Source organism: Actinorugispora endophytica (genome assembly GCF_004363075.1).
Lineage (GTDB): Bacteria > Actinomycetota > Actinomycetes > Streptosporangiales > Streptosporangiaceae > Actinorugispora > Actinorugispora endophytica.
Genome location: NZ_SNYN01000024.1, coordinates 1 through 57,286 on the forward strand (window position 1 = coordinate 1; position 57,286 = coordinate 57,286).

A 57,286-nucleotide genomic window follows, 5' to 3' on the forward strand; every position below is an offset into this window, starting at 1 on the left:
CGTTGTCCACGGGGAGCCCGGCGGGTTTGGGGGGCTGGGCGACTCGGCCGCGGGTGTCCTCGGGGTCTAACTTCAGCTGCGCCCTCAGGGTTCTCCTCGCTTTCTGGGTCGCGCGGGGCCGTCGGGCCGCGCGCTCCGACGATCCACCACCACGAGCCACAGGAGTGTCCAAAAGCGAACACAAAGGGACGGTATTCGTGACGTCACTCCCCGTGGGCGATGGCCTCCAGCCCGGCCATGTCCAGAATGGCGACGAACCGGCGCCCGGTCCGCACCAGTCCGCGCTCGCGGAACCTGGTGAACTCCAGCGCCACGGCGGTCCTGGACAGGCCGACGAGCTCGCCGAGCTCCTTCTGGGCGAGGCCGAGCCGCAGGACCATCCCGCGCCGGGGGCCCCGGGGGTCGCTGGTGACCTCGGCCGTCTCCTCCCCTCCGAGCTCGGCCAGGCGCAGCAGGGCCATCGCCAGCAGCCGCCCGGCGGGCAGCGACGTCTGCTCGGCGCGCCGCTCGTCGCTCTCCTTCTGCCGGGCGACCAGGTGGCGGGTGAGGAACGGGTAGAGCTCCATCCCGCTGATCAGGGAGACGAACCGCTCCGCGGGAAGGACGCTCGTCCGACACCCGCGCAGCGCGGTCACCGTGGTCGTCCGCGGCTGGCCGGTGACCACCGACATCTCCCCCAGCGCCTCTCCCCGCCCGCGCAGGGCCAGCAGGGCCAGCGCCCCGTCGGGGCGGAGCAGGGACACCTTCACCTGCCCCGACAGCAGCAGGTGGACCGTCCTCCCCGGCTCCCCCTGCCGCAGCAGGAACGCGCCCTCCTCGTGGGCGTACCGGTTCCCGGCCCGGACCAACCGGTCCCACTGGTCGTCCGCCAGGAACCCGCCGAAACCGTTTCGCTCCACGAGGGACCTTTCTCGCCGTGCCGTCCGAGACGACGATCCCCTCTCCCCGCGCCGCCCGGTCGAAAACCGGTGACATGGCCGGATCCGGCCTTTCTGTCGTTGCCTGCTGCTAAATGATCAGAGCAGGAAGTGAAGGGGAAGCATGGAAGTGCGTGCTCCCCGCGAATGCGCGACAACGGGCGAAGGAGGCTCATGCCGCAGCTGGCCATCGACTCCACGTGCCTTCCGCAGTACGACAAGCTGGACCGGCCCACGCGGGAGCGGTTCGCCGCGGTCACCCGCAAGTTCCGGGAGCTGTCGATGCGGGCGCTGCTGGCCCACCCCGACCTGCGCATCCAGGCGCTCCCCGCAGGGCAGGACCCGCGGATCCGCACGTTCCGGATCAGCGACTCCTGGACGGGGGTGATGCTCGCCCCCGAGTCCGGCGAGACGTTCCTGCTGGTCCACCTGCTGCCCCGGGAGACCGCCGAGGGGTGGGCCGCCGACCAGCGGCACGACGTCAACACGGTGATGGGCACCCTGGAGCGGCGCGACGCCAGCGCCCTGGAGGAGCGCGCCGTCAAACCCCCGCCGCCCCGCGCGCCGGACCGGCCCGCCGAGCGCTCCCTGTTCGAAGGCGTCGGCGACGAGGCGCTGCGCCAGCTCGGCGTGGACGCCGAGATCATCCGGTTCAGCCGCACCCTCACCACCCGCGCCGAACTCGCCGACTGGGGGCCCGCCGTCCCCCAGGACCAGTTCGAGGTGCTGCTCCAACTGGCCGAGGGAATGCCTGTGGACCAGGTGATGCGCGAGGTCGTGCTGCCGCGCCGGGCGGTGTCGGGCGGCCCCGTCGCCGCCGACGACTACGACGCCGCCATCCGCAACACCCGGCACCGGGTCATGCTGGTCGACGATGACGACGACATCGAGGAGGTGCTGAGCCGGGAGTTCGACGCCTGGCGGGTGTTCCTGCACCCCACCCAGCGGACACTGGCGTACCGGCCGGTGTTCAACGGCCCCGCGATGGTGTCCGGCGGCCCGGGGACCGGTAAGACGGTGGTGGCGCTGCACCGGGTCAAATACCTCGCCGAGCACCTGCCGCTCGGCGGCCGGGTGCTGCTGACCAGCTTCACCAACGCCCTGGTGGAGTCGGTCAAACGGGACCTCGCGCTGCTCGTCGACGAGGGTTTGCGCGCCGACGTGGACGTGATCACCGCCGACAAGCTCGCCCTGGACGTGGTCCGCGCCGAGCGGCCCGACGTCGGCCTGCGCCGCGACTCCGACACGCGCGGCCTGTTCGCCAACGTCGTGGGAAAGCAGGGCCTGCCGTGGTCGGCCGACTTCGTGTTCCAGGAGTACCGGCACGTGGTGATGGCGCAGGGCATCACCACCGTCGAGGGCTACCTGGACCCCGACGCCCGGCGCGGGAGGTCGGCCCCGCTGACCGTGGACCAGCGGCGCGACATCTGGAACGCCATCGCGATGGCGCGCGCCTGGATGCGCCGCACCCGGCAGCTGCCGACGGTGGAACTGCACGCCGAGGCCGCCCGCATCCTCGGCGAGCGCGCCGACAAGCCGTACACCAACGTCGTCGTCGACGAGGGCCAGGACCTGCACCCGGCGCAGTGGCGGACGCTGCGCGCCGCGGTGCCGCCCGGCCCCAACGACATGTTCATCGCGGGCGACAACCGCCAGCGCATCTACGACAACACGGTCTCCTTCAAGCAGCTGGGCATCCGGATCATCGGGCGCTCCTACCCCCTGCGGGTGAACTACCGGACCACCACCGAGATCCTGACCTGGGCCGACCGGATCATGCGCGGCGCGAGCGTGCACGAACTGGGGACGGCCGTGCCCGAGGCGCCCGGGTCCACGCGCTCGATCCTGCGCGGGAACCCGCCCGTGCTGCACGGTGCCGCCGACACCGCGGCCGAACTCGACGCCCTGAGCGGGCAGGTCCGCGCCTGGCTCGCCGAGGGCATCGCACCGGGCGACATCTGCGTGGCGACCCGGACCCGCCGGATCCTCAACGAGGTCGTCAGCTCACTGCGCCGCCACGGTCTGCCGGCGTCCCGCTTCAACCCCCAGCAGCACACCGTCGACGAGGCCTCCGACACGGTCCGTGTCACCACCATGCACGGCGTCAAGGGCCTGGAGTTCCGCGCCGTCGCGGTCTTCGGCGCTACCGCCGACGCCCTGCCCCTGATGGAGCGCGTCACCAGCCCCGAACTGGACGAGAACCAGCACCGGTCGGACCTGGCCGCGCAGCGCAGCCTCCTGTACGTGGCCTGCACCCGGGCCCGCGAGGCCCTCTACGTCAGCTGGCACGGCGCCCCGAGCCCGTTCCTGCCGGTGTGAAGGTCCGGCACCCGGGCGTTCGGCCCTCCCGATGTCCGCGTGGCCCGGGCGACCCGGCCGCTCAGGACGTGAGGCCGTACCAGCGGGTGGCCGTGCCCGCGAGGACCTCGGCGCGCTCGGCCCCGGACAGGGCCGCGAGAAGCTCGTCGGCCGCCGCCACGACCTCGCCGTACGAGGCGGCCAGGGTGCACACGGGCCAGTCCGAGCCGAACATCAGCCGGTCGGGGCCGAACAGCTCCAGGGCGCGGTACGCGTAGGGGGCCAGGTCCGCCGGGGTCCAGGCGCGCGGGTCGGCCTCGGTGACCAGTCCCGACAGCTTGGCCGCGACGTTGGGGGCGGCGGCCAGCCCGGCGAGGCCGCGCGCCCACGCACCGCTCCCGGGGTCGGCCCGGCCCGCGATGTCGGGTTTGGCGAGGTGGTCCAGGACGAAGGCCACCCCGGGCAGCTCCCGCACGACGCGCACCGCCGCGGGCAGCTGCGCGGGACGCACCAGCAGGTCGTAGACCAGCCCCGCCCTCCCCACGGCGGCCAGGCCGTGCCGCACGTCCGGACGCAGCAGCCACTCGGGGTCGGCCTCGTCCTGGACCAGGTGGCGCACTCCGAGCAGCCGTTCGCCCCCGGGGCCCTCCCGCAGCCCGGCGAGCGCGTCGGCGACGTCGGGGGCGGTCAAGTCCACCCAGCCGACGACCCCCCGGACCAGGCCGCTTCCGGCGGCGACCGCCAGGAGCTCCCCGGTCTCGGCTTCGTCGGCCAGGGACTGCACGACGACGGACGCGCCGATCCCGTGCGGTCCGGCCAGCGCGGCCAGCGCCGCCTCGTCGAACCGCCCGCGCAGGGGGTCGGCCCACGGCCCGTCCATCCACGCGTGCTCCCGGCGGCCGGTGTCCCACAGGTGGTGGTGGGCGTCGACGCGGATCGTCATCGCGGTGTCCTCTCCTCCGTTCCAGCGGGCCCGCTGCGGGCCGGGGACCCCTTCACGGCCGCCCCGGCCCGCGGCGTCAGTCTTGAGCCCGGCCACTGGTGACGCGGGCGATCATCAGTGCGACCAGGATGATGGCTCCCTGCACCGCCTGGATCCAGAAGGACGAGACCTGGGCGATGGTGAGCATGTTGTTGACGATGCCCAGCAGCAGCACACCGGTCAGGGCGCCGAACATCGACCCCTTGCCGCCGTCCATGCTGATGCCGCCGATGACGGCCGCCGCGAACACGGTGAAGATCATGTTCTGGCCCTGGTTGGCGCTGATCGCGCCCACGTAGCCGGTCAGGATGAGGCCGCCGACCGCCGCGAGCACTCCGCCGACGACGTAGACGCCGATCATCACGCGCTCCACGCGGATGCCCGCCGCACGGGCCGCCTCGATGTTGCCGCCGATGGCGTAGAGCGCCCGGCCCAGGCGGTGGTAGCGCAGCATGAACCCGGCGATGGCGAACGCGACCACCGCGAGCCACACCGACAGGGGGACGCCGACGAACGTGGTGGTGGCCAGCGCGAAGAACGCGTCGGGCATGTCGAACAGCGTCTGGCCCTCGGTGACGCCCACGTGCAGGCCGCGCAGCACGATGAGCATCGCCAGGGTCACGATGAACGCGTTCAGCCTGAACTTGACGATCAGGATCGCGTTGAACAGGCCCACGACGGCGCCGACCGCGATCACCGCGACCAGTGCCACCCCGGCGGGCAGCTCGGTGCCGAACCCGACGGCGGCGGTGGCGGGCACGACCAGGAGCGCGCCGATCGCCGGGGCGAGGCCCGCGCTGGACTCGATCGACAGGTCGAACTTGCCGGTGATGAGGATCAGCGCCTCCGCCAGCACCAGCATCGCCAGGGCCGCGGACGCCCCCAGGATGCTGACCAGGTTCGCCTGCGACAGGAAGCTGGGGCTGACGAAGGAGCCGACGACCAGCAGCACCAGGATGGCGGGGACCAGAGCGAGCTCCCGCAACCGCCCCCAGACGATGCGTCGACGCCCGGCACCGGCCGGGGCTGGCGCCTTGGTCGTCACGTCGGTAATCACGCGGTAATCCCTTCGATCGAGGCGACCAGGTCCTGGTCGCGCCAGCCCGCAGCGTGCTCGGCGACGGTGTCGCCGTGGAACAGGACGACGACCCGGTCGCATCTGCGCAGGTCGTCGAGTTCGTCGGAGATGACGATGACCGCCGCGCCGGTCTCGCGGACCCGGTCGATGACGCCCAGGAGCGACTCCTTGGACTTGACGTCCACCCCGGCGGTGGGGTTGATCAGCACCAGCAGGCGCGGGTCGGTGGCCAGGGCGCGCGCCATGACGACCTTCTGCTGGTTGCCGCCGGACAGCGCGTCCACCGGCTGGGACGGCCCCTCGGCGCGGATGTCGAGGTCGGCGATGGCCCGCTCGCCGTGTCCGGCCAGGGCGCGCGGCGCGATGACCCCGGCGGGGCCGAGCCGGCCGGCGATCGTCATGGAGCCGTTCTCGGCGATGGACAACCCCGGAACCAGGCCCTGGTGGTGGCGGTCGCGGGGGACGCAGCCGACCCCGGCGGCCAGCGCGGCGGGGACGTCCCCGGTCCGGTAGGAGCGGCCGTCCAGGAGCAGTGTCCCGCCCTTGGCGGCGCGCAGGCCGACCAGGGACTCGGCGAGCTCGACCTTGCCGCTTCCGCTGCTGCCGGCCAGGCCCACGACCTCGCCCGCGCGCACGGTCAGGTCGACGGGGTTGAAGCCGTCGCCGGTGAAGGCGGAGAGCTCCAGGACGGCGGGCGCGTCGTCGGCCACGCGCGGCGCGGTGACGCCCGCGCCCAGGTCCGCGGCCTCGCCGGTCATGGCCTTGACCAGCTCCGCCTTGCCGAGGTCGGCCACCGGGGCGGTCAGGATCCACCGCGCGTCGCGCAGGACCGTGACCTCCTGGCACACCTCGTAGACCTCCTGGAGGTGGTGGGAGATGAACAGGAAGGTCACCCCCGACTCCTGGAGGGCGCGCATCCGCTCGAACAGCCGGTCGATCTCGGCGCTGTCGAGCTGGGCCGTGGGCTCGTCCAGGATGATGAACCGGGCGCCGAAGGACAGCGCGCGGGCGATCTCGACCATCTGGCGGTCCTCGACGGTGAGGTCGCGGACCTGCCGGTCGATGTCGACGTGCACGTCCCACTGCTCCATGAGCTCGCGGGACTCCGCGCGCAGCCGCCGCCAGTCGATGGCGCCGAACCGGGTGAGCGGCTGGCGGTTGACGAAGAGGTTCTCCGCCACCGTCAGCTCGGGGATGACGGTGGACTTCTGGTAGACGCAGGCGACCCTGGAGCGCCAGGCGTCGCGGTCCGCGACGGACGGGGCCGCCTCGCCGCCGAACCGGACCTCCCCGGTGTCGGGGGACGCCAGACCGGTCAGCAGCGAGACCAGGGTGGACTTGCCCGCGCCGTTGCGTCCCACCAGCGCGTGCGACTGACCGGGCAGGACGCGCAGGTCGACGTCGCGCAGGGCGACGGTCGAACCGAACCGCCTGCCCAGGCCGAGGGTCTCGACGAGCGGGATCACCGCTGAGGGGTCCTCGGCGGTCTTGTCATGGGCCATGACCGACTCTTTCGTGTTTCACCGTTGGCGTGTCGGGGCGCTCCGGTGCGTCGGAGCGCCCCCGGGGCGATCAGTCGAGGGTGTTGCCCCACAGCTCGGGGTCGTCGACGTTGTCCGCGGTGACCAGCGGGGTGGGCAGCTGGTCCTCCAGCATCCCGTTCTCCAGCTCCACGATCTCGCTGCCGTGGTCGGTGGGGCCGGGTTCGAAGGTCTCGCCCGCCATCGCGGCCTTGACGTAGTGCATGGCCCATCCGGCGTAGCCGTCGGCCGGCTGGGAGAGGGTCGCGTCGATCTCCCCGGCGCGGATGGCGTCGAACTCCTGCGGGATGCCGTCGTTGGAGACGATGACGATGTGGTCGTCCTCGCCGCGCTCGTGCAGCATGTCCTTGCTCTTGAGGGTCTGCAGGGTGGGCGCGAGGTAGACGCCGCCGGCCTGCATGTAGATGCCCTTGACGTCGGGGTTGGCGTTGAGCAGGCCGTCCAGCTGGGCGGCCGCGGTCTCGCCGTCCCAGTTGGCGGCGATGTCGAGCACCTCGATGTCGGGGTACTCGGTGTCCATGCACTCCTGGAAGGCCTCGGAGCGCTCCCGGCCGTTCACCGAGGCGAGGTCGCCCTGGATCTGCACGACCTTGCCCAAACCGATCTCGTCGCCGATGTACGCGCAGGCCTCGGCGCCGTAGGCCCGGTTGTTCGCCCGCACGATCATGTAGACCTCGCCCTGCTCGGGCGCCACGTCCACGGCCACGACCGGAACGCCCTTGCGCTCGGCCTGGTCGAGGCCCGCGACGATGGCCGCGCTGTCCAGCGGCGCGACGACCATGCCGCCGACCCCCTGGTTGAGGAGGTTGTTCATGTCGGTGATCTGCTGCGCGGGGTCACCGTTCGAGTTGACCGTGGGCAGCGCGTCGACGCCCTGCTCCTCGGCTTTCTCCGGCACGTAGGAGTTGTAGGACTGCCAGAAGGGCGAGGTGAGCATGGGCAGGACGACCCCCACCTGACCGCCCTCGTTCGGACCGGCCGCGGTGTCGGTGGTGCTGCCGCAACCGGTGGCCGCGAGCAGCGCGGCGGCCACCGAGGCGCCGAAGGCGAGTTTCACGCGCATGGTCTGCAATCTCCTTTGGGAGGGGGATGGGGTGCGGCCCGGGGAACAGGGGCGGTGTCGCCCGGCACGGGTTCTCTGCCGTCTCGGGGCGTGCCGGTGGAGGGCCGGGTGCGGTCCGACCGTTCCCGGTACCGGCACGCCCCGCGCACGACTCGCCGGTCACTGTGTGTCGTGGCGACGCTTCGGAACTATTGTCGGACCAGAACTCCGGACCTCTAGTGAAATATCCGGCAAAGTGTCGGGTTTCCACCGTTTTACAGCAAGGTAACAGCTAATTGGTATGATCACTTGTACTTCTGTGGGTGAGAGTGTGTCAAGAGCCACCCGAAATATTCGCCCTTCCTCTTCCACCGCCTCCCCGTCCGCGGGCGGCCGACCCGCCTCCCGCCCGACCGGAGTACAACGGAAGTCCCCAGCAGGCCACCCGCCCACCAAAGGACGAACCCCATGACCAGTACCGCGGGCCGCGCCCCGGATGCGGAGACCGCCAAGATCTCGGTCGCCCAGCGCGCCATCGAGCAGATCAAGACGATGATCGCCGAGGGGGAGCTGCGCGCCGGGCAGCGCCTGCCCACCGAACGGGACTTCGCCGCCCAGCTGGGCATATCGCGCAGCTCGATCCGCGAGGCGATCCGCGCGCTGACGATCCTGGGCGTGCTGGAGATCCGGCACGGGGCAGGCGTCTACGTCACGAGCCTGCGCCCCGACGACCTGCTGGAGACGTTCGGCGTGGTCGCCGAGATCTCCCGGGGCCAGACCCTGGTGGAACTGCTCCAGGTCCGCCGCGCCCTGGAGTCCGCCGCCACGGCCGCGGCCGCCGCCCGCATCACCGACGCGGAGCTGGCCGAGGTGCGCCGCCACCTCGAACGCATCGGGGAGGGCGGAAGCGTCGAGGAGATGGTGGCCGCCGACCGGGACTTCCACCAGGCCATCGTGCGCGCCGCGGGCAACGAGACCATGGCCGCCATCGTGGACGGCCTGTCGTCGATGACCTTCCGGGCCCGGGTCTGGCGCGGGCACCACAGCTCCGGGGCGGTGTCCCGGCTCCACCAGGAGCACGAGCGGATCTACCAGGCACTGGCCGCGCGCGACCCCGAGGCCGCGCGGAGCACCGCCGCCACGCACGTGCTGGAGGTGGAGACCTGGCTGCGCGCCAACCTCGGCGACGACTGACCCCTTGACACTTCCGGACCCCTCAGAGTAGAAGTGGTCCGACCAATTATCTTGAACTTCTCCAAAAACCGCCCAATCAAGGCGTTCTGTCGCAACGTGACCCTTTGGCATGACAGCAATGTCCTACCAATCGCCGGGTTCGTTGCGGCACCACTGAAACGACGAAGGGTAGTGCTATGCGGCTTCTCCGCGTCGGCCCCCACGGTGCCGAGCGTCCCGCCGTCCTGGACCCCGACGGATCGCTGTTCGACCTCACCGGGATCACCACCGACATCGACGGCGCCTTCCTCTCCGGCGACGGCCTGGAGCGGACCCGCGACGCACTGGCCGCGGGGACGCTCCCCCGCCTGGCCGACGAGCCCCGCCGCGTCGGCGCGCCGGTCGCCCGCCCCGGCAAGATCGTGTGCGTCGGCCTCAACTACGCCGACCACGCCGCCGAGAGCGGCGCGGAACCGCCCGCGGAACCCGTGATCTTCTTCAAGGCCTCCAACACCCTGGTCGGCCCCGACGACGAGGTGCTGATCCCGCGCGGCAGCACCAAGACCGACTACGAGGTCGAACTGGCCGTCGTCATCGGCCGCACCGCCCGCTACCTCGACTCCCCCGACGAGGCCGCCGGCGTGATCGCCGGGTACTCCACCTGCAACGACGTCTCCGAACGCGAGTTCCAGCTGGAGCGCGGCGGCCAGTGGGTCAAGGGCAAGTCGTGCGAGACCTTCAACCCGATGGGCCCCTGGCTGGTCACCCCCGACGAGGTCGGCGACCCCCAGGACCTCGCCCTGCGCACCTGGGTCAACGGCGAACTCGTCCAGGACGGCCACAGCGGGAACATGATCTTCGGCGTGCACCACATCGTGTGGTACCTGAGCCGGTTCATGGTCCTCGACCCCGGCGACGTCATCAACACCGGCACCCCCGCCGGAGTGGCCCTGGGCCGCCCCGGACAGCCCTACCTGCGGCCCGGCGACGTCATGGAGGTCGAGGTCGGCGGCCTCGGCCGCCAGCGCCAGACCCTCGGGGCGGCGTGATGGCGACCATCACCGCTGTCGAGACGCGGGACCTGCGCTTCCCCACCTCGCGCGAGCTCGACGGCTCCGACGCGATGAACCCCGACCCCGACTACTCCGCCGCCTACGTCGTCCTGCGCACCGACGAGGGGCCGGAAGGACACGGCTTCACCTTCACCATCGGCCGCGGCAACGACGTGTGCGTCGCCGCGATCGAGGCCTACGCCCCGATGATCGTGGGCCGGTCCGTCGAGGAGGTCGTGTCCGACCTGGGCGGCTTCGCCCGCCGGCTCGGCGGCGACTCCCAGCTCCGCTGGCTCGGCCCCGAGAAGGGCGTGATGAACCTGGCGCTGGGCGCCCTGGTCAACGCGGCCTTCGACCTCGCCGGCAAGCGCGCGGGCAAGCCCGTGTGGCAGCTGCTCTCGGAGATGACGCCCGAGCAGATCACCGACCTGGTCGACTGGCGCTACCTCAGCGACGCCCTCACCCGCGAGGAGGCCCTGGAGATCCTTCGGGCCGCCGAGAGCGGGCGGGCCGAGCGCACCGCCCGCCTCCTGGAGCACGGCTACCCGGCCTACACCACCACCCCCGGCTGGCTCGGCTACTCCGACGAGCGACTGGTGCGCCTGGCCGAGGAGGCCGTCGCCGACGGGTTCACGCAGATCAAGCTGAAGGTCGGCGCCGATGTCGAGGAGGACGTGCGCCGCATGGCGCTGGCCCGCGAGGCCGTCGGCCCCGACATCCGCATCGCGGTCGACGCCAACCAGCGCTGGGACACCGCCGAGGCCATCGCGTGGATGAACCGGCTCGCCGAGTTCGACCCGTACTGGATCGAGGAGCCCACCTCCCCCGACGACGTCCTGGCGCACGCCGCGATCCGCGAGGCGGTCCGCCCGGTCAGGGTCGCCACCGGCGAGCACGCCCAGAACCGGATCATCTTCAAGCAGCTGCTCCAGGCGGGCGCCATCGACGTGCTCCAGATCGACGCCTGCCGGGTCGCCGGGGTCACCGAGAACGTGGCGATCCTGCTGCTCGCCGCCAAGTTCGGCGTCCCGGTCTGCCCGCACGCGGGCGGCGTGGGACTGTGCGAGGTCGTGCAGCACCTGTCGATGTTCGACTACGTCGCGGTCAGCGGCACCCTCGACGACCGCGTGATCGAGTACGTCGACCACCTCCACGAGCACTTCGTCGAGCCGGTCCGCATCACCGACGGCCGCTACCGGGCCCCGCTCGAGCCCGGCATCACCGCCGAGGTCCGCCCCGACACGCTGCTCCGGTTCAGCTACCCCGACGGCCCCGTGTGGGCCGGACCCACCCCCGAGGAGACCCAGTGAGCACCACCGAGCAGGAGTTCACCGGCGTGCGGGCCCTGGTCACCGGCGGCGCCTCCGGCATCGGGCTGGCCACCGCGCGGCTGCTCGCCGACCGCGGCGCGACCGTCGTCTGCCTGGACCGCGACCTGACGGGCGCCGACGGCGCGGCCGCGCGCGGGGTGGCGGGCGACGACCGGCTGTGGGGCGTGCACGGCGACGTCGCCGACGACGCCTCCGTGCGGGCCGCGGTCGAGGCGGCCGCCCGCGTCGGCGGCGGCCTGGACGTGCTCGTCAACAACGCAGGCATCGGGGCCCAGGGCACCGTCGCCGACAACGACGACGCCGAATGGGCGCGCGTGCTCGACGTCAACGTCGTCGGCATCGCGCGGGTGACCCGGGCCGCGCTGGGCCACCTGCGCGCCTCCGGGCGCGCGGCGATCGTCAACACCTCCTCCATCGCCGCGACCGCCGGGCTGCCGCAACGGGTGCTGTACTCGGCCACCAAGGGCGCGGTGCAGGCGATGACCCTGGCCATGGCCGCCGACCACGTCCGCGAGGGCATCCGGGTCAACTGCGTGAACCCCGGGACCGTGGACACCCCCTGGGTCGGGCGGCTGCTGGACGCCGCCGCCGACCCCGCCGCCGAGCGCGCCGCGCTGGAGGCCCGCCAGCCCACCGGACGCCTGGTGAGCACCGATGAGGTCGCCCGCGCGATCGCCCATCTCGCCTCCCCGCACGCGGGCGCGACCACCGGCACCGCACTGGCCGTGGACGGCGGCATGCAGGGACTGCGCCTCAGGCCCGCGCCGTGACCCCGGTCCGGCCCACCGCGCTCCCCGAACGGCGCCTGGGGTCCAGCGGTGTCACCGTGAGCGCGCTGTCCCTGGGCGCCGCGGCGCTCGGAAACCTGTACTCCCCGGTCTCCGACGCGGACGCCGACGCCACCGTGCGCACCGCCTGGGAACTGGGGATGCGGTACGTCGACACCGCGCCCCACTACGGGCTCGGCCGGTCGGAGGAGCGGGTCGGCCGGGCCCTGCGGGGCCTCCCCCGCTCGTCGTTCACCCTCTCCACCAAGGCCGGCCGGCGCCTGCGCCCGCTCGGCCCCGGCGAGCGCGCCGACCCGCAGGGGTTCGCCGACCCGCCGCCGCGGCAGCGGTTCTGGGACTTCGGCGCGGACGGTGTGCGGGCGTCCGTCGAGGAGAGCCTGGAGCGCCTGGGCCTGGACCGGATCGACGTGGTCTACCTGCACGACCCCGACGGGCACGAGGAGCAGGCGTACGCCACGGCCTTCCCCGCGCTCGCCGAGCTCCGCTCCCAGGGCGTGGTCGGCGCGATCGGGGCCGGCATGAACCAGACCCCGATGCTCGCCCGGTTCGTCCGCGACCTCGACCTCGACGTGGTGCTGTGCGCGGGCCGGTACACCCTGCTGGACCAGTCGGCGCTGACCGAGCTTTTCCCGGCCTGCGAGCGGCGCGGCACCTCCGTGGTCATCGGCGGCGTCTACAACTCGGGCCTGCTCGCGGACCCGTCCCCCGCCAGCACGTTCGACTACGGGCCCGCGCCCGAACCGCTGGTGCGCCGCGCCCGCGAGATGGCGCGGGTCTGCGCCCGGCACGGCGTGCCCCTGCGCGCCGCCGCGCTGCGCTTCGCCGCCGCGCACCCGGTGGTGGCCAGCGTCCTGGTGGGCTGCCGCACGGCCGAGGAGGCGCGCGACAACCGGCGCCTGTGGGACCAGGAGATCCCGGACGGGCTGTGGGACGAACTGGGGGTCCCCGCCCCTCCGGAGGCGTCCGCGCGGACGGGGGGCGGGGAGCGGTGACGGAGGCGCGACGCTACGGGCACGTGGTGCGGCTGCGGCCGGAGCACCGGGAGGAGTACCTGCGGCTGCACCGCGAGGTCTGGCCGGAGGTGCGGGAGATGATCAGGTCCTGCAACATCCGCGACTACACCATCTACCTGCACGGTGACCTGCTGTTCAGCCACTACGTCCATGTCGGCGAGGACCACGCGGCCGACATGGACAGGATGGCCGCCGATCCCCGGACCCGCGACTGGTGGCGCCTGACCGACCCCTGCCAGGAGCGCCTTCCGGGCACCCCCGAGGGCGAGCAGTGGCTTCGCCTGCCCGAGGTGTGGCATCTGTCCTGATGGGACACGCAACGGCCGATTTCACAATGGAGATCATTTCAAGCCCCGCCTTCCGGGGAGAGCACGCCCGGAGCCGGGCGGATCGGGCGGTAAAGTTCGTCGTGGCCGTCGGTGGACCGTCCCGCGGCCGCACCGTCGGTTCCCGAGGGGGCGTCGCCCCCTCCCCGTTCTCCCTACTCTCAGGTTGGTCGACTCTCATGCGCTTGGTGTTCACGAACGCCGATCAAGACACGTTCGACGAGTACCGGGCGCTGTTCATCCCCCGTGTGCTCCACTACGGGCGCACGCGGGGACTCGGTGTGTCCCGGCGCGCGCTCGAACTGATCCTGGACTACAAGTACGGCGCGCCCGACGAGGGCGGCGACGGCCTGCTGGCCCGCTGGCACGGCGCCGACGTGGTGTCGCTGATGCTGGACTGGCTCCCGCGCGAGGGCGGCCAGACCCCGCCCGGGGTCGCGGACGTGCGCGCCACCCTGGACGCCTGGCTCGGGTTCCTGAACGAGGAGGACCTGCTGGACGAGCGCTCCGAGCCCCGCTCGGAGCTGCTGGGCGTGGTGGACCGGCTCGCCGAGGCCTACCGGCACGCGGTGGCGAATCCCGCCGAGCACCGGATCGCCGCGTACATGCACCGCCTGATGGACGACCTGGGCTACGACGTCGACGACGCCGACGACGTCGCCGAGTTCGAGAGTGAGGTCGAGTCCGGCGGGATCGCCGTCGACGAGGACCTCGTGGCGGCCATCGCCTCCGGCGAGGAGGAGGGGCCCAAGTCCCTCTTCGCGGGCCCCGGGCGGGCGGGCTACACCTGGCGCGCCCCCCGCCTGCTGGCCGACGACGAACTGGACGCCGCGATCGAGGCCGCGCCGACCATCGTCCGGCTGCGGGCGCAGGCCCCCGACGAGCTGGCCGAGGACTCGGCCGAGGCCTGGGACACCGCCTTCGAGGCCGTGGGCGACGCGCTCGCCGAGCGGCTGGAGCTCGACGAGGACGCGTTCACCGACTTCTTCGGGCTCGCCCCCGACGAGTTCACCGCGTCGGTGCTGACCTCGCTGTTCATCGAGCGGCTGGCGCTGCCCGTGTCGCTCGTCGTGGAGATGGTGGCCGAGTTGGGCGACCGGCTCGACGTCGACTCCCCGCTGACCGGTGTGGAGGAGGCCCGGTTCACCACGGCCGTGGGCCTGGTCCTGGACGAGTTGGAGAAGCTGGGCGCCGTCGAGCGCGAGGCCCCCGAGGAGGAGGCCGGACCGGTCGCCGAGCCGGAGTACCGGCTCACCCCGCTCGGCGAATGGGCGGGGTACGAGGAACTGGTCATCGAGGACTACACGATCCGCGACTTCGACGAGCTGATGGACGAGACCGCCGAGGTGCTGGTGGAGCGCGCCGCCGCCGGCGAGGCGTTCAGCGAGACGGACCTGGACGCGTGGATCTCGGCGCGCGACGCCGAGACGGCCCTGCGCGAACTGGTGGAGGTGGCGCGCCGCACCGACGACTCCACCCACCGCGCGGCCGTGCGCGCCGTCACCTCCGAGCACTCCGCGGCCGCCCGCGCCGTGTACGAGGACCTCCGCGACGACCCGGACTTCGGCCCCCAGGCCCGGGTCTGGCTCTTCGACGCGGGCTTCGCCAAGGAGAGCGACCTCGAGGCCGACGACCTGTCCTGGGTGATGCTCGACGGCATCGCGGCCCTGGCCCGCATGGACCTGCTCGACGACGACCAGTTCGACGAGCTGCCCGCCGCGGGCCCCGACGGCACCTCCCTGTTCGACCTGGCCCTCGTGCTGCGCCACCCGGAGACGGCGTTCCTGCTGAGCTGGTTCGGCGAGAACCACCCCGACCCCAAGGCCCGCAAGGAGGCCCGCACGGCCCTCTACCGCTTCAAGAGCGGATCGGACTCCAGGGACTGAGCGTCGGGCCCGCCCGCGCCTCCTCCGCCCCTGTCCCGGACGGGGCCGAGGAGGCGCGATGGCGTGCGCCCCGGACACGCGGACAGGGCGGGACGAGAAGGGCGACCGCACCGGACCGGTCGCGCCGGGGGTACCCGCGACCGGCTCGGCCCGGGGTGGGAGCCGCGCCGTCCGGTGGTCCCCGCGGTGGCCTACCGGCTGCTCGGGGAGGGCGGCGCGGCCGAGGGCGCTGCGGCCGGACACGTCACCCCCGAGGAGGTGGGCGCGCTGGACGCGCTGGTCAACGCCTGCGACCGGACCGGCGTCCCCACGCGCGGGCGCCCGGAGCGGTGACCGGGATGCTTCGTGCCCCCGCTTCGGGACGCGGGCACCGGCGCGGTCCCGGACCGGGTTGTCCACAGACCGCCTTCCCGGCTGGCGCGGAACCGGTTCCGCGGCCTACCGTGGACCAACCGCGTCGCCCACGCCCGGGTGGCCTCCCTCGTCCCACGCGGTAGCCGCCACACGCGTGGGAGGGACCGAATGGACGTCGGGGAGTTGGCGCGGGCCGCAGCGGAGGCGCCGCTGGTGCTGCGGGTGCGGGAGTTCCTGTGGTGGGTGGGGGACCGCCGGCGGCTGTCGCGCGAGCGGACGGGCCCCGCACCGCACGGCCGCGGGTACGCGTACCTGAGCCTGGGGGCGTGGGTCGGGGACGACGACGCCCCCGACGACCACCCCGACTCCGGGCTCCAGGACGGCGGCGCGCTTCTGGACTTCACGCTGGCCGCGCGGATGCTCGAGATGGTGGTGGAGTGGCGGGACCGTGCCCCGGACGGGCGGCCCCGGGAGCACGGGTGGCTGCTGCCCGGCCCCGGGTACGCGGCCCTGCCGGAGGAGTCGTCGCGGGTGTGGCGCACCGGCGTGGAACTGCTGCCGGTGCTGTGGCGCCGGCACGACCCCCGGGTCGCCCCCCGGCTCGCCGGGACCGTGCCCCGGCGTTCGCTGGAGTCCCTGTCCGCGGCCGGGGACGACGGGATCGCGGTGCGCGCGCTCACCGGGGAGTGCGGGGGCGCGGAGGTGCCGGGGGCACGCTTCGCGACCGTGCTGACCCTGCTCGAGTCCCTCGGCCTGGTGCGGTTCGACTACACCCTGGACTCCGGCGAACGCTGCGTTCTCACCCCGTTGGGGCACCACGCCCTGACCCTGCTGTCGGCTCCGGGGACGCGGGTCCCGGAGGGAGGCGCCTCATGAGGCGGGCGGGGGCGGACGCGCGCCGCGTCCGCCCCCGCCGCCCGTCGAGGTCAGCGTTCCACGAGGTGCCGTTCGTTGGGGACGCAGTGCGTCATGGTGAGCCCGGAGACGTCGCGGGGGCCGTTCCCGCCGAGGTTGGCCAGGCGCTTGCGGTCCTCGTCGGTCAGGGACTGGCCCCGCAGCGGCTCGAGATGCGAGACGTCGTCCGGCGCGATGCCCAGTCCCTCGCCCACGCGCAGCCCCAGCTCGTCCTCCACCAGCAGCAGGTGCCACACCATGCGCTCCTGGACCGGCCGAACGCACTGGGACAGCATGGTCGTGAAGTTCGCGACCAGGTCGTCGCGCTCCCACTCCTGCATGAGGCGGAAGCGCTGCCCCGCCTGCAGGTAGTCGTTGGTCCGGGGGATCCTCCTGCGGGTCAGCTTCCCGGTGATCTCCGGCCCCTGGTCGTCGCTGGTCGCGTACGGCGTCTCCCTCAGCCCGCCGGTGATCGACGGCTCGTAGTTGACGTGCGGGTTCTCCGCGCCCCCGTCCAGGGTGTAGGCCATCAGTCCGTCGCGCTGGTTCGTGTTCACCTCGGCGTTCCTGGCCTGGTTCACCGGGAGCTGGAGGTAGTTGGGACCGACTCGGTAGCGCTGGGTGTCGCTGTAGGAGAAGGTGCGGCCGACGAGCATCTTGTCGTCGGAGAAGTCCAGGCCGTCGACGAGCACACCGGTGCCGAAGGAGATCTGCTCGTTCTCCAGGAACTGGTCGGAGACGCTGCGGTCGAGCACGATGCGGCCCACGGGCTTGGGCGGGAACTCCTGCTCTGGCCAGGTCTTGGTGTCGTCGAGCGGGTCGAAGTCCAGCTCCGGGTGCTCGTCGTCGCTCATCATCTGCACCAGCAGCTCCCACTCGGGATGGTCGCCGCGCTCGATCGCCTCGCGCAGGTCGCGGGTGGCGTGGCCCAGGTCGGTGGCCTGGATGTTGGCCGCGTCCTCCGCCGTCATGCTCCGCACGCCCTGCTTGGGCATCCAGGTGTACTTGACCAGGCGCGTCTCGCCCGCGGCGTTCACCCACTTGTAGGTGTTCACCCCGAACCCCTGCATGTGCCGGTAGTCGGCGGGGATCCCGCGCGGGCTGAACAGGTTCACCAGCATGTGCATGGACTCCGGGGTCTGCGACATGAAGTCGAAGATCCGGTTGGGGTCCTGGCGGAAGGTGACCGGGTCCGGTTTGAGCGCGTGGATGACATCGGGGAACTTGATCGCGTCCCGGATGAAGAAGACCGCCAGGTTGTTGCCGACGAGGTCCCAGTTGCCGTCCTCGGTGTAGAACTTGATCGCGAAGCCGCGCGGGTCGCGCGCCGTCTCCGCGGAGTCCCGGCCACCGATCACGGTGGAGAAGCGCAGCGCGATGTCGGTCCGTTTGCCCTGCCCCTGGAAGAGCTTGGCGCGGGTGTAGCGGTCGATCGGCTCGTCGCCCCACCTGCCGTACGACTCGAAGTACCCGAACGAGGTCGTTCCCCGGGCGTGCACCACGCGCTCCGGGATCCTCTCCCGGTCGAAATGGCTGATCTTCTCCAGGAACTGGTAGTTCTCCAGGGTCGCCGGCCCCCGGGCGCCAACCGTGCGCTGGTTCTGGTTGTCATAGACAGGGTGCCCCTGCCGGTTGGTCAGCGGGCGACGGTCGTCACCGGGCCGAGAGCCCTGGCTGGCTGTATCCGTCATACCGAGGATCCCCCACTTCGTGCGGTCGTCTCGCGGCGCCGTCGGCGTCCGTCGAAGCTCCTCGACTACCCGGGCCCGCCTCGGACAACCGGAGGTCAACCCTTTGTTGCCCCGCCATTGCCCGATCCTTGCCCCGGTCCGCCCGCCGACACCGGAAGGGACCGATCCAGACGGCCGAAGTATATGTGACGCAAGTCACGCGACCGTTGTCCGACTCGTCATGGAAGCGCTCCCACGTACTGGTGTCGACCTCTCCGTCTCCCCTCCGGCTCCGGGGAGGCACACGGGTGGACACCCAACGCCGGGAGAGGACGGGGGCATCCGTCGGGGCGCGGCTTCCGCCGTACGCTAATGCCATCGACCGAGCCGTTCTGGGGAGCTTTTCTTGGAATACCGCATCACCGCCGAGTTGACCCTCTCCGAGGGATCGGCCGAACTCGACGGCCTCCAGCAGCAGGGCGCCGCCGCGCTGCTCGCCGAGTGGCTCGACCGGGTTGCGACGGTGGAGGGCCCCGACGGCGTGGAGATCACACCCTACGATCACGAACTGGACGTCCACGCCACCGGCGCGGTGATCGAGCTGCTGGTGGACGCGCCCGCCCTGAGCTTCGCCGAGAACGGGGCCGAGGCGCTGCTGTACGAGATCCTGGACCGCACCGAGCTGCTCTCCGAGTGGAAGGTCGGCAAGTGCGAGGTCACGGTGAGCGACGCCGAACTCGCCGAGGCTCTCGAGGCCGGCGAGGAGGTCGCCCCGGCCCCCTCGGTCGAGATCGGCGTCCCCGCCGAGGAGGTGACCGCCCAGCGCCGCCGCCTGCTGTCGCTCAGCCCGCAGCTGCGCGCGTTCGACGCGCACGCGTTCGGTCCTCCTCCCGGGGAGGACGACGCCCGCGCCCTCGCCGCCGGAGCCCTCGTCGACAGGGCCTCCGCCCTGACCGAGGAGCTGTTCATGGACGTCGTGACGCTGGAGGACGACGCCGAGTCCCTGGACGAGGACGAGACCAACTGGACGGCGGACGACTCCGAGGAGCTGTTCGTCCTGCACGACCTGCCGGTCCGCTACCGGCACCACTACGACGTCATGTTCGCCAAGAAGTTCCTGCTCGCCTCGGCCGCCGTCTACGCCCGGCTGACCCGCCCCGGCTGGACACCGCCCACCTCGACCGCCGAGGCCCTGGCCCTGCACGTCCTCGTCGAGAACGCCAAGGACATCCTGGTCTCCCTCGCCGACGTGGGAGCCTCCGACGTCACCGCCATGTTCACCGCCTTCGGCGAGACCGCCCACAGCCGCCACGACCACGAGTGGCTCTACCTGGAGGACCTCGACGCGATCGACCCCGACGACTCCTCCGCCGACCCGCTGGGGTTCCTCTCCCGCAACGCCCACTCCTGGTTCGACCCGTACCCGGACCTGGAGGACGCGAGTCCGCACCCCTTTCTGATCGACGACGAGGGCTGAGGAGCGGCGGACCGCCGCGGACGGCCCCGCCCCGGGCTACGACCGGGCGGCGGACCCGGTCGTGTCCCCTTCGTCCGCCCGGGCCTGCTGGACGAGCGCGAAGACGACCGCGGCGAAGAGGGCCACACCCGAGAAAACGCCGGACACGACGTCGATCCAGACCACCGGAGCGTCGAGCGCGCTCAGCACTGGACCGGCCGCCGCGAGGACGATCAGGACCCCGCCGAGCACGTGGAAGCGCGGGAGGTTCCAGATGCGGCCCAGCACGAAGAAGTGGGCGCCGACGACGAACGCGATCCAGGCGATGTTGAGCGTGTGGAGGTCCAGTACCTGGTTGAGCACGAACAGACCGCCGAACAGGGCGACGGCTTCGGCTCCCACCAGCAGCAGGTAGGGGCGCCCGGCGAACGGGCTGCGCCCGGCGCCGTCACGCGCCGGGTCCTCCCTGTCGGCGCCGGCGCGCGCCAGGCCCCTTCCGTGGAGTCTCAGGACAGCGACCACCAGCACCACCGCGCAGAGCACGCCGGCCACCCGCACACCGAGCGTCCAAGCGTCCCCGAGCCTTCCCGAGTTGGCGATGATGAAGACGAGACCGAACATGATCGCGATCAGGGAGCCGCTGGCCACCCCTTGGGGGTTCTGCCCACCGGATGATGAGGATGTCATTCGCATACCATCCCATCTCCGGACTTCCGACGCGCCCTCGAACACCGCGAAAAGATATCCGGTTCGAGGCGCCCGTCGGGCTCGTCCGGCGTGATCCGGCCCTCGCCCGCGGCGTCCCGCAGGATCTCGGCCACACGGTCGCGGTCCGCGTCCGGGGCCCGTATCGACTTCGCCTGGTCCCCGTCCTCCGAGGTCACAACGCTCCCGCCCCCCTCATCGTCTCCGCCCCCTCTCATGCCGGACGCGACGTGGGGGACGCCCCGACGTTCCCTCACGCCGGCTGGCGCTCGCCCCTCTCGGAGGTCTCGGAGGCGGTGCGGTCGATCCGCCCGGTGGCCGACGCCCAGCGCTCGAAGACCACCGTGCCCAGCGGGGGGACGCTCGCGACCAGCGCGAGGACGCCGGTCCACGGGCTCCAGCGGTGCGTGGCCCAGGTGACCAGGGCGATGACGCCGTAGAGCACGAACGCCGCCCCGTGCAGCCGCCCGAAGACCTGCACACCGATCTCGTTGAAGACGACCACGTACTTGAAGAACATTCCGGCCAGAAGCCCGATCCAGGTGACGGCTTCGACGGCGGCGATCACACGGAACGCGGTCAGGACGGGCTTGGACACCTGGACTCCTCCTACGGTCTGGGGTTCCCGCAGCGCGCGGGGCCCGTTCCAGTCTGCTGCAGGAGGCGGAGTGGGTCGGCCGAGGGTTCCTCCCCCGCCGCGTCCGCAGGTTTCGGGCAGGAACTAATCAAGATTTCGGACCCAGTGTCGTCGAGAGAACCCCCAGCTCGGCGGAACCCGTCTCGGACCCCCTCCGAAACCTCCCCCGAGAGTCCCGCAATCGCCCTTCTGACCTGGCATTACACCGTGCCTGACACGTCCTTTCGACCGCCCGGTAATCACCTCCGGCGGAGTGTTTGCCGGAATCGCCGGAAGCGCATGTCTATGAGTAGACGCGGTGGTCGCAACGACCTTCTTCCCCACGCGACATCCCACGTCAAGGCCGATGACCGGAGGAAATCAGCCAGTGCCGCAACTCGCGATCGCCCCGACCTTTCTCAACGACTTCTCCCGTCTGGACTCCGGGATCCAAACCGCGATCCTGACCGTTATGCAGGCCTACATGGCCGGAGACCGAGAGCACTTGGAGGCTGTCCCGAACGCGACCGACCCGCGAGTCCGCGTCATGCAGATCGGCCCCAACTGGTCGGGGATCGTCGCCCCCTCGTCCGAGGGCGTCTACTGCCTCGTCGGTGTCCGCCGGCACGAGGAGGCCGTCTCCTTCGCCCGCGCCTACCGACCCGCGACCGGGCCCGGGATCGGCGTCGTGGAGATGTCCGGACCGTCCTCCCCCGCCATCGCCCTGCCGTCGGTGCGCGGTCCCGTCGAACTGGCGCACGACCTGAACCGGTCCTTCGCCGAGTGGCAGATCACCCTGCACCCCGACCAGCGCCGGTTCGTGGACGCGCGCTTCGCCGGATCGGCTCGGATCACCGGCGGGCCCGGCACCGGCACGACGGTGATCGCGCTGCACCGCGCGGCACACCTGGCCGAACTGGACGCCGCCCGGTTCGGGCCCGCCACACGCCCGAGCGTCCTGCTCACCACCGTCAACAAGCTGCTCGCGCAGACCCTCGGCGACCGGCTCGACCGGCTCGTCCCCGACCCCGGCGTGCGCGCGCGCATCGACGTCGTCACCGTCGACCGTCTGGCTCGCGGCGTCGTGCACGAGCACACCGGCATCCTGCCCGAGACCCTGGGCAAGGAGGCCATCGGCGAACGGTGGCGGACGGCCGCCCGGACCGACGGCCTGCCGTACTCGGGGCGTTTCCTCCTCGGCGAATGGGAGCAGGTGCTCCTCGCCCAGGACATCACCGACCTTTCCGACTACATCCGCTGCGAGCGCAGCGGCCGGATGCTGCACCTGGCCCCCGAGCACCGGACGCACGTGTGGGAGGCCGTGCACCGCTACACCGCCGCCATGCGCACCGCGGGCGAGTGGTCCTACCCGCAGGTGGCGCAGGAGGCGGCCCGACTGCTGCGGACCGCCGGACCGCGCTACCGGCACATCGTCGTCGACGAGGCCCAGGACCTGCACCCCGCGCAGTGGCGGCTGCTGCGGGCCGCCGTCGCCGAAGGCCCCGACGACCTGTTCATCGTGGAAGACCCGCACCAGCGCGTCTACGACGACCGGGTCTCGCTGGCCTCGCTCGGCATCAACGTCCGCGGGCGCGGCCACCGGCTGCGGGTCAGCTACCGGGTGACCCAGGAGACCCTGAACTGGGCGATGCCGATCCTGGGCCGGCCCGCGGCGGTCGGCCCGGACGGCGACGCCGACACCCTCGCCGGATACCGGTCGCTGCTGCACGGCCCCGAACCGGTGGTGCGCGGCTGCGCCGGCCGGACGGAGGAACTGGCCGCGCTGGGCGAGTGGGTCAGGGGGTGGCTGGAGGCCGGGGTGACGCCCTCCTCCATCGCGCTGGCCGGACGCAACCAGTGGGTGGTGCGGCACATCGCCAAGGAGCTGTACGCCAACGGCATCATGACCGCGCCGCTGGACTCCGCCGAAGGCGTCGACGCGGTGCGGGTCGGCACCATGCACAAGCTCAAGGGCCAGGAGTTCCGCTGCGTCGGCCTGGTGGGCCTGAGCGAGCCGCTGCTGCCGCCCAAGGCCGCGATCGACGCGACCGAAGGCGACCCGGTCGCGCTCGAACAGGTCTACCAGCAGGAACGCAACCTGATATTCGGCGCCTGCACCCGCGCCCGGGACGCCCTGTACGTGTCCTACGTGGGCGCCCCCAGCCACCTGCTGCCCGAGTCCGCGCGTTCGGCCCACTGACGGCCGCCGACCAGGGACGCCGCCCGGACCGACCGGTCCGGGCGGCGTCGACGTGTCCGGCGGGGCCGGCCGAGGGCGGTCGTCCCGATCCCGCGCGGGAGCTCAGGGGGCCGGAGGGCTTGCGCCGGCCTCCGCCCCGCGTGTTACATGGGGCGCACCTACCGACCGGTAGGTCCCGGTCGGCGCCGCGTTCCGAAGCCGCGGCCGCCATACCGCGCGGCCGCGCACCCCCTCCCGGACCCCAGGGAGTACACCTGATGCCCCACGAGCACAACCGCAGCGGACACACCACCGGTCCGGCACCGGGGGAGCCCCTCCCGGTCGACGACCGGTTCGACTACGACGTGGCCGTCATCGGTTCGGGTTTCGGCGGTTCGGTCAGCGCCCTGCGCCTGACCGAGAAGGGGTACCGGGTCGGCGTCCTGGAGGCCGGACGCCGCTTCACACCCGAAACACTCCCCAGGAACTCCTGGGACCTGCGCAACTTCCTCTGGGCGCCCTCGCTGGGCCTGTTCGGGATCCAGCGCGTCCACATGCTGCGCGACGTCATGGTCCTGGCCGGGGCCGGTGTGGGCGGCGGTTCACTCAACTACGCCAACACGCTGTACGAGCCGATGGACGACTTCTACGCCGACCCCCAGTGGAGCGGCGTCACCGACTGGCGGGACGAGCTCGCCCCTTTCTACGACCAGGCGAAGCGCATGCTCGGGGTCCGCGCCAACCCCACCGTCACCGCCGCCGACTCCCATCTGAGGCGGGTCGCCGAGGACATGGGGGCGGGGTCGACCTTCCGCCTGGCGCCCGTCGGCGTCTACTTCGGCGACGGCCTGGACGGCTCGGCCACCGGACCCGTCTCCCCCGGGGCGGTCGGCGGCGACCCCTACTTCGGCGGGGCGGGCCCCGCGCGGCGGGCCTGTCTGGAATGCGGCGAGTGCATGACCGGCTGCCGCCACGGCGCCAAGAACACGCTCACCGAGAACTACCTGTACTTCGCCGAGCGCGGCGGCGCCCGGATCCACCCGATGACCACCGCCCTGCGGCTGCGCGAGCGCGCCGCCGACCGGGGCGGCGGCTACGCGGTGGACACCCTGGTCACCGGCGCCCGGCGCACGCGCGCCAACGCCCGGACCTTCACCGCCCGCCAGGTGGTGGTCGCCGCCGGGACCTACGGCACCCAGCGGCTGCTGCACACGATGCGCGACACCGGCCTGCTCCCCCGTATCTCCGACCGGCTCGGCACACTCACCCGGACCAACTCCGAAGCCCTGGTCGGCGCGATGACCCGGGCCACGCGCCCCGCCGAGGACTTCACCCGCGGCGTGGCCATCACCTCCTCCATCCACCCCGACGCGCACACGCACGTGGAACCCGTCCGCTACGGCAGGGGGTCCAACGCGATGGGGCTGCTGTCCACCCTCCAGGTCCCCGGCGGCGGGAGCGTTCCCCGCTGGCTGCGCTTCCTCGGCCTGGCGACGGCGCACCCGTACGTCTTCGTCCGGAGCCTTTCGGTCCGGCGCTGGTCCGAACGGACTGTCATCGGGCTGGTGATGCAGTCGCTGGACAACTCGCTGACCACCCGCACCGCGCGCGGCCTCCTCGGCGGGCGCAGGCTCACCTCCCGTCAGGGGCACGGCGCACCCAACCCGACCTGGATCCCGGCCGGCCAGGAGGTCGCCACCCGGATCGCCGGGAGGATCGACGGCTTCCCCGGCGGAACCGTGGGCGACGTCTTCGACATCCCCATGACCGCGCACTTCCTCGGCGGCTGCCCCATCGGCGCCACCGGCTCCGACGGCGTGGTCGACCCCTACCACCGGCTGCACGGCCATCCGGGGATCCACGTCGTGGACGGTTCGGCCGTCTCGGCGAACCTGGGGGTGAACCCGTCCCTGACGATCACCGCCCAGGCCGAGCGCGCCATGTCCATGTGGCCCAACCGGGGCGAGGCGGACCCCCGCCCCGCCCCCGGAGCCCCCTACCGGAGGGTGGAACCCGTCTTCCCGAAGAGCCCGGCCGTCCCGGCGGGCGCGTTCGCCGAACTGCGGTTCACCCCGCGGCGCTCCCTGCGGCTCGGCCCGGCCGCCTCCCCGAGGACTCCCGCCTCCGGCTGAACCGCGCCCGCGCGGGCCGACGGCCCCGTGCCGCTCACACCGGGACGGGGCTCCGGCCGTACGGGTGCACCGCGAACTCCGGGTCCACCGGATCGAACCAGGTGGACAGGGACCAGGGGTCATCCGGGTCCCCGAACGGGTCCGTCTCCGCGTCCAGCAGCGCCAGCCGCTCCACATGCGCGCTGTCGAGCGTGTTGGCCACCAGCGTGCCGAAGCAGCGGACCGGACCGTTCAGGAGCCGGTGGCAGACCAGGTGGTCGTGGCCGGCCCGGAACATGGCGCGCACCGCCAGCGCCTCGGCGAAACTGGTCGGCGGCTGCCAGAACGGCTGCACCAGCCGGTGTGCTCCGGTCCCCGCCACCAGCAGGAAGCGCCGCACGAAGGCCGGGTCGCAGCGGAACGCGACCGGTGCCGGCAGGGCGCCGAAGACGCGGGAACCGAACAGCTCCCCGGTCGTCTCGCCCTCGCGCAGGACCGCGAGGTCGCGGTAGAGCCCGTCGAGGACGGCCGCCGCCCCGACGAGAAGCGACCCGGCGAGCAGGCCGGTGAGATCGGGATCGCCCCCGTCCTCCTCCGCGCCGAACATCTCCGCGCCGAACGCCCGCAGCATGGGCGCGTGCGCCAGGACGTGCCGCCGGGCCGCGACCGGGGCGGGCGGCGCGTCCGCGGGTCCGGCGCTGCAACCGGCGACCTGCCACGACCGGGTCTCGGGCAGCTCCAGGAGCAGCCGCGCCAGCGCCAGCCGCATCCCGGTCTCCGCCACGGCCGCGGACGGCGCCTCCACGACCGCGTCGACGAGCACGCCTCGGCGGTGCTCCCTGGCCTCGGCCGCGCGCAGCAGAACCCGCACCCCGTCGGGGCCCTCGATCGCGGCGATGGAGGAGACCCGCTCCAGAACGCGCCGGACTCCCCCGCCCGCCCGGACGGGATCGAGGTCATCCCGCCCCGCGGGGACCTCCACGCTGATCCGCACCGTGTACCGCATGTTCCGCCTCCCGTCCTCCCGGGCCCCAGCGGCCCGGTCAGACAGTAGGGGAACCCCGCCGGACACCCTCCGGGTTTTCCACAGGCGCCTTCCGGCCCGGGGGAACCACCGTGTCGGCGGCGGTTCCCGATCAGGCCTGGCGCTCCCACGGCCAGCGGGCGGCGCGGCCCGCCTCGATGAGCGGGATCATGCCGAAGGCCGCGTCGGTCAACCCGGCGAAGGTGTACCGGCCGCCCTCGCCGGACGGGCCGTGGCCGTACCGGTACCCGGCGAGATTCCAGGTGTAGACGGGAACCTGCGCGGGGACCTCCCCCGTGGGGTCCTCCCCCCGCCGCCCCGCCCACGCCTGCTCGTCGGTGACGATGACGACCCGGTCGTGTCCCCTGTAGTTGTCCCTGACGGCGGCCGCCGTGTTGGTCCCGCCCAGGTTCCCGAAGCGCTCGACCACCCGCAGGAGCGCGTCGCCCCTGCGGATCCCGACCGGCGCGTGCGTGGTGCCGAACTGGACCAGGTCGGCGTCCTCCGCCCGGAGCGCCAGCGCGGCGCCGAACACCGCCGCGCTGTCGGCCGCGGTCAGCGTGGACCGGTCGGAGCCGCCGAAGAACATCGACCCGGACCGGTCCACCAGGACGAGGGTGCGGCCGGGCAGCGCGGGCACGTTGGCCAGCGACGCCTGGAGCGCCCGCTCCAGCGCGGCTCCCCAGCGCAGCGACGGGGCGGCCCGGTGGGCGGCCAGGTAGCGCATCGGAAGCTGCCGGGAGCGCGCCACCTCCTCGGGGTCGGCGATCCGGGCGGCCACCGCTCGGGCGGTCTCGTCGTCCAGCCCCGCCTCGTCAAAGTTGCGCAGGTTGCGCAACCGGGCCATGGACCCCATGGAGGCCAGCACCGCCTTCCAGGCGGCCGCGTCCATCGGCCCCTGGAGCCATCCGGCCAGCGCCTCCCAGGTCATCCCGGCACGGCGCAGCACCTCGTCCGCGTCGGGCCGGTCCAGGACCGCGCGGCGCTCGGGCACCTCCAGCGCCATCAGCCCGGCGCGGGCCCGCAGCGTGTCCAGCCCGTCGGGGACCGGGTCGCCCCTGCCGTGGCGGCGGTCCAGCGCGTGCCGGAACAGCAGTCCCTGGCGGGTGTCCCTGGCGACCGGGTGCACGATGTCGATGACGTCTCCGAAACGGTAGGCCCGGGCGTCGGTGTCGTACTTGAGCAGCGCGCGCTCGGTGTAGAGGCGGGCCACGGCGTCGGCGACTCCGCGCTTGAGCGGCTTGGGGACGGCCCGCCCGTACCGGCCCGTCCAGTAGGCCAGCGCCTCTCCGGGCTCGTCGGGACGCAGCAGGACCGAGTCGACCAGCCGGCGGCTCCGCCCGTGCGCGCCCGCGGCGAGCCTGGCCCGTACGGCCTCGACCGCCCCGACCAGGGCGGCCGAGCGCAGTCCGACGTCTCCGCGCAGCCAGCGGAGCAGGCCGCCCAGCCAGTCGACGTCCTCCACGGCGAGCCGGGCCACCAGCTCGCGGTAGCGCTGGTCGCGCTCCTCGGCTCCTTCGTAGGCGGTTCGCTCCCCCACCATGTTCGAGACCGCGAGCACGAAGAGTTCGGACCGGGCGTCGCGCCGGTGGCCGGGCGCGCCTTCGAAGGTCCGACCGGACGCGACGCGTTCGGCGGTGACGGGTGCGGTACCGGTCGTGGTGGCCGTGGCCCGGTTGAACTTGGCCATAGCGCGCCTCCTCATACGGTGCTCGTCGGGAACAGGCACCGGCGGGGTCCGCTGAGCGGACGGCCGGTGTCGGGGGCGGGGTCGACAGCGGCCGCCGAGCCGCATCAGGGGAGGTCCGGCGGGACTCGGACCCGCGTCGTTCTCTTGGGGGGAGGCATCCGCTGTCCGCGCACCGGAAGGTGCACGGCTGAGACCCTAGCGGCCCCTCTCCTCCGCCCGCCATCCGTTTTCGCCCCGGCCGCGGGGAGACGCGGAAGGGAGGAAGGGGCGCCCGAGATCTGAGTCGGCGACGGTGCTTGCCCGATGCTCTACCGACTGAGCTACACCGGTCCTGGGACCGGCGGCGGGACTCGAACCCGCGACCGTCGGGTCCGGAAGAAGTATCCGTCGCCTGCGCACCGGGCGCCCCGGTTGTGCGAGGCTTTCCGAGTTCCCGGCGCCGATGGAGTCCTACGCCGCGATGAAACGGCGCTTTGGGTTCGAACCAAAATGGATTACCAGAAGTATCCATCGGCTTCGCACCGGAAAGCCTGCGCCGGGGACGCTACGGGACAGGCGTCCGGGCCGCAACCGGATTTCAGCGGTGCTGGTCCCGGACCGCGAACAGGAAGTGCTCGGACACCTCCGAGCGCACCGTGCGCAGGCGCGCCTGGACGGCTCTGCGCAGCCTGCCGAAGCACTCCAGGACGGCCGCGTTGTCGCCGACCATCCCGCCCTTGGTCACGAGCGGCGCGCCGTCCAGCGGACCGCCGACGATGACGCCGTGCACCGCGAGCGGCAGCACCTCGCCGCCGACCTCGAAGGCGTGCACGCCCAGCTCGTCCAGCACCGCCGAGGTGACGTTGCCGCCGGTCACGAACAGGCCGCTGGGCCCGCCTGCGGGCCCCGCCTCGCGCTGGGCGTTCTCCACGGCGCGCACGACCAGTCCGGCGAGCACCTGCGGCAGGACGCGGCGACGTCCGACGGGCAGCGCGGCGATCCCGGCCGCGGACACGCCCAGCCGCAGGATCACCACGTCGGGGAAGACGTGGCTGGTGAGGGAGTCGGTCAGGACCCGGACGAGTTCGTCCCGCCGTTCGAAACCCCGGTCCTCCAGCGCCTCGGCGTCGACGTCGACGAAACAGGCCGGACCGGTGCGCGCGACCGCGTCCAGCTGGCGGCGGGTCAGGTCGGAGGCGCTGCCGACGACGGCCAGCAGCGGCCCGGCGACGTGGCCCCGGCCGCGCAGGCGCAGCGCCTCGGCCAGCAGCGCGCCGGCCGGTCCGGGGTCCGCGGCCAGCCACACGATGCCGTGCTCGCGGTGGGCCTGGGCCGCGGCCTGGGCCAGTTCGGTCAGGTACGGCTCGGTGAGGGCGTCGCACAGCACGACCGGCTCGTCGCCCGAGGCGAGTTCGGCGGCAAGCAGGTCTCTGGTGATCTGGCGGACCGGGACGTGCCGCACCGCGAGGCCGCTCTGGCGCGCGAACACCTCGGCGACGTCCCCGGTGGTGGCGGGGCTGAGCGGGTCGAGCGCCAGCTCGGTACGGTCCAGCGGCACCCCGTCCAGGAGCTGGACGCCGCCGGCGGTGGTGCGGCCCGAGGAGGGGAACGCCGGGACCAGCAGCACGCGCGGGCGCGTCCGCGGCGGACAGCGGTCCCGCAGCGCCCGCCAGGCGGCCTCCACCTCGGCGCCGATGTTGCCTCGCAGGGTGGTGTCGATCCGCTTGACCACCAGCCCGACCGGCCAGACCGCCTCGACCACGTCGGTGACGAGGTCGACGGCCTGTTCGGCGGGCATGTGGCGGCTGTCCAGGTTGGCCACGACGACGTCGTAGTCCTCGGCCGCGCGGGTGACGTGTTCGGGGGCGACGGTCACGACGCGGTGACCCGAGCGCGCGAAACGGGCGCCGGTCGCGTTCGCTCCGGTGAGATCGTCTGCGATGACGAGAACCTGTGCCACCCGACTATTCATAGTGCACTCGGGGGAGCGGTTCGCCGCGTCCGGGTCGGCGGGGCCGTCCCCGATGGAACCGCTCCCCCGAACCGCGCTCCCGAAGACCCTGGTCAGCCCGCCCGGACCCCCACCGCCTCGCCGGTGCGGGCGCTGCGCAGGGCCGCCTCGATGACGTCGAGCCCGTGCACGACCTCGTGCGGTTCGACGGGCAGCGGCTCGCCCTCCCCGACGGCGTCGCGCACGCCCGCGTAGAAGGCGGGGTAGTCGCCCCGTTCGGAGGGGACGGCCTTGGTCTCGCCGTCCGTCCCCAGCCTCCCCCAGGCGGCCTCGGGTTCGACACCCCAGCCGGGGCCGCCGGGGCGCTCGCCCTCTCCCAGGCGCGCCTCCTGCCCGTCGAGCCCGTGCACGGTGAACGCCGCGCCGTCGCCCAGGACCCGGAAGCGGGGGCCGAGCTGGGCGGCCACGGCGCTCATCCACAGGTGCGAGCGGGTCCCGTTCTCGTGGGCGAGGGCGACGAAGGTGTCGTCGTCGGCGCCGACGCCCGCGCGCCGCGCGTCCAGTTCGGCGTAGACGGAGCGGACGGGGCCGAAGAGGTTGACCGCCTGGTCGATGAGGTGCGCGCCCAGGTCGTAGAGGAGCCCGGCCCCCTGCTCGACGGTCCCGCTCTCGCGCCAGGTGCCCTTGGCCTGGGGGCGCCAGCGCTCGAAACGGGACTCGAACCGGTGCACCCGGCCGAGCGCACCGTCCTCGATCAGCTTCCACAGGGTGAGGAAGTCGCTGTCCCAGCGCCGGTTCTGGAACACGGTGAGCACCTGGCCGAGCCGCTCGGCCCGGGCCTGGAGCGCGCGGGCCTCGGCCGCGGTGACGGCGAAGGGCTTGTCCACGACGACCGCGAGTCCGGCGTCGAGCCCGGCTTCGGCCAGCGGCGCGTGCGTGTCGTTGGGCGAGGCGATGACGGCGATCTCGAACTCCCCCGCCCGCCGCCACAGCTCCCCTGCCGAGGCGATCACCTCGGTGCGCGGGTACCGCGCCCGTACGGCGGCGGCGCGCTCGGCGTTCCCGGTGACCACCGCCGAGAGCCGGAGTCCGGGTGTGGCGTCGATGAGCGGGGCGTGGAACACCTCGCCGCCCTTGCCGTATCCGATGAGCGCGACGTGCAGTTCCGGTCCGGTGCCGTGATCAGTGGTCATGCCTCAATTATCAAAGACCCCCGGCCCGCCTCGACGGCGCCCTCCGTCCCGGCTCCGCGTCCGGATCCGTTGAATCCTTCGATGATCGTGACGCCGGCGTTCCACTTTGCCCGTTTTGTAGAACGCCGGCGTCACGATCATCGAACAGTGTCCTGGTTTCGCAAGGAGTACAGGGACCGTCCGCTCCACTGCGGGCGGTCCCTGTCGACCGGTTCCCGGATCTGTCAGACTCCGGCGGGCTGCCGGGACTCAGCGGGCTCCAGGGCCAGGGCCAGGACCTCGCGGACGTCGCTGACGGGGTGGACGGTGAGCTGGTCGAGCACCTCGGCGGGCACGTCGTCCAGGTCGGGTTCGTTGCGGGCGGGGATCAGGACGGTGGTGATGCCCGCGCGGTGCGCGGCGAGCAGTTTCTGCTTGACTCCTCCGATGGGCAGCACCCGGCCGGTGAGGGAGACCTCCCCGGTCATGGCCACGTCCGAACGGGCCGTACGCCCCGAGAGCAGGGAGGCCAGGGCCGTGGTCATGGTCACGCCCGCGCTGGGCCCGTCCTTGGGGACGGCCCCGGCGGGGACGTGGATGTGCACGCCGCGCTCCTTGAGGTCGCCGACCGGGAGCTCCAGCTCCGCTCCCCGCGAGCGCAGGTAGGAGAGCGCGATCCGCGCGGACTCCTTCATCACGTCGCCGAGCTGGCCGGTCAGGGTCAGTCCGCTCGCGCCCGACTCGGGGTCGGCCAGCGACGCCTCGACGAAGAGCACGTCCCCGCCCGCTCCGGTGACGGCCAGGCCGGTGGCCACGCCCGGCACCGCTGTGCGCTCGGCCGACTCCGGGGTGTGCCGGGGCCTGCCGATGTAGTCGCGCAGGCCGTCGGCGTCGACCGCGACGGGCAGTTCCCTCTCGCCCAGCGCCACCGACGCCGCGATCTTGCGCAGCACCCGGGAGATCGCGCGCTCCAGCGAGCGCACCCCGGCCTCGCGGGTGTACTCCCCGGCGAGGCGGCGCAGCGCGTCCTCGTCCAGGGCGGCCTCGTCCGCCTCCAGTCCGGCCTTCTCCAGCTGGCGCGGGAGCAGGTGGTCCCGGGCGATGGTGACCTTCTCGTCCTCGGTGTAGCCGTCCAGCTCCACCAGCTCCATCCGGTCCAGCAGCGGGCCCGGGATGCTGTCCAGGGTGTTCGCGGTGGCCAGGAAGACCACGTCGGACAGGTCGAGGTCGACCTCCAGGTAGTGGTCCCGGAAGGTGTGGTTCTGGGCGGGGTCGAGCACCTCCAGCAGCGCCGCGCCGGGGTCGCCCCGGAAGTCGCTGCCGACCTTGTCGATCTCGTCCAGCAGCACGACCGGGTTCATCGTGCCCGCCTCCTTGACGGCCCGCACGATCCGGCCGGGCAGCGCCCCGACGTAGGTGCGCCGGTGGCCGCGGATCTCGGCCTCGTCGCGCACGCCGCCGAGGGCGACCCGGGTGAAGGAGCGGCCCATGGCGCGCGCCACGCTCTCGCCGAGCGACGTCTTGCCCACACCGGGCGGGCCGACCAGCGCGAGCACCGCCCCGCTGCGCCTGCCGCCGACGACGCCCAGGCCCTTGTCCTCGCGGCGCTTGCGCACCGCCAGGTACTCCAGGACGCGCTCCTTGACGTCGTCCAGGCCGGCGTGGTCGGCGTCCAGGACCTCGCGGGCGCCGGTGATGTCGTAGGAGTCGGCGGTCCGCTCGTTCCACGGCATGTCGAGGACCGTGTCCAGCCAGGTACGGATCCATCCGGCCTCGGGCGAGGAGTCCCCGGCCCGCTCCAGCTTGTCCACCTCTGCCAGGGCCGCGGCGCGGACGTGGTCGGGCAGGTTCGCGGCCTCGACCCGCTCCCTGTAGTCCTCCTCCTCGCTGCCCGGCTTCCCGGACAGCTCGTTGAGCTCCTTGCGGACGGCCTCCATCTGGCGGCGCAGCAGGAACTCGCGCTGCTGCTTGTCCACGCCCTCCTGGACGTCCTTGTTGATGGTCTCGGTGACGTCGAGTTCGGTGAGGTACTCGCGCGTCCACTCGCTCAGCAGGGCGAGGCGCTCGGAGACGTCGTAGCTCTCCAGCAGCCGCAGTTTCTGGGCGGTGTTCAGGAACGGGGAGTAGCCGCCGCGGTCGGCGAGCAGCCCGAGGTCGTCGAGCTGCTGGATGCCGTCCAGGATCTGCCAGGCGCCGCGCTTCTGCAGGTAGGTGCTGAGCAGCGTCTTGTACTCGCGGGCCAGCTCCTGCACCCTGCCCGGGTAGCCGCCCTCGGGGACCTCGTCCCGGTGGACCTCCGCGGTGACCCACAGCGCCGCTCCGGTGCCCGTGGTTCCGCTGCCCACGCGGGCCCGCGCGACGCCGCGCAGGGCGGCGGCGGGTTCGCCGTCGGGGGTGCGGCCGACCTGCTCGACGACGGCGACGGTGCCGACACCGGCGTAGGAGCCGTTCACCCGCGGCACGATCAGCACCCGGGGCTTGCCCGCCGAACGCGTCCCGGAGGCCTTCCCGTCCGAGGTCTCGGCGGCCTGGGCGGCCTCGATCGCGGCGCGGACGTCGGAGTCCGAGATGTCCACCGGCACGACCATGCCGGGGAGGAGGACATCGTCGTCGAGCGGCAGAACGGGCAACGTCACACCGGATTGCGTGTCAGTCATCAGACCCTCCTTGTTGAGTCACTATGACTCAACAAAGAAGAGCCCGTCTTGTTCCTCGAACCCTGTTCGCCCACAGCGATCATGCGGACACGAACCCTCCGCAGCTGAAAACGTCTCCCTGAACAGGGAATTCGTCCCACGTGACGAAACCGTTACGGCGCACACCGGCCAATTGTGTGGACATTCACTGGCAAAGCTACTTGCATCAGACGTCACGAGGCCGGTCTACATCACGGACCGGGCGGCACTGGAGGTACGTGAATGCCCAAGTCCCCGCACCCGCGCGCGACCGTCGCGGCGTCACTCTCACTGGTCTTCCTCACCGGTGGGTGCGCCTACCTGGAGGGCGGCGGATCCCAGTCGGCCGATCCGGACTCCCCCGAATGCGAGGCCTTCTCCCAGTGGCAGGGGAACGAGGGCACCGTCTCCGTCTACGCCTCCATCCGCGACGAGGAGGCCGAGCGCATGGAGCGCTCCTGGCAGCAGTTCGCCGACTGCACCGGGATCGACATCCAGTACGAGGGCAGCGGTGAGTTCGAGGCCCAGGTGCAGGTGAAGGTCGACGGCGGCAACGCCCCCGACATCGCCCTCTTCCCGCAGCCCGGCCTGCTCGCGCGCTTCATCGACGCCGGCGACGCGGTCCCCGCCCCGGACAGCGTCCGGACGCTGGCCGAGGAGGGCTGGAGCGAGGACTGGCTGAACTACGCCACCGTCGACGGCGAGCTCTACGGCACCCCGCTCGGCGCCAACTTCAAGTCCTTCGTCTGGTACTCGCCGACCTACTTCAGCGAGAACGGCCACGAGGTCCCCCAGACCTGGGACGAGATGATCGCCCTCAGCGACGCGATCGCCGCCGACGGCGTCAAGCCCTGGTGCGCGGGCATCGAGTCCGGCGACGCCACCGGCTGGCCCGCGACCGACTGGATCGAGAACGTCATCCTGCGCGAGCAGGGTCCCGACGTCTACGACCAGTGGGTCGGCCACGAGATCCCGTTCAACGACCCCCAGATCACCGAGGCGTTCGACCGGGCCGACGAGATCCTGCGCAACGAGGACTACGTCAACGGCGGGCACGGCAACGTGCAGACCATCGGCACCACCTCGTTCCAGGACGCGGGCATGCCGATCCTGGACGACGAGTGCGGGATGTACCTGATGGGCTCCTTCTACGCCGCGCAGTGGCCCGAGGGAACCACGGTGGGCGAGGACGGCGACGTCTTCGCGTTCAACCTGCCGCCGGTCGACCCGGAGGAGGGCACCCCGGTCATGGGCGGCGGCGAGTTCGTCGGCGCCTTCGCCGACCGGCCCGAGGTCGTCGCGGTCCGCGAGTACCTGGCCACCGCCGAGTACGCCAACAGCCGTGCCGCCGAGGGCGCCTGGTTCTCCGCCCACCAGGGCCTCGACCTCGACGGCCTGGAGGCGCCGACCGACCGCCTGGGCGCGGAGATCCTGCGCGACCCCGAGACCGTGTTCCGCTTCGACGGCAGCGACCTGATGCCCGCCGCCGTGGGCGCCGGCACCTTCTGGCGCGGCATGACGAACTGGATCAACGGCGAGGAGACCGACGTGACCCTCGACTACATCGAGGACTCCTGGCCGTCCTGACGAAGTCCGTCGGCCCGGGCCCCGGTTTCGACCGGCGCCCGGGCCGCCCTGATCGGAAGGGACGGAATGGGTTTCTCCATTCTCGACGAGCTCCCCAAGCTCGTCTGGCTGCTGATCGGCGTCGCGGCCTTCCTCGCCGCCATCGGCTGTCTGCTGTTCTTCGTCGACCGCGGCCCCCGGACCAAGTACGAGTGGTGGCAGGCGTCGCTCTTCCTCGCCCCCGCTCTGATCCTGCTGCTCCTGGGGCTGGTCTACCCGGCGGTCCGGACCACGTTCCTGTCCTTCTCGGACAGCCGCGGCGAGAACTGGGTGGGGTTGCAGAACTACACCTGGATGTTCACGCAGCCCCTGATCCTGACGGTGCTGCGCAACACCCTGCTGTGGGTGGTGTTCGCCCCGGCCCTGGCCACCGCAACCGGCCTGATGTACGCGATCCTGGTCGACCGCAGGCGGTTCGAGTCCCTGGCCAAGTCGCTGATCTTCATGCCGATGGCGATCTCGTTCGTGGGCGCCAGCATCATCTGGAAGTTCGTCTACGCCTACAGCCCCGCCGGGGACGACCAGATCGGCGTCCTCAACCAGGTCGTCGTGTGGTTCGGCGGCGAGCCGCAGCTGTGGCTGCTCAACCCGCCGTTGAACACGCTGCTGCTGATCGTGGTCCTGATCTGGGTGCAGGCCGGGTTCGCGATGGTGGTGCTCTCGGCGTCGATCAAGGCGATCCCCGACGAGATCATCGAGGCGGCCCGGATCGACGGGACGAACGCCTGGCAGCAGTTCCGGCACATCACCCTGCCCTCGGTGTGGCCGACCCTGACGGTCGTGCTGATCACCATCTCGGTGCAGACCCTGAAGGTCTTCGACATCGTGCGCACCATGACCGGCGGCCAGTACGAGACCAGCGTCATCGCCAACGAGATGTACGCGCAGGCGTTCCGGTACGGGGAGCTCGGCCAGGGCTCGGCGCTCGCGGTCTTCCTGTTCGTACTGGTCATCCCGCTTGTCATCGTGCAGATGCGCACCAACCGACGTCAGAGGGAGCAGCGATGACCTCGACTCCGACGCCCCCCGTGGGGGGGCTTCCCGCGAAGGCCCCGGGCAAGACGGTCGACCGCTCCCGGGAGTCCTCCGCCGCCCGGGTGCGCAAGCGGCTGTCGACCACGGCCGCGAGCGTCGTGGCGGTCGTCATCGCCACGGTGTGGACGCTGCCGACGGCCGGGCTCCTCATCTCCTCGTTCCGCCCCGAAGAGGAGATCAAGAACACCGGGTGGTGGACGTTCTTCACCGACCCCCAGATCACCCTGCGGAACTACGGCGACGTGCTGTTCGGGACGGCCAGCCAGGGCCAGCTCGCCAGCTACTTCGTGAACTCGTTCGTGATCACGGTGCCGTCCACCGTGTTCGTGGTGGTCCTGGCCGCGCTGGCCGCCTACGCCCTGGCCTGGGTGGACTTCCCCGGCCGGGACTGGGTGTTCCTGGGCGTGTTCGCCCTGCAGATCGTGCCCCTGCAGATGTCCCTGGTGCCGCTGCTGAGCTTCTTCTCCGAGGGCGTCACCGTCGCCGGGGTGCAGCTCATGCCGGCCTGGGACCTGCAGGGCGCGCTGGCCTTCACGAACGTGTGGGTCGCCCACACGATCTTCGGCCTGCCGCTGGGCATCTTCCTGCTGCACAACTTCGTCTCCCAGCTCCCGCGCAGCCTCTTCGAGGCCGCGCGGGTGGACGGAGCCGGGCACGGCGTGCTGTTCCGCCGCGTGGTGGTGCCGCTGGTCGTGCCCGCCCTGGTGTCGCTGGCGATCTTCCAGTTCCTGTGGGTCTGGAACGACCTGCTGGTGGCGCTGATCTTCGCCGGGGGCGGCGTGGAGACCGCGCCGCTGACGGTGCGGCTGGCCGAGCTCGCGGGGACGCGCGGCGAGGAGTGGCAGCGCCTGACGGCCGGCGCGTTCGTGTCCATCATCGTGCCGCTGCTCGTGTTCTTCTCCCTGCAGCGGTACTTCGTCCGCGGCCTCCTGGCCGGAAGCGTGAAGGGCTGACCGGGGCGCGTCCGCTCAACGGACCAGGCCCGACTGGTAGGCGATGACCACCAGTTGGGCCCGGTCCCGGGCGTGCAGCTTCACCATCGCGCGGCTGACGTGCGTACGGGCGGTCGCCGGGCTGACCACCAGCCGCCCGGCGATCTCGTCGTTGGACAGCCCCTCCCCCACCAGCGCCAGCACCTCCCGCTCCCGGTCGGTGAGCCGCGCCAGGCCCGGATGGGGGGCGCGGCGCGTCACCGAGCCCGCGGTGAACGCCGAGATGACGCGGCGGGTCACCGACGGCGACAGCAGCGACTCCCCCCTCGCCGCGAGCCGGACCGCGCGCAGCATCTCGGCGGGCTCGCTGTCCTTGATCAGGAAACCCGCCGCCCCCGCCCGCAACGCGTCGAACACGTACTCGTCGAGCTCGAAGGTGGTGAGCACCACCACCCGGGTTCCGGCGAGCGCGTCGTCCGCGGCGATCTCGCGCAGCGCGGTGATGCCGTCCATGACCGGCATGCGCACGTCCATCAGCACGACGTCGGGGTGCTCGCGGCGCACCAGCTCCACCGCCTCGCGCCCGTCCGCGGCCTCGCCCGCCAGCTCCAGGTCGTCCTCGGCGTCGATCAGCACCGAGAGCCCCACCCGGACCAGGGCCTGGTCGTCGGCCACCGCCACCCTGATGCTCACCGCTCGCTCCTGTCCCCGGGCAGATGCGCCCGAACCGCGAATCCGCCGCCCGGACACGGCCCCGCCTCGACGGTCCCGCCGACCGCGCGGGCACGCTCGCGCATCCCCGCCAGTCCGTTGCCCTCGACGACGGGGTCGCCCAGCCGGGCCGGCCCCTCGTCGGTCACCTCGATCACGACGCCCTCCGGGGTGTGCGCCAGGTGGACCCGGGCGGGCGCGCCTCCGGCGTGCCGCACCACGTTCGTCAGCGACTCCTGCACGATCCTGTACGCGGCGTGGTCGACCGCGACGGGCAGCCGCACGGGCGCGCCCTCACGGGTCACCGAGCAGCCGCGCCCGGCCGCGGTGAGCGCGGCGACGAGGTCGTCGAGCCGGTCCAGCCCGGGGACGGGGGCGCGCGCGGCGTCCCCGCCCGGGTCCTGGAAGACCGCGAGCGTGCCCCGCAGCTCCTCCAGCGCGTCCTTGCTCGTCTTGCGGATCGCCTCCAGCGAGGGCACCGCCTGCTCCGGGCGCTTGTCCAGCACGTGCAGCGCCACCCCGGCCTGCATGCTGATCACCGAGAGGCTGTGGCCGACCACGTCGTGCACCTCGCGGGCGACGCGCAGCCGCTCCTCGTAGGCGGAGCGGCGGCGCTCCTGCTCCCGCTCGTGCAGCACGCTCTCCCTGCGGACCCGCACGGCCGCGCCGAAGGCTGCGGACGCGCACAGCAGGGTCAGGGTCACGGTCGCGTCGGTGAGCAGCTCCCCGTTCAGCGCCCCCAGGTAGGGCTCGTCGAGGTTGGGCGCGAGCACCAGCGGGACGGCCAGGGGCGCCAGGGCGGCGTACCGGCGCAGCGGGTAGGCCGCCGCCACGGAGAAGAGCACGACCAGCGGCATCACCCTGACCATGCCCGCCGCCCCGCCCGCGAGCGCGACCGCCGCCCCCGACGCGGCGACCGCCAGGGCCGTACGCGGCCGGAACCGCCGCACCGCCACCCCCGCGGCGCCCGCGGCCGCGCCCAGCCACACGAGCGGGGACATCTCCCGCGGCCCCCAGTCCGCGGCCAGCCACGCGCCGGGCTCCGGCGGGCCGGGCCTGCCCATGACGGCGTGGCCGTGGGTGGCGCCGAGGGCCGCCAGCGCCAGCAGGACCGCGAGCGACACGCTCCCGGCCAGCCTCCTGGCGGTCTCCCTGTTCATCACGTCCGTCCTCCCGCTTCCCGGTTGCGACCATAGTCGGCTCCGGCCGCGCGGTCGACGGCCCGGACGCGTAGTGCCGGTACGCGCTGCCGCGTAGTCGGGAAGCCGCGCCCGGGGCGACGACGGAGCGGGGAGCGCCGCGCGATGGTGGAGCCATGAACACCGGTCTGGCCGCGTTCGCGGCCGAAATCGCCGTCCCCGCCCTTCGCTGGGGGGGCGGGCGGTGGGGCGACGCCCCGTCCGCGCTCCCCCTGGCCTTCCACTTCGCAGGAGTCCTGATGTTCCTTCTTCTCGCCCTCCTCGTCGGCGTCCTGTTCTTCGTCGCGCGCAGGAAGGGCCGCGGACCGTGGGCCCCGCAGCCCAGGGAGGCCCCGGAGGTCGGCGCCCAGCGGCTGCTGGCGGAGCGGTTCGCCAGGGGCGACATCGGCGTCGACGAGTTCATGGAGCGGGCCAGCGTGCTCAACTGGACGCCGGGGGTTCCCCCCGGGGCCGGGAAGTAACCGCTGGCCGCGAACGGCCGTTCCTCTCGTTGATCTTGACCTTTCCGGGGTCTCGACCGCCTCCGAGACCCCGGAAAGGTCAAGATCAACGAGAGGAACGGGTCCCGGCCCCGCCTGGCGGCCCGGTCAGTCCCCCGCGCGCAGGGCGGCGCGGGCCGCTTCCAGCACCGTGGTCCGGTATGCCGCGCCGAACAGGCACACGTGCACGAGCAGCGGGTGCAGCTGGTGCAGCGGGATGCGGCCCCGCCAGCCCGCGGCCAGGGGCGCGGCGTGGTTGTAAGCGTCGCGGACCCGGTCCAGGTGCGCCAGCCCGAACAGCGACAGCATCGCCAGGTCCGCCTCGCGGTGGCCGCCGTGCGCGGCCGGGTCGACCACCACCGCGCCGTCGTCCTGCCAGATCACGTTGCCGTTCCACAGGTCCCCGTGGATCCGGGCGGGCGGTTCGGGCTCGCCCGCGAGCCGTTCGAGCACGTCGAGGACCTTCTCGACGAGCCGCACGTCGGCCGGGGTGAGCGCGCCCCTGTCGGCGGCGCGGCGCAGGTAGGGGATGACGCGGTACTCCGCGTAGAACTCCGGCCACGACCGCGTCCGCGTGTTGTCCATCGGCAGCGGTCCGATGAAGCCGTCCCAGTCCGCCCCGAAGGAGTCCGCCCCCGCCAGGTGCATGGCGGCGAGCTGGTGGCCGAACCGCTCGGCGGCCTCGGGGGTGGGCGGGCGCTCGTCCACCCAGGGCAGCACCAGCGTGCGCTCGTCCCAGCCGGCGACCCCGGGCACCGGGGAGCCGAACGACCGCCCCAGCCAGTCCAGGCCCAGCGCCTCGGCGCGGAAGAGCCCGTCCAGGCGGCCGCGCCCGTCCGCCGCGGCCTTGACGAACAGGAGCGTCCCGTCCGCGAGCCCGACGCGGTGCAGCTCCCATTCGTGGCTCGTCCCCAGCAGGGCGTCCGAGACGGCCTCGCGGCCGGTCAGTTCGACGACCCGGGTTGCGACGGGGTCCACGCGCCCTCCTCGGTCGATCCGGGTCAGTCCGTTCGGAGCAGCGCGACGAGGTCGACGGTCAGGCCCTTGGCCGCGAACTCGATCATGTTGAGCACGGTGGTGAAACCGTCGTCGCCGCCGTAGTAGGGGTCGGGCACCTCCGGGTTGGGGCCGACCCCCGGGGCGAAGGAGCGGAACAGCCGGACGCGCGCCGCCGCCCCGTCGTCGGGGGCGAGCCCGCGCAGGTCGTCGAGGTTGTCGACGTCCATGGCCAGGACCAGGTCGCGTTCGGCGAACCACTCCTGGTCGAACCGGCGGGCGACGTGCCCGCCCGGGTAGCCGTGCGTCCGGAGGGCCGCGGCGGCCCGGGGGTCCATGTCCGCGCCGACGTGCCAGTCGCCCGTTCCCGCGCTGTCGACGCGCACCGCGTCGGCGATCCCGGCCCGCTCCAGGTGCGCGACCAGGATCTTCTCCGCCATCGGGGAACGGCAGATGTTGCCCAGGCACACCACGCAGACGCGGTACGGACCGGCGGGGTCACGGGGTTCGGGCAGGCTCATGGGTTCAACCGTAGCCGAGAACCCGGCGGGCGCGGGGTTCCGCCCGCCCGCGCCTCCTCACCCCCTGGGCAGGCGCACCACGGTGACGAAGAAGTCGTCTATCTGGCGGACCACCCGGATGAACTGGTCGAAGTCCACGGGCTTGGCGACGTAGGCGTTGGCGTGCAGCTGGTAGCTGCGGATGATGTCCTCCTCGGCCTCGGAGGTGGTGAGCACGACGATCGGGATGCGCGCCAGGTCCTCGTCCTGCTTGACCTCCTGGAGGACCTCGCGTCCGTCCTTGCGGGGCAGGTTGAGGTCGAGCAGGATCAGGTGCGGGCGCGGAGCGTCGGCGTACTCGCCCTCGCGGCGCAGGAAGCGCAGCGCCTCCACACCGTCGGAGACCACGTGCAGACGGTTTCCGACCTTGTGCTCCTGGAACGCCTCCTTGGTCATGAGGACGTCGCCGGGGTCGTCTTCGACCAGCAGCACCTCGATGGGTTGCACCATGCGAACCTCGCTCAATCCTCAGAACCTTCTCAACTGTCGGCGCCCGCGGAGGCCTGCTCCGACGGCGCGGGAACCGGCGCCGACTCCTCGTCGGCGGGCTCCTCGTCCTTGTCCACGTCCATGGGCAGCGACCAGCAGATCCGGGTTCCCGGCTCGTCAGGGTCGGAATCGGAGTCCAGCCAGATGCGTCCGCCGTGGAACTCCACGATCTTCTTGCACATGGCCAGGCCGATCCCCGTGCCGCCGTACTTGTCGCGCGTGTGCAACCGCTGGAAGATCACGAAGATGCGCTCGGCGTACTGCGGCTCGATGCCGATTCCATTATCAGCGCAAAAGAACACCCATTCCGCACCCTCCTGTCGCACACCGATGTGCACGCGTGACGGTTCGTCACCGCGGAACTTGATCGCGTTGCCGATCAGGTTGAAGAACACCTGGGTCAACAGCGTCTTGTCTCCCTGGAGAACGGGAAGCTCGTCGCCGGTGACGACGGCTTCGGCCTCCTCCAGCGCGGATCCCAGGCTGTGCAGTGCGTTGCCGAGCGCCTCGTTGAGGTCGACCGTGGTGAAGTTCTTGGTCCGGCCGACCCGGGAGAAGGCCAGCAGGTCGTTGATGAGGGTCTGCATGCGCTTGGCGCCCTCGACCGCGAAGTCGATGTAGGAGTCCGCGCGCTCGTCCAGCTGGCCCTGGTACCGGCGCTGGAGCAGCTGGCAGAAGCTGGCCACCTTCCGCAGCGGCTCCTGGAGGTCGTGCGAGGCGACGTAGGCGAACTGCTCCAGTTCCAGGTTGGAGCGGCGCAGCTCCTCGGTCTGGCGCTCCAACAGCTCGGACTGCTCCTGGAGGGTGCGCCGGGCCGTGCCGACCTCGTCGAGGTCGTGCACGATGCGCTCGCGCATGGCGTCCACGTTGCGGCCGACCCGCTCGATCTCGGGCGGGGCCTCCAGCTCGATGCGGTGGGCGTAGTAGCCGTCCGAGACCTGCTGGAGGTGCCGTCCCAGCTCGTCCAGCGGGCGCAGCACCCAGTGCTGCAGCATCACCCAGAGGAACCCGCACAGCACCACGATGACGATGCCGATCAGGATCAGCAGCGCGGCCAGCTGCTGGGTGGACTCGGCCAGGTCCTGCTCGGCCTCGACCAGTTCGGCGGTGATGCGGCCCTGCGCGGTCCTGGACGCCTCACGGAGTTCGGAGAAGCGCTCCTCGCCCAGCTGGGAGTCGGCCGGGGTGAGCTGCTCGCCCGTCCGGAGCTTGTCCAGGACCGGCTCGGCGAAGTCGGTGTTCCACGCCTCGCCCGCGGCCAGCAGCGCCTCGAGGTCCGAGTCGATCTCGGGGTTGTCCCCGGCGACCGACTCCAGCTGCTGCCGGCTCTCCGGGAGGGTGCGCAGCCCCTGCTCGTAGGGGTCGAGGGAGTCGAGCACCCCGGTGGCGGCGTAGCTGCGGACCCCGTTGTCCTGGTTGTAGTAGGCGGCCATGGCCTGGTGGACCGCGCTCTGGGCCGGGGTGAGCTGCTCCACCTGGCGGACCACCGCCTCGCGCGCCTGCAGAGCGGTGAAGACGATGGTGGCCACCGAGGCGATCAGGACGACGCCGACCGCGATCAGCAGCACGGTGACGCGCCGCCGCAGCGACCAGGGCCTGGTGAGGGGACCCCCGGTGACGGGAGTCGCCCCGGTCCGGGAGTCGGTGTGCGGGTTCACGTGGTCATTCCCCATGGGTGACGAGCAGCATCGCGACGTCGTCCTGGAGCGGGCCGCCGTTGTGCTGCTCGGCCTCGTTGACGAGGCGTTCGGGCAGTTCGCCGACCGGGACGCCCGCGGCGAGGACGCCGCCGACGATGCGGGCCAGCCCGGTGACCCCGAGCCGCTCCGTGCCGTCCCCGCCGTCGTAGGCGTCGACCAGGCCGTCGGTGTAGAGCATGAGGGTGGCGCCGCGCGGGAAGTGGAAGCACTCGACCTCCGCCTCGGGCTCGGGGAACATCCCCAGCGGCGGGCGTGGAACGGCCCGCACCTCGGTGACCTCGTGGGTGAGCACCAGAGGCGGGGGGTGGCCGAACAGCCTGATGCGCGGCGCCTCGGACCCCTTGTCGAGGCTGATCTGGCAGAGCGTGGCGTACATCTCCTCCTGGGTGCGCTCCGAGACCAGGATCTCCTCCAGCGTGGGGAGCAGCTGCTCCTCGGCGACGCCGCCCATGACCAGGGCGCGCCAGGCGATCCGCAGGTGCACGCCCAGGGCGGCCTCGTCCGGGCCGTGCCCGCTGACGTCACCGATGATGACGTGCGTGGTGCCGTCCTTGTCCACCGCGTCGAAGAAGTCCCCTCCGACGAGGGCGCGCTTGCGGCCCGGCCGGTAGAAGGAGCGGGGGGCCAGGGGGGAGCGGTCGAGCAGGAGCTGGGGCAGCAGGCCGCGTTCCAGGCGCATGTTCTCGCGGGCGTGGAGTTCGGCGTCGCGCAACTGGCGCGCGTTCTCGTCGGAGCGCTGGCGCTCCACCGAGTAGCGCAGGCTCCGGGCCAGCAGGGAGCCGTCGACCTGGCCTTTGACGAGGTAGTCCTGGGCTCCCGCGGCCACCGCGGCGACGCCCTCGTGCTCGTCGTCCAGCCCGGTCAGGACGACCACGGCGGCGTTGCCCGCGGAGGTGAGGACCTCGCGCAGCAGCTCCATGCCGGAGGCGTCGGGCAGGTTGAGGTCCAGGAGGACGCAGCCGCGGAACGTCGGCAGGTGCCGTCGGGCGGCGGCGAGCGTCTCGACCCAGGTGATGTTCGCGCTCAGCGCGGTCTCGCCGAGGAACTCCTCGACAAGGAAGGCGTCTTGGGGGTCGTCCTCGATGAGCAGGACGTCGACCGGCTCATCGGGTTCCCGAATGAGCGCGGCCCCCGCCTCTGGGGGGTCCGGCGGCTCGTGCCCTGTTTTCCTAGTGTCCACACATCGCCTCTACGTCGACCAGATTCTTCAGCGCCCAGAAGCGGATTCCTCGGGGCTCCCGGCGCCCGGGGGTTCCCTCCGTCCGATATCGGCGTGCCGGGTGCCTGGCGGGGCGAGCTCACCGGGGGTCGCGGTCGTCCGGTCCGGTGCTCCGTCGCCCGGACCGGGTCGCGGACAGTTCGTGCCACCCGAACGATAATGGCCCGGCTCCTCGGACCGCCAGCGGCGGGGGCGGGGGACCGTCCACCATCCGGTTCGAGGACTCACCGGCTGCCGGGCTCATGGGACACCGCGTCGTCCATCGTGGCCAGAATACCCGCCCGCCCGCCCGGACACGGGGGCGCGGGTCGGACTGCCGTGGCCGGTATCGGCGGACCGATTCACCTCCGGCGCTTTTCATGACGGAACGTCACGAACCCCCGCGCGAAGGTGATCCCGGCGCCGCGGCGCCGGGCCCGCGTCCGGTCTCCGCGCCGGGATCCGGGGACTCGCCCGCCGCGGCACCGCCGCGGCGCCGCGTCCCGTGCCACGATAGACGCCATGCCCAAGATCTCCGCCCCGACCATCGCCGCGCACCGCGCCCGGGTCCTCCAGCGGGTCCTGGACGCGGTGGCCGAACTCACCCGCGTCCAGGGGATCGACGAGATCTCCATGACCGATGTGGCCGTCGCCTCCGGCGTCACCCGCACCGCCCTGTACAACTACTTCCCCGACAAGCCCGCGCTGCTGCTGGCCTTCACCGAGCGGGTCACCGCCGACTTCATGCGGCGCTGCCAGGAGGACCTGCCCCGTGACATGTCGGCGGCGCGGCGGCTGGCCCGGTTCGTCCGCTTCCAGCTGGAGGGCGTCGTCGAGCACCCGCACCCGGCTGCGGCCGAGCTCGGCGCGAGCCTGGGGCCGCACGTCCACCAGGCGCTCGCCGACCACGTCGCGCCGATGCAGCGGCTGCTGACGGAGATCCTGCAGGAGGGCCTCGACGCCGGCGAGTTCGACGGGGTGCCGCCGGAACCCACCGCCAAACTGATCCTGGCCCTGATCGGCTCCCAACGGGTGCCGCTGCTGCGCGGCGAGGCCGATCTCGCCCAGGCGTACTCCCTGGTGACCGGTTTCACCCTGCGCGCTCTGGGAGCGGACCGCGAGGAGGCCCTGGTGGCCGCCTCGCTCCCGGAGTGACGGTCCCGGCTCCGGGCCGGACACGGCCGCCCGTGAGCGGATCAGCGAGCGGCCGCGCCCCGCGCCAGGGTGGCCGCCAGCGCCGCCGCGGCCATCGTCCCGGTGAACGCCGCGGCCACCGAGAGCGCCCTGCGGCGCTGGAACCGGAACCGGGCGCGGGCCACGGCCCGCTCGCGCTCGGCCGCGCCGAACCGCCCCGCGCACAACCTCGGGTCGAGCTCCAGCCGGTACCACAGCCGCGGCCAGGGACGCAGGTCGCGCACCGGGACGGCGCGCACCGACGCGTCGGTGAGCCGCCTGGCCAGGCCGCCGACCGAACGGCGCGGCTTCGGCCGCGCCTCGCTCGGGACCTCGGGCAGCACGACCGGTTCGGGCCCCGTGTAGCGCAGCTCCCCGGGAGCATTGTGCAGCAGCTCCGCCAGCAGCTGGGCGCAGGCGCGGGCGTCCCCCAGCGCGGTGTGCTGCCCGGTGGGCCAGTCCCCGCCGAGGGCGTGGCTGGCGCGGGCCAGCGAGTAGCGGTCCAGTCGGACCTGGGAGCGCAGCGTGCGCAGCGTGCACAGCCCCGGGAGCCCCGAGGGGAGCCCGGCCGGGACGAACTCGCCGGCGAGGAAGGCGTCCTCGAAGTCGAGGTTGTGGCCGACCAGGACCGCGCCGGAGAACAGCGCGCTCAGCTCCCCCACGAGTTCGGCCGCGCGCGGGGCCCCCACCACGTCGCCGTCGGCGATGCCGTGGAACTCCTGGCCGGTGACGACGACGCGCGGGTCGACGAGCGTGGTGAACTCGCGCAGCACCGTGCCGTCCCCGCGCATGCGCACAACGGCGATCTCGCAGACCCTGGCCCCCTGGTCGGGGTGCAGACCGGTGGTCTCGACGTCGACCACGGCGTACTCCAGGTCGAGCGCGCGGCGCCCGTCGCGGCACCGGGTCAGCGCCCCCATTCGCACTGCCTCGCGGCTCGCGCGCTCCTCGTACAGCACGTGTTCGTCTCCTCACCTCGTCCGGCCCACCGCCTCGCGCACCCGAGGACGGACCAAGGCCTGACCTTACCCGCAGCCAGTGACGGGCTCTCCTGCCCGATCGGCGCGCCCGGCGCGTTCCGCCGAGCCGGTCACAGACATCGGGGGACGGGGCCGAAGTCACACATTTCATCGATGAGGATGGGATGACCCTTTTCGTTTCGCTTCTGGTTACGGAGTCCTGATGCCCAAGACCGTCTCGCCCTCCCACGTCCCACTCGTCGAGGTGGTCCGCTCGGGATTCCGTGAGGGCGTGCACTACGGAACCGTCGTGGGACTGACCTCGGACGGCGCGGTGGGATACGCCCGCGGCCCCGTGGAGGCGGCCGTGTTCCCCCGATCGGCCGCCAAGCCCTTCCAGGCGCTGGGCTCCCTCCGCGCCGGCGCCCGGATCTCCGGTGCGCAGGTGGCGATCGCCGCCGGCAGCCACAGCGGCCAGGACATCCACGCCGACAACGTCGTCCGGACCCTCGCCGACGCCGGACTGGGCGTCGACGACCTGGGCTGCCCCGCCGACTGGCCGCTGGACCGCGGGGTCCGCGACGCCCTGCTGCGCGCGGGCGGCGCGCCCCGCAGGGAACTCATGAACTGCTCCGGCAAGCACGCCGCGATGCTGGACGCGTGCGTGCGCGGGGGCTGGAGCACGGCCGACTACCTCTCCTCCGAGCACCCCCTCCAGGTGCTGATCCGCGAGACCGTCGAGGAGGTGTGCGGCGAGCCCGTCGCGCACACCGCCGTCGACGGGTGCGGCGCCCCTCAGTTGGCCGTGTCGCTGACCGGCCTCGCGCGCGGCTTCCAGGCGATGGCCCGCGCGCCGGAGGGCTCGCACGAGCACACGGTGCTGGCCGCCATGCGGAGGTTCCCCGAGTACGTGGCGGGCCCGGGCCGGGTCGACACGGTCCTGATGCGCTCGCTGCCGAGAGCCGTCTCCAAGATCGGCGCGGAGGGCGTCATCGTGGTGGCGGCCGCGACCGGCGAGACCGTCGCGGTCAAGATCAGCGACGGCGACCCGCTGACCCGCGCCCGCACCATGGTCGCGCTGCGCGCCCTGGCCGAACTCGGCGTCTCCGTCTCGGCGGTGTCCGAACTCCTCAGCGAGGACGTCTACGGCGGCGGGGCCCCGGTGGGCACGATCCGGCCGCTGGACTGAGAGCCACCGGAAACAGAGCCGCCCCGGCCGGTGTTGTCGATCACGGGAGGACGGGAACCCGCCGGGCCGCGCCCCGGTTGGTACGTTCGGCCCGGACGCGCGCGGGAGCCGCGCGCGACGCAACGACCTGCGGAGCGCTATGAAGACAATCGTCGTCGCCGGTGCCGGGGCGGCCGGCCTCACCACCGCCGAGTCACTGCGGGAGGCCGGCTTCGACGGGACGGTCACCCTGGTCGGCGAGGAGCGGCACCGCCCCTATTCGCGTCCTCCGCTGTCCAAGGAGGTCCTCACCGGAAAGGGATCGCCCAAGAGCCTGCCGCTGCGCGAGGAGTCGGCGTTCGACGCCCTGGGACTGGACCTGCGCCTGGGCGTGCGGGCCACCGCGCTGCGCCCCTCCGAACGGGCGGTGGAGCTCTCCGACGGCACCGTCCTGACCGCCGACGGCGTGGTCGTGGCCACCGGGGCCCGCGCCCGGCGGCCCGCCGGCGGCCTCGCCGGGACGCACGTGCTGCGCACCCTCGACGACGCCGAGGCCGTGCGCGCCGGAATCCTGGAGCACCGGCGCGTCGTGGTGATCGGGGCGGGCTTCATCGGGGCCGAGGTCGCCGCCAGCGCGCACGCGATGGGCGCGGACGTCACCCTGGTCGAGGCCGCGGCCGCCCCGCTGACCCGGGTCATGGACCCCAGGGTGGGCGCGGTCCTCGCCGAGCTGCACCGCGACAACGGCGTCGACCTGCGGCTGGGCGCACCGGTGAGCGGGATCGAGGGTGACGGACGAGTGGAGCGGGTGCGCCTGGCCGACGGCACCGCCGTGGAGACCCCCCTGGTGGTGGCGGGCCTGGGCGTGCGCCTGAACACCGAGTGGCTGGCCGGGTCCGGGGTGGAGCTGGACGCCGAGCTGGGCGGGGTCCGCTGCGACGAGTACTCGGCGACGTCGGTGCCCGGCGTGTACGCCGTCGGCGACCTGGCGAGCTGGCCGCACCCCCGCTACGGCGGCCGGATCCGCCTGGAGCACTGGACCAACGCGGGTGAGCAGGCCCGGGTGGCGGCGCGCAACCTGCTGGCCGGGAACGGCACGCGCGAACGCCACACCCCGGTGCCCTACTTCTGGTCGGACCAGTACGGGATGAAGGTCCAGCTCCTGGGCCAGGCCGCTCCCGCGGACAGCGTGGAGGTCGTGCACGGCTCCCCCGAGGACCGCAAGTTCGTCGCCTTCCTCGGGCGCGACGGTCTCCTCGTGGGCGTCCTGGGGCTGCGCTCCACACCCAAGGTCATGCGCTACCGGCCGCTGCTGGCGGAGACCACCACCTGGGAGGACGCCCTGGCCGCCGCCGGGCGCCCGGTTCGGTGAGTCAGCCCTCGACCCTGATCGCCTGCTTGGGGCACATCCGCACGGCCTCCTCGACCCTGTCGCGGAGCTCCTCCCCCGGGGTCTCCTGGAGGACGTACAGGTAGTCGTCGTCCCGGACCTCGAACACCTCCGGCGCGATCCCCACGCACACGGCGTTGCTCTCGCACCGGTCGAAGTCGACGTTCACCCTCATGTGCCGCTCCTCACTCCCTCGGTGACGGGACCGAGCCTAGCGTCAGAGCCGCGGTCGGACGGTCGCCGACCGTGACCGGCCTCCGCTGCGGGGCGGCCATCCCGGCGTGTACCCGGCGATGGCCGCCCGTTCGGCTACTCCGCCGCGAACCGGTCGGTCGCCTCGATCAACCGATGCAGGATCCCGGGCTCCGTGAACGCGTGACCGGCGTCGTCCACCAGGTGGAACTCCGCCTCCGGCCACGCCCTGTGCAGGTCGAAGGCGGTCTTGGCCGGGGTGCACACGTCATAGCGCCCCTGCACGATCACCCCCGGGACGGAGGCGAGCTTGCCCGCGTTCTCGATGAGCTGGCCCGGTGTCAGGAACCCCCCGTGCACGAAGAAGTGGTTCTCGATCCGGGCGAATGCCAGCGCGTACTCGGGCTCGGCGTGCGTGGCGCGCAACCGCTCGTTCGGGCGCAGCGTGACGGTGGACCCCTCCCACACGCTCCACGCCAGGGCCGCCTCCAGGCGCACCCGGCGGTCCGGCGCGTTGAGCCGCTCGGCGTAGGCGCCGATCAGGTCGTCACGCTCGGCCTCGGGAATCGGCGCCAGGTACTTCTCCCACGCTTCCGGGAAGAGGAAGGACGCCCCGCTCTGGTAGAACCAGCGCAGCTCCTCGTTGCGCAGGGTGAAGACTCCGCGCACGATCAGCTCGCTGACCCGCTCCGGGTGCTGCTCCGCGTAGGCCAGTGCGAGCGCGCTGCCCCACGAGCCGCCGAACACCTGCCACCGGTCCACCCCCGCCATCCGGCGCAGCCGCTCGATGTCCTCGATCAGGTTCCAGGTGGTGTTGCTGTGGAGCTCGGTGTCCATCTGGCCCGCGTGCGGGGTGCTGCGCCCGCAGTTGCGCTGGTCGAACAGCATGATGCGGTACCGGTCGGGGTCGAACAGGCGGCGGTGGTCGGAGGAGCAGCCCGCCCCCGGCCCGCCGTGGAGGAAGACCACCGGCTTTCCGGCGGGGTTACCCACGAGCTCCCAATAGATCCGGTTGCCGTCGCCCACATCGAGCATCCCGCTGTCATACGGCTCGATGGGCGGATACAGCGTGCGCATGGAAAGCGCCCTTCTTTCAACGAGGCTGGGTGGTCGTGCACAGGGCCGGGCGTCGGGGGAGGATCGGTACCGAAACCGGTCGGGGATGCGGCTCCGGTCGGGGCCGGACCACCCGCGGCGGCTTCCACGGCGGTGATCATCACCCCGACGCGCGAGTCGGCGAGTTCACGCGTGCGGTCACGGGCGGCTCCGGCTCGGACGGTGCCGAAGTCGCCCGATCCCCCCATGACCCCGAACGGAGCCGTCCCACCGGCGCGGTCCGGGAGTCCGACACGGGGGCGGCGGGGCGGGGGACGGGACGCGTCCCCGGAGCCGCCGCGCGAAGCCGCGGGGTGCGGGCTTCCGGGAGGCCCTTCCCGGAACACGGTCCGGGGGATCGAGCCGGTCGGCGCGCACCGCGGTCCGAACCGGATCGGCAGACGACGGGGCAGCGCGCCTGCCTGTGCGGTCCCGCTCCGGGGCCGTCCCGCGGTCCGGCCGCCAAGCGTCCCGACCGCCGCGCAACTCGTCCATCGGACTCATCCTAGACTCACCGGCCCGGCCTCCCGGTGTATCGGGAACACTCCGCGAAGCAATGGGCCTCGTCACAGTTCTCCGGGCCACCGCAATAGTCGCGCGCTCTTCCGCGTTAGGGTTTTCGGTGAGTGTCCGTCGAAGCACGCTTTCGCGCCCCAGCCACGAGCAGCGAAGGCGCCGGGTTCGTCACCGGCCACCGCGCGACCCACCACCGCCGCGGGCCGGGGGGCCCACCACCCGTTTTCCCCGCCGGGGCCACCGCCCCCACCGGAGACCGGAACGCGAACCGCGGCGGGTCCGCCCAGAGTCCCGCAAGGGTTTCCTCTCGGCAGGCACCGAGCCCACCAGGGGATGAAGGATAAGGAATCCATGCCGAGTACCAATGACACACGCGTCGTCAGCTACCAGCCGCTCGTCGCCCCGCACGACATCCTGGCCGAACTGCCGTTGGGCCCCGAGCGCACCGCGCTGGTCGAGGGCGCCCGCGCCGAGGTCAAGCGCGTGCTCGACGGGGAGGACGACCGGCTGCTCGTCATCGTGGGCCCGTGCTCGGTGCACGACCCCGTCTCCGCTCTGGAGTACGCCCGCCGCCTCAAGGCGCTGATCCCGAACGTCGGCTCCGAGCTGTGCGTGGTCATGCGGGTCTACTTCGAGAAGCCGCGCACCACGCTCGGCTGGAAGGGCCTGATCAACGACCCGGGCCTGGACGAGAGCTTCGACGTGCACCGCGGCCTGCGCGCCGCCCGCAAGCTGCTGCTGGACATCGGCTCGCTCGGCATCGCCTCGGGCACCGAGTTCCTCGACCCGATCACGCCCCAGTACATCGCGGACGCCGTGGCCTGGGGCGCTATCGGCGCGCGCACCACCGAGAGCCAGGTGCACCGCCAGCTCGGCAGCGGGCTGAGCATGCCCGTGGGCTTCAAGAACGGCACCGACGGCGACGTGCAGGTGGCCGTGGACGCCTGCCGCGCGTCCGCCGGTCCGCACACCTTCTTCGGCGTCGACCCCGACGGCCTCGGCGCGGTCGTGACCACCTCGGGCAACCAGGACTGCCACGTCATCCTGCGCGGCGGACGCTCGGGCCCCAACTACGGCGCCGCCGACGTGAACGCCGCGCTCGACGTCGTCGAGGCCGCGGGCCTGCCGCGCCGCATCATGATCGACGCCAGCCACGCCAACAGCGGCAAGGACCACCTGCGCCAGCCGGGCGTGGCCGAGGCCATCGCGGCCCAGGTCGCCGAAGGCCAGACCGGCATCACCGGCGTGATGCTGGAGAGCTTCCTCGTGGCGGGCGCGCAGGAGCTCGGGGACCCGGCCACGCTCACCTACGGGCAGAGCATCACCGACAAGTGCATGAGCTGGGAGACCACCGAGGGCGTCCTGACGGGCCTGGCCGAGGCCGTGCGCAGCCGCCGCAAGACCGTGGGCTGAGCGCTCCCGCGCCGCACGTCTTCCGAGGCCGCGCCCCTTCCGGGGGCGCGGCCTCCCGGTTCTGGGCTCCGGCACGGCGCACTGCTAGGCTGGGGACACTCGACGACCCCGTGCGGGAGAGCGTCCGCAGCAGCCAGCGCGGACCGCCGAAGGAGCAACCCCTCCCCAGAGAACCTCTCAGGCGCTACGGACCGCACGGGCAAGAGCACTCTGGAAAGCAGGAGCCTGTGACAGGCGCCTCGCCGAAGGTGCAAGCCGCCCGCGCGGCGAAGCTCTCAGGCAAAGATGACAGAGGGGGAGGATGGCAATTGGTAGCTTCGTTCGCGTCCATCCTCTTCCAGGAGTGCCCATGAGTCAGGCTCCAGTCGGCGGCGCCCGCAGAACCCCGCTGCACGAGGTCCACGAGGCGCTGAACGCCAGCCTGGTCGACTTCGCCGGATGGCTGATGCCGCTGCGCTACGGCAGCGAGAGCGCCGAGCACCGGGCGGTCCGCGAGGCGGCCGGCCTGTTCGACCTCTCCCACATGGGGGAGATCCTGGTACGCGGCCCGCAGGCCGCCGAGTTCCTCGACTACGCGCTGGTCGGACAGCTCTCCGCGGTCGGCGTGGGCCGCGCCCGCTACACCATGATCACCGCCGACCACGGCGGCGTGCTGGACGACCTCATCGTGTACCGGCTGGCGGAGGAGGAGTACCTCGTCGTCGCCAACGCCGCCAACAGCGACGCCGTCCTCGACGCGCTGGTCCTGCGCGCCGACGGCTTCGACACCGCCGTCACCGACGAGTCCGCCGAGTACGCGCTGATCGCGCTCCAGGGCCCCGGCTCCACGCGGATCCTGGCCCCTCTCACCGACGCCGACCTTGCCGCCGTCAAGTACTACGCCGGGTACCGGTGCACCGTCGCCGGGCACCCCGTGCTGCTGGCGCGCACCGGCTACACCGGCGAGGACGGCTTCGAGCTCTTCGTCTCCCCCGAATCCGCCACCGCTGTCTGGGACGCCCTGGCCAAGGCCGGGGAGCCGCACGGCCTCCTCCCCGCCGGGCTGTCCGCCCGCGACACCCTGCGCCTGGAGGCCGGGATGCCGCTGTACGGCAACGAGCTCAGCCTCGACCTCACCCCCTACGAGGCGGGCCTGGGCCGCGTGGTCAAACTCGACAAGCCCGGCGACTTCGTCGGCCGCGCCGCGCTCACCGCCCGCGCCGAGTCCGGTCCCACGCAGACCCTCGTGGGCCTCGTGGGCCGCGGCCGCCGCGTCCCCCGCAAGGGGTACGGCGTGCTGCGCGACGGCGTACCCGTCGGAGCCATCACCAGCGGAGCCCCCTCCCCCTCCCTCGGAAAGCCCATCGCGATCGCCTACATCGCCGCCGGAACCGACCTGTCCAGCGGCGAGTTCGCCGTGGACGTGCGCGGCCGCGCCGAAGTGGTGGACGTGGTGGAGCTGCCGTTCTACAAGCGGGACAGGTAGCAGGCCTCCCGCACATGGTGTGTACCGTCCGCCACCGCCGAGCAGCGGCGGGGCGGAGCCGGTCGGGGTGGCGCACGGCAGCGGGCGCCCCTGCTGAATAATGGACAACACTCCTGGAGAGTTGAATTGAGCGTTCCCGCGGAGCTGGGCTACACCAAGGAGCACGAGTGGGTGGCCATCAGCGACGACGTCGCCACCATCGGCATCACGGCCTTCGCGGCCGAGGCCCTGGGCGACATCGTCTACGTTGAGCCCCCCGAGGTGGGGTCGACCGTCACCGCAGGCGACAGCTGCGGCGAGGTCGAGTCCCACAAGTCGGTCAGCGAACTGTACTCGCCGGTCAACGGGGAGGTCGTCGATGTCAACCAGACAGCGGTGGACAACCCCGAGCTGATCGGCTCCGACCCCTACGGCCGGGGCTGGCTGTTCAAGGTGGAGCTCTCCGAGGAGCCCGCCGATTTGCTCACCCCGGAACAGTACACGCAGCTCACCGAAGGCGAAGGTTAACTTTTCATGACCGCCGAGAGCACCATGCTCAACCAGACGCTGGCCCAGCTCGACCCCGAGGTCGCGGCCGCAGTCGATTCCGAACTCGCCCGCCAGCGCGACACCCTGGAGATGATCGCCTCCGAGAACTTCGCCCCCCAGGCCGTCCTGGAGGCGCAGGGCACGGTCCTGACCAACAAGTACGCCGAGGGCTACCCCGGCCGCCGCTACTACGGCGGCTGCGAGCACGTCGACGTGGTCGAGCAGCTCGCGATCGACCGCGCCAAGGCGCTGTTCGGCGCCGACCACGCCAACGTGCAGCCGCACTCGGGCGCCCAGGCCAACACCGCCGTGTACTTCGCGCTGCTCAAGCCGGGCGACACCATCCTGGGCCTGGACCTGGCGCACGGCGGGCACCTGACCCACGGCATGAAGCTCAACTACTCCGGCAAGATCCTCAACGCCGTGGCCTACCACGTGCGCGAGTCCGACGGCACGGTGGACTACGACGAGGTCGAGTCGCTGGCCAAGGAGCACCAGCCCAAGATGATCATCGCGGGCTGGTCGGCGTACCCGCGCCAGCTGGACTTCGCGCGCTTCCGCGAGATCGCCGACCAGGCGGGCGCGCTGCTCATGGTGGACATGGCGCACTTCGCGGGCCTGGTGGCGGCCGGCCTGCACCCCAACCCGGTGCGGTACGCCGACGTCGTGACCACCACCACCCACAAGACGCTGGGCGGGCCCCGCGGCGGGCTCATCCTGGCGAAGGCCGAACTCGGCAAGAAGATCAACTCGGCGGTGTTCCCCGGCATGCAGGGCGGTCCGCTGGAGCACGTGATCGCGGCCAAGGCCGTGGCGCTCAAGGTCGCGGCGAGCGAGGAGTTCGCCGACCGCCAGCGCCGCACCCTCTCGGGTGCGAGGATCCTCGCCGAGCGGCTGACACGGCCCGACGCCACCGAGGTCGGCGTGAACGTCCTCACCGGCGGCACCGACGTGCACCTGGTCCTGGTCGACCTGGTCGGGTCCCGGCTCAACGGCCAGGAGGCCGAGGACCGGCTGCACGAGATCGGCATCACGGTCAACCGCAACGCCGTCCCCAACGACCCGCGGCCGCCGATGGTCACCTCGGGGCTGCGCATCGGCACGCCCGCGCTGGCCACACGCGGTTTCGACGACGCCGACTTCGCCGAGGTCGCCGACATCATCGCCGAGGCCCTCAAGCCCGAGTTCGACGCCGGTTCGCTGCGCGCCCGCGTCAGCGCGCTCGCCGCCAAGCACCCGCTCTACCCCAACCTGTAGCGCGGTCCTCGGGGGCCTTCGCCTTCCGGGGTGTCAAGGGGGCTCGGCCACAAGCCGGCCCCCTTCGTCTTTCGGTCCGCCCTCGACCAGGGCGCGAGGAGGGGATCGCGATGTCGATCAGCGTGTTCGACCTTTTCACGGTGGGGATCGGGCCTTCCAGCTCGCACACCGTCGGCCCGATGAAAGCCGCCCGCGCGTTCGTCGACGGACTGCGCGCCCAGGGCCTCCTGGCGGACGTCGCGCGCGTGCGCGCGGAGCTGTACGGCTCACTGGCGCTGACCGGCAAGGGGCACGGCAGCGACTCGGCGGTCGTCCTCGGCCTTCTCGGCCAGGCCCCTGACGGCGTGGACGTGGACGCCGTCCCGCGCCTGCTCTCGGACGTCGCCGAAAGGGGGCGGCTGGCGCTGGGCGGCGAGCACGAGATCGCGTTCGCCCCGGGGGACGACGTGGTCTTCCGGCGCCGGGAGAGTCTGCCCGGCCACCCCAACGGGATGCGGTTCACCGCGTTGGACGCCTCGGGCTCCGAACTGCGCGCCGAGGTCTGCTACTCGGTGGGCGGCGGCTTCGTGGTGGACGAGAAGGCCGTCGGCTCCGACCGGATCAGGACCGACGACACGCCGCTGCCCCACCCGTTCGCAACGGCCTCGGAACTGCTGGAGCTGTGCCGCGGGACCGGCATGTCGGTGAGCGCCCTCATGCTCGCCAACGAGACCGCGTTCGGCCGCTCCGCCGACCAGGTGCGCGCCGGGCTCCTGGAGATCTGGCGGGTGATGCGCCAGTGTGTGCGGCGCGGCGTCACCACCGAGGGGACCCTGCCCGGCGGGCTGCGGGTGCCCCGGCGCGCGCACCGGCTGTACCGCCAGCTCGGCGGGGCCTGCGACGCGTCGGGACTGCTGCGCCCGGACACCGCGCACGAGACCGACCCGATGCGCGGCAGCGACTGGGTGACCCTCTACGCGCTGGCCGTGAACGAGGAGAACGCCGCGGGCGGCCGGGTGGTGACCGCGCCCACCAACGGCGCGGCCGGCATCGTGCCCGCCGTCCTGCACTACTACACGCACTTCAGCCCGGGGGCCGGGGACGAGGGCGTCGTCCGGTTCCTGCTCACCGCGGGCGCGATCGGCATCCTGTTCAAGGAGAACGCCTCCATCTCCGGCGCCGAGGTGGGCTGCCAGGGCGAGGTGGGGTCGGCCTCCTCGATGGCCGCCGGAGGACTGGTCGAGGCGCTGGGCGGCACTCCCGAGCAGGTGGAGAACGCCGCCGAGATCGCCATGGAGCACAACCTCGGCCTGACCTGCGACC

General features: G+C 72.5%; 49 protein-coding genes and 2 riboswitches (1 of these 51 cut by a window edge). Of the genes, 25 read left to right on the forward strand and 24 right to left on the reverse strand.

The window, feature by feature from the left end:
* Positions 1-203 precede the first annotated feature (203 nt).
* Entirely contained in the window at positions 204-899 is a 696-nt protein-coding gene (locus EV190_RS19775) for a Crp/Fnr family transcriptional regulator (RefSeq protein ID WP_133743092.1), read from the reverse strand.
* Positions 900-1,091: 192 nt separating this feature from the next.
* Here EV190_RS19775 and EV190_RS19780 point away from each other — a divergent pair, with 192 nt between their 5' ends.
* Positions 1,092-3,236 carry a 3'-5' exonuclease gene (locus EV190_RS19780; RefSeq protein ID WP_133743093.1) on the forward strand — a complete coding sequence of 715 codons (2,145 nt, stop codon included), beginning with the start codon at positions 1,092-1,094 and terminating at the stop codon, positions 3,234-3,236.
* Positions 3,237-3,297: 61 nt separating this feature from the next.
* Here EV190_RS19780 and EV190_RS19785 read toward each other — a convergent pair whose 3' ends face one another.
* From EV190_RS19785 to EV190_RS19800, 4 genes are all read right to left on the reverse strand, one after another.
* Entirely contained in the window at positions 3,298-4,158 is an 861-nt protein-coding gene (locus tag EV190_RS19785) for an amidohydrolase family protein (RefSeq protein ID WP_133743094.1), read from the reverse strand.
* Positions 4,159-4,234: 76 nt separating this feature from the next.
* The gene (locus EV190_RS19790; protein WP_243742689.1) at positions 4,235-5,254 is read right to left on the reverse strand and encodes an ABC transporter permease; all 1,020 of its coding nucleotides are present in this window, start codon (positions 5,252-5,254) and stop codon (positions 4,235-4,237) included.
* On the reverse strand, positions 5,251-6,777 hold the full coding sequence (locus EV190_RS19795) for a sugar ABC transporter ATP-binding protein (protein WP_133743096.1): 1,527 nt from the start codon (positions 6,775-6,777) through the stop codon (positions 5,251-5,253). The genes EV190_RS19790 and EV190_RS19795 overlap by 4 nt, the downstream gene beginning before the upstream one ends.
* A 70-nt stretch (positions 6,778-6,847) precedes the next feature.
* Positions 6,848-7,879 (reverse strand): sugar ABC transporter substrate-binding protein, encoded by a 1,032-nt coding sequence (locus EV190_RS19800; RefSeq protein WP_133743097.1) that lies wholly within the window; start codon positions 7,877-7,879, stop codon positions 6,848-6,850.
* Between the two features lie 447 nt (positions 7,880-8,326).
* Between EV190_RS19800 and EV190_RS19805 the strand changes: the two genes are divergently transcribed.
* The 9 genes from EV190_RS19805 (at position 8,327) to EV190_RS19840 (ending at position 16,657) form a co-directional block, all read left to right on the forward strand.
* A complete protein-coding gene (locus EV190_RS19805; protein WP_133743098.1) occupies positions 8,327-9,052 on the forward strand; it encodes a FadR/GntR family transcriptional regulator in 726 nt (241 codons plus the stop codon).
* A gap of 176 nt (positions 9,053-9,228) precedes the next feature.
* A complete protein-coding gene (locus EV190_RS19810) occupies positions 9,229-10,080 on the forward strand; it encodes a fumarylacetoacetate hydrolase family protein (protein WP_133743099.1) in 852 nt (283 codons plus the stop codon).
* Positions 10,080-11,393: an L-fuconate dehydratase gene (locus EV190_RS19815; protein WP_133743100.1), complete on the forward strand. Its 1,314-nt coding sequence runs from the start codon at positions 10,080-10,082 to the stop codon at positions 11,391-11,393. The genes EV190_RS19810 and EV190_RS19815 overlap by 1 nt, the downstream gene beginning before the upstream one ends.
* Entirely contained in the window at positions 11,390-12,184 is a 795-nt protein-coding gene (locus EV190_RS19820) for an SDR family NAD(P)-dependent oxidoreductase (RefSeq protein WP_133743101.1), read from the forward strand. The genes EV190_RS19815 and EV190_RS19820 overlap by 4 nt, the downstream gene beginning before the upstream one ends.
* On the forward strand, positions 12,181-13,194 hold the full coding sequence (locus EV190_RS19825; RefSeq protein ID WP_133743102.1) for an aldo/keto reductase: 1,014 nt from the start codon (positions 12,181-12,183) through the stop codon (positions 13,192-13,194). Before EV190_RS19820 ends, EV190_RS19825 begins: the two co-directional genes overlap by 4 nt.
* Positions 13,191-13,523: an L-rhamnose mutarotase gene (locus tag EV190_RS23795; protein ID WP_133743103.1), complete on the forward strand. Its 333-nt coding sequence runs from the start codon at positions 13,191-13,193 to the stop codon at positions 13,521-13,523. The genes EV190_RS19825 and EV190_RS23795 overlap by 4 nt, the downstream gene beginning before the upstream one ends.
* Before the next feature lie 206 nt (positions 13,524-13,729).
* Complete coding sequence (locus tag EV190_RS24370) at positions 13,730-15,427, forward strand: hypothetical protein (protein ID WP_133743104.1); 1,698 nt, start codon at positions 13,730-13,732, stop codon at positions 15,425-15,427.
* A gap of 174 nt (positions 15,428-15,601) precedes the next feature.
* Positions 15,602-15,760 (forward strand): hypothetical protein, encoded by a 159-nt coding sequence (locus EV190_RS23540; protein ID WP_166655510.1) that lies wholly within the window; start codon positions 15,602-15,604, stop codon positions 15,758-15,760.
* Positions 15,761-15,949: 189 nt separating this feature from the next.
* Entirely contained in the window at positions 15,950-16,657 is a 708-nt protein-coding gene (locus EV190_RS19840; RefSeq protein ID WP_133743105.1) for a hypothetical protein, read from the forward strand.
* 50 nt (positions 16,658-16,707) lie between these two features.
* Here the strand turns inward: EV190_RS19840 and EV190_RS19845 are convergent, their stop codons facing one another.
* A complete protein-coding gene (locus EV190_RS19845) occupies positions 16,708-18,366 on the reverse strand; it encodes a catalase (RefSeq protein ID WP_133743106.1) in 1,659 nt (552 codons plus the stop codon).
* 385 nt (positions 18,367-18,751) lie between these two features.
* Here EV190_RS19845 and EV190_RS19850 point away from each other — a divergent pair, with 385 nt between their 5' ends.
* On the forward strand, positions 18,752-19,822 hold the full coding sequence (locus EV190_RS19850; protein WP_133743107.1) for a hypothetical protein: 1,071 nt from the start codon (positions 18,752-18,754) through the stop codon (positions 19,820-19,822).
* Between the two features lie 36 nt (positions 19,823-19,858).
* Here EV190_RS19850 and EV190_RS19855 read toward each other — a convergent pair whose 3' ends face one another.
* The 3 genes from EV190_RS19855 to EV190_RS19865 are packed head-to-tail and all read right to left on the reverse strand — an operon-like array spanning position 19,859 to position 21,104.
* Positions 19,859-20,488, reverse strand: a complete 630-nt coding sequence (locus EV190_RS19855; protein ID WP_133743108.1) for a hypothetical protein — start codon at positions 20,486-20,488, stop codon at positions 19,859-19,861.
* On the reverse strand, positions 20,485-20,724 hold the full coding sequence (locus tag EV190_RS24545; RefSeq protein ID WP_133743149.1) for a DUF1707 SHOCT-like domain-containing protein: 240 nt from the start codon (positions 20,722-20,724) through the stop codon (positions 20,485-20,487). Before EV190_RS24545 ends, EV190_RS19855 begins: the two co-directional genes overlap by 4 nt.
* 35 nt (positions 20,725-20,759) lie before the next feature.
* The gene (locus EV190_RS19865; protein ID WP_133743109.1) at positions 20,760-21,104 is read right to left on the reverse strand and encodes a DUF3817 domain-containing protein; all 345 of its coding nucleotides are present in this window, start codon (positions 21,102-21,104) and stop codon (positions 20,760-20,762) included.
* Positions 21,105-21,510: 406 nt separating this feature from the next.
* On the opposite strand from EV190_RS19865, the gene EV190_RS19870 reads away from it, so the two are divergent.
* Entirely contained in the window at positions 21,511-23,322 is a 1,812-nt protein-coding gene (locus EV190_RS19870) for a UvrD-helicase domain-containing protein (protein WP_133743110.1), read from the forward strand.
* Between the two features lie 257 nt (positions 23,323-23,579).
* The gene (locus EV190_RS19875) at positions 23,580-25,433 is read left to right on the forward strand and encodes a GMC oxidoreductase (protein ID WP_133743111.1); all 1,854 of its coding nucleotides are present in this window, start codon (positions 23,580-23,582) and stop codon (positions 25,431-25,433) included.
* Positions 25,434-25,467: 34 nt separating this feature from the next.
* Here the strand turns inward: EV190_RS19875 and EV190_RS19880 are convergent, their stop codons facing one another.
* The 5 genes from EV190_RS19880 to lon form a co-directional block, all read right to left on the reverse strand.
* Positions 25,468-26,418, reverse strand: a complete 951-nt coding sequence (locus EV190_RS19880) for a hypothetical protein (RefSeq protein ID WP_133743112.1) — start codon at positions 26,416-26,418, stop codon at positions 25,468-25,470.
* Positions 26,419-26,548: 130 nt separating this feature from the next.
* Complete coding sequence (locus tag EV190_RS19885) at positions 26,549-28,126, reverse strand: TROVE domain-containing protein (RefSeq protein ID WP_133743113.1); 1,578 nt, start codon at positions 28,124-28,126, stop codon at positions 26,549-26,551.
* Positions 28,127-28,703: 577 nt separating this feature from the next.
* Entirely contained in the window at positions 28,704-30,065 is a 1,362-nt protein-coding gene (locus EV190_RS19890; protein WP_133743114.1) for a four-carbon acid sugar kinase family protein, read from the reverse strand.
* Positions 30,066-30,169: 104 nt separating this feature from the next.
* The gene (locus EV190_RS19895; RefSeq protein WP_133743115.1) at positions 30,170-31,249 is read right to left on the reverse strand and encodes a Gfo/Idh/MocA family oxidoreductase; all 1,080 of its coding nucleotides are present in this window, start codon (positions 31,247-31,249) and stop codon (positions 30,170-30,172) included.
* A gap of 224 nt (positions 31,250-31,473) precedes the next feature.
* The gene (gene lon, locus EV190_RS19900) at positions 31,474-33,885 is read right to left on the reverse strand and encodes an endopeptidase La (protein WP_133743116.1); all 2,412 of its coding nucleotides are present in this window, start codon (positions 33,883-33,885) and stop codon (positions 31,474-31,476) included.
* 261 nt (positions 33,886-34,146) lie between these two features.
* Between lon and EV190_RS19905 the strand changes: the two genes are divergently transcribed.
* From EV190_RS19905 to EV190_RS19915, 3 genes are all read left to right on the forward strand, one after another.
* Positions 34,147-35,490 (forward strand): ABC transporter substrate-binding protein, encoded by a 1,344-nt coding sequence (locus EV190_RS19905; RefSeq protein WP_133743117.1) that lies wholly within the window; start codon positions 34,147-34,149, stop codon positions 35,488-35,490.
* A 66-nt stretch (positions 35,491-35,556) separates the two neighbouring features.
* Positions 35,557-36,537, forward strand: a complete 981-nt coding sequence (locus EV190_RS19910) for a carbohydrate ABC transporter permease (protein WP_133743118.1) — start codon at positions 35,557-35,559, stop codon at positions 36,535-36,537.
* Positions 36,534-37,517, forward strand: a complete 984-nt coding sequence (locus tag EV190_RS19915; RefSeq protein WP_133743119.1) for a carbohydrate ABC transporter permease — start codon at positions 36,534-36,536, stop codon at positions 37,515-37,517. The genes EV190_RS19910 and EV190_RS19915 overlap by 4 nt, the downstream gene beginning before the upstream one ends.
* Positions 37,518-37,532: 15 nt before the next feature.
* Here EV190_RS19915 and EV190_RS19920 read toward each other — a convergent pair whose 3' ends face one another.
* Positions 37,533-38,189, reverse strand: coding sequence for a response regulator (locus EV190_RS19920; protein ID WP_133743120.1), 657 nt, complete (start codon positions 38,187-38,189; stop codon positions 37,533-37,535).
* Complete coding sequence (locus EV190_RS19925; protein ID WP_133743121.1) at positions 38,186-39,367, reverse strand: sensor histidine kinase; 1,182 nt, start codon at positions 39,365-39,367, stop codon at positions 38,186-38,188. The genes EV190_RS19920 and EV190_RS19925 overlap by 4 nt, the downstream gene beginning before the upstream one ends.
* Before the next feature lie 155 nt (positions 39,368-39,522).
* Between EV190_RS19925 and EV190_RS19930 the strand changes: the two genes are divergently transcribed.
* The gene (locus EV190_RS19930) at positions 39,523-39,867 is read left to right on the forward strand and encodes an SHOCT domain-containing protein (protein ID WP_133743122.1); all 345 of its coding nucleotides are present in this window, start codon (positions 39,523-39,525) and stop codon (positions 39,865-39,867) included.
* A 126-nt stretch (positions 39,868-39,993) separates the two neighbouring features.
* Here the strand turns inward: EV190_RS19930 and EV190_RS19935 are convergent, their stop codons facing one another.
* The 5 genes from EV190_RS19935 to EV190_RS19955 are packed head-to-tail and all read right to left on the reverse strand — an operon-like array spanning position 39,994 to position 44,750.
* Entirely contained in the window at positions 39,994-40,863 is an 870-nt protein-coding gene (locus EV190_RS19935) for a fructosamine kinase family protein (RefSeq protein ID WP_133743123.1), read from the reverse strand.
* A 23-nt stretch (positions 40,864-40,886) separates the two neighbouring features.
* Complete coding sequence (locus EV190_RS19940; protein ID WP_133743124.1) at positions 40,887-41,402, reverse strand: low molecular weight protein-tyrosine-phosphatase; 516 nt, start codon at positions 41,400-41,402, stop codon at positions 40,887-40,889.
* A 57-nt stretch (positions 41,403-41,459) separates the two neighbouring features.
* Entirely contained in the window at positions 41,460-41,891 is a 432-nt protein-coding gene (locus EV190_RS19945) for a response regulator (protein ID WP_133743125.1), read from the reverse strand.
* Positions 41,892-41,920: 29 nt separating this feature from the next.
* Positions 41,921-43,603 (reverse strand): sensor histidine kinase, encoded by a 1,683-nt coding sequence (locus tag EV190_RS19950; protein ID WP_133743126.1) that lies wholly within the window; start codon positions 43,601-43,603, stop codon positions 41,921-41,923.
* Complete coding sequence (locus EV190_RS19955) at positions 43,593-44,750, reverse strand: PP2C family protein-serine/threonine phosphatase (RefSeq protein WP_133743150.1); 1,158 nt, start codon at positions 44,748-44,750, stop codon at positions 43,593-43,595. Before EV190_RS19955 ends, EV190_RS19950 begins: the two co-directional genes overlap by 11 nt.
* A gap of 600 nt (positions 44,751-45,350) precedes the next feature.
* On the opposite strand from EV190_RS19955, the gene EV190_RS19960 reads away from it, so the two are divergent.
* A complete protein-coding gene (locus tag EV190_RS19960; RefSeq protein WP_133743127.1) occupies positions 45,351-45,983 on the forward strand; it encodes a TetR/AcrR family transcriptional regulator in 633 nt (210 codons plus the stop codon).
* 41 nt (positions 45,984-46,024) lie between these two features.
* Here EV190_RS19960 and EV190_RS19965 read toward each other — a convergent pair whose 3' ends face one another.
* Positions 46,025-46,960: a 3'-5' exonuclease gene (locus EV190_RS19965; protein WP_394345540.1), complete on the reverse strand. Its 936-nt coding sequence runs from the start codon at positions 46,958-46,960 to the stop codon at positions 46,025-46,027.
* Positions 46,961-47,183: 223 nt separating this feature from the next.
* Here EV190_RS19965 and EV190_RS19970 point away from each other — a divergent pair, with 223 nt between their 5' ends.
* A complete protein-coding gene (locus EV190_RS19970; RefSeq protein WP_133743128.1) occupies positions 47,184-48,149 on the forward strand; it encodes an asparaginase in 966 nt (321 codons plus the stop codon).
* Positions 48,150-48,288: 139 nt separating this feature from the next.
* A complete protein-coding gene (locus EV190_RS19975) occupies positions 48,289-49,500 on the forward strand; it encodes an NAD(P)/FAD-dependent oxidoreductase (RefSeq protein WP_133743129.1) in 1,212 nt (403 codons plus the stop codon).
* A 1-nt stretch (position 49,501) separates the two neighbouring features.
* Here the strand turns inward: EV190_RS19975 and EV190_RS19980 are convergent, their stop codons facing one another.
* A complete protein-coding gene (locus EV190_RS19980) occupies positions 49,502-49,693 on the reverse strand; it encodes a ferredoxin (protein ID WP_133743130.1) in 192 nt (63 codons plus the stop codon).
* 134 nt (positions 49,694-49,827) lie between these two features.
* A complete protein-coding gene (pip, locus tag EV190_RS19985; RefSeq protein ID WP_133743131.1) occupies positions 49,828-50,787 on the reverse strand; it encodes a prolyl aminopeptidase in 960 nt (319 codons plus the stop codon).
* An 885-nt stretch (positions 50,788-51,672) separates the two neighbouring features.
* Here pip and EV190_RS19990 point away from each other — a divergent pair.
* From EV190_RS19990 to EV190_RS20010, 5 genes are all read left to right on the forward strand, one after another.
* The gene (locus EV190_RS19990; RefSeq protein ID WP_133743132.1) at positions 51,673-52,734 is read left to right on the forward strand and encodes a 3-deoxy-7-phosphoheptulonate synthase; all 1,062 of its coding nucleotides are present in this window, start codon (positions 51,673-51,675) and stop codon (positions 52,732-52,734) included.
* A gap of 103 nt (positions 52,735-52,837) precedes the next feature.
* Positions 52,838-52,938: riboswitch (glycine riboswitch) on the forward strand.
* A riboswitch (glycine riboswitch) is annotated at positions 52,939-53,036 on the forward strand.
* A gap of 47 nt (positions 53,037-53,083) precedes the next feature.
* The gene (gcvT, locus tag EV190_RS19995; protein WP_133743133.1) at positions 53,084-54,199 is read left to right on the forward strand and encodes a glycine cleavage system aminomethyltransferase GcvT; all 1,116 of its coding nucleotides are present in this window, start codon (positions 53,084-53,086) and stop codon (positions 54,197-54,199) included.
* 126 nt (positions 54,200-54,325) lie between these two features.
* On the forward strand, positions 54,326-54,706 hold the full coding sequence (gene gcvH / locus EV190_RS20000) for a glycine cleavage system protein GcvH (RefSeq protein ID WP_133743134.1): 381 nt from the start codon (positions 54,326-54,328) through the stop codon (positions 54,704-54,706).
* Between the two features lie 6 nt (positions 54,707-54,712).
* Entirely contained in the window at positions 54,713-55,984 is a 1,272-nt protein-coding gene (glyA, locus tag EV190_RS20005; protein WP_133743135.1) for a serine hydroxymethyltransferase, read from the forward strand.
* A gap of 110 nt (positions 55,985-56,094) precedes the next feature.
* On the forward strand, positions 56,095-57,286 hold the 5' portion of the coding sequence (locus EV190_RS20010; protein WP_133743136.1) for an L-serine ammonia-lyase. The gene runs 218 nt beyond the window's last position; 1,192 of the gene's 1,410 nt are visible here — the first part of the coding sequence; its start codon is at positions 56,095-56,097; its stop codon lies beyond the right edge, outside the window.

Bases quoted from the DNA above. Each gene is read 5' to 3' on its own strand.
- EV190_RS19780 (WP_133743093.1), top strand. From the start codon at position 1,092: ATGCCGCAGCTGGCCATCGACTCCACGTGCCTTCCGCAGTACGACAAG.
- EV190_RS19785 (WP_133743094.1), bottom strand. From the start codon at position 4,158: ATGACGATCCGCGTCGACGCCCACCACCACCTGTGGGACACCGGCCGC.
- EV190_RS19795 (WP_133743096.1), bottom strand. From the start codon at position 6,777: ATGGCCCATGACAAGACCGCCGAGGACCCCTCAGCGGTGATCCCGCTC.
- EV190_RS19800 (WP_133743097.1), bottom strand. From the start codon at position 7,879: ATGCGCGTGAAACTCGCCTTCGGCGCCTCGGTGGCCGCCGCGCTGCTC.
- EV190_RS19805 (WP_133743098.1), top strand. From the start codon at position 8,327: ATGACCAGTACCGCGGGCCGCGCCCCGGATGCGGAGACCGCCAAGATC.
- EV190_RS19810 (WP_133743099.1), top strand. From the start codon at position 9,229: ATGCGGCTTCTCCGCGTCGGCCCCCACGGTGCCGAGCGTCCCGCCGTC.
- EV190_RS19815 (WP_133743100.1), top strand. From the start codon at position 10,080: ATGGCGACCATCACCGCTGTCGAGACGCGGGACCTGCGCTTCCCCACC.
- EV190_RS19840 (WP_133743105.1), top strand. From the start codon at position 15,950: ATGGACGTCGGGGAGTTGGCGCGGGCCGCAGCGGAGGCGCCGCTGGTG.
- EV190_RS19845 (WP_133743106.1), bottom strand. From the start codon at position 18,366: ATGACGGATACAGCCAGCCAGGGCTCTCGGCCCGGTGACGACCGTCGC.
- EV190_RS19855 (WP_133743108.1), bottom strand. From the start codon at position 20,488: ATGACATCCTCATCATCCGGTGGGCAGAACCCCCAAGGGGTGGCCAGC.
- EV190_RS24545 (WP_133743149.1), bottom strand. From the start codon at position 20,724: ATGAGAGGGGGCGGAGACGATGAGGGGGGCGGGAGCGTTGTGACCTCG.
- EV190_RS19875 (WP_133743111.1), top strand. From the start codon at position 23,580: ATGCCCCACGAGCACAACCGCAGCGGACACACCACCGGTCCGGCACCG.
- EV190_RS19880 (WP_133743112.1), bottom strand. From the start codon at position 26,418: ATGCGGTACACGGTGCGGATCAGCGTGGAGGTCCCCGCGGGGCGGGAT.
- EV190_RS19885 (WP_133743113.1), bottom strand. From the start codon at position 28,126: ATGGCCAAGTTCAACCGGGCCACGGCCACCACGACCGGTACCGCACCC.
- EV190_RS19895 (WP_133743115.1), bottom strand. From the start codon at position 31,249: ATGACCACTGATCACGGCACCGGACCGGAACTGCACGTCGCGCTCATC.
- lon (WP_133743116.1), bottom strand. From the start codon at position 33,885: ATGACTGACACGCAATCCGGTGTGACGTTGCCCGTTCTGCCGCTCGAC.
- EV190_RS19905 (WP_133743117.1), top strand. From the start codon at position 34,147: ATGCCCAAGTCCCCGCACCCGCGCGCGACCGTCGCGGCGTCACTCTCA.
- EV190_RS19910 (WP_133743118.1), top strand. From the start codon at position 35,557: ATGGGTTTCTCCATTCTCGACGAGCTCCCCAAGCTCGTCTGGCTGCTG.
- EV190_RS19915 (WP_133743119.1), top strand. From the start codon at position 36,534: ATGACCTCGACTCCGACGCCCCCCGTGGGGGGGCTTCCCGCGAAGGCC.
- EV190_RS19925 (WP_133743121.1), bottom strand. From the start codon at position 39,367: ATGAACAGGGAGACCGCCAGGAGGCTGGCCGGGAGCGTGTCGCTCGCG.
- EV190_RS19930 (WP_133743122.1), top strand. From the start codon at position 39,523: ATGAACACCGGTCTGGCCGCGTTCGCGGCCGAAATCGCCGTCCCCGCC.
- EV190_RS19940 (WP_133743124.1), bottom strand. From the start codon at position 41,402: ATGAGCCTGCCCGAACCCCGTGACCCCGCCGGTCCGTACCGCGTCTGC.
- EV190_RS19945 (WP_133743125.1), bottom strand. From the start codon at position 41,891: ATGGTGCAACCCATCGAGGTGCTGCTGGTCGAAGACGACCCCGGCGAC.
- EV190_RS19950 (WP_133743126.1), bottom strand. From the start codon at position 43,603: ATGGGGAATGACCACGTGAACCCGCACACCGACTCCCGGACCGGGGCG.
- EV190_RS19960 (WP_133743127.1), top strand. From the start codon at position 45,351: ATGCCCAAGATCTCCGCCCCGACCATCGCCGCGCACCGCGCCCGGGTC.
- EV190_RS19970 (WP_133743128.1), top strand. From the start codon at position 47,184: ATGCCCAAGACCGTCTCGCCCTCCCACGTCCCACTCGTCGAGGTGGTC.
- EV190_RS19975 (WP_133743129.1), top strand. From the start codon at position 48,289: ATGAAGACAATCGTCGTCGCCGGTGCCGGGGCGGCCGGCCTCACCACC.
- EV190_RS19980 (WP_133743130.1), bottom strand. From the start codon at position 49,693: ATGAGGGTGAACGTCGACTTCGACCGGTGCGAGAGCAACGCCGTGTGC.
- pip (WP_133743131.1), bottom strand. From the start codon at position 50,787: ATGCGCACGCTGTATCCGCCCATCGAGCCGTATGACAGCGGGATGCTC.
- EV190_RS19990 (WP_133743132.1), top strand. From the start codon at position 51,673: ATGCCGAGTACCAATGACACACGCGTCGTCAGCTACCAGCCGCTCGTC.
- gcvT (WP_133743133.1), top strand. From the start codon at position 53,084: ATGAGTCAGGCTCCAGTCGGCGGCGCCCGCAGAACCCCGCTGCACGAG.
- glyA (WP_133743135.1), top strand. From the start codon at position 54,713: ATGACCGCCGAGAGCACCATGCTCAACCAGACGCTGGCCCAGCTCGAC.